At 34.4% G+C, this 57671-nt stretch carries 63 protein-coding genes and 2 tRNA genes (1 of these 65 running past the window's edge); 25 read left to right on the plus strand and 40 right to left on the minus strand.

Annotation, left to right across the window (positions count from 1 at the left end; genetic code table 11):
• From A9G34_RS02795 to A9G34_RS02815, 5 genes are all read right to left on the minus strand, one after another.
• Window positions 1–183: hypothetical protein (locus tag A9G34_RS02795; protein WP_442902679.1), on the minus strand; the 183-nt coding region annotated here is incomplete at its 3' end.
• Complete coding sequence (locus A9G34_RS02800; RefSeq protein WP_034909955.1) at window positions 183–440, minus strand: transposase; 258 nt, start codon at window positions 438–440, stop codon at window positions 183–185. The genes A9G34_RS02795 and A9G34_RS02800, both read right to left, overlap by 1 nt.
• Before the next feature lie 143 nt (window positions 441–583).
• Complete coding sequence (locus tag A9G34_RS02805; protein WP_034947312.1) at window positions 584–1159, minus strand: manganese efflux pump MntP; 576 nt, start codon at window positions 1157–1159, stop codon at window positions 584–586.
• 49 nt (window positions 1160–1208) lie between these two features.
• Window positions 1209–1826 carry a tetratricopeptide repeat protein gene (locus A9G34_RS02810; protein ID WP_065568810.1) on the minus strand — a complete coding sequence of 206 codons (618 nt, stop codon included), beginning with the start codon at window positions 1824–1826 and terminating at the stop codon, window positions 1209–1211.
• 35 nt (window positions 1827–1861) lie between these two features.
• A complete protein-coding gene (locus A9G34_RS02815) occupies window positions 1862–3010 on the minus strand; it encodes a bifunctional tRNA (adenosine(37)-C2)-methyltransferase TrmG/ribosomal RNA large subunit methyltransferase RlmN (RefSeq protein ID WP_141670322.1) in 1149 nt (382 codons plus the stop codon).
• A 178-nt stretch (window positions 3011–3188) separates the two neighbouring features.
• Between A9G34_RS02815 and A9G34_RS02820 the strand changes: the two genes are divergently transcribed.
• On the plus strand, window positions 3189–3920 hold the full coding sequence (locus A9G34_RS02820; protein ID WP_162174527.1) for a M15 family metallopeptidase: 732 nt from the start codon (window positions 3189–3191) through the stop codon (window positions 3918–3920).
• Window positions 3921–3946: 26 nt separating this feature from the next.
• Here the strand turns inward: A9G34_RS02820 and A9G34_RS02825 are convergent, their stop codons facing one another.
• Window positions 3947–5248: an ATP-binding protein gene (locus A9G34_RS02825; RefSeq protein WP_034947306.1), complete on the minus strand. Its 1302-nt coding sequence runs from the start codon at window positions 5246–5248 to the stop codon at window positions 3947–3949.
• A gap of 18 nt (window positions 5249–5266) precedes the next feature.
• Window positions 5267–5947, minus strand: a complete 681-nt coding sequence (locus A9G34_RS02830; protein WP_034947655.1) for a response regulator transcription factor — start codon at window positions 5945–5947, stop codon at window positions 5267–5269.
• An 802-nt stretch (window positions 5948–6749) separates the two neighbouring features.
• Between A9G34_RS02830 and A9G34_RS02835 the strand changes: the two genes are divergently transcribed.
• The 3 genes from A9G34_RS02835 (at window position 6750) to asd (ending at window position 8400) form a co-directional block, all read left to right on the plus strand.
• Window positions 6750–6825, plus strand: a tRNA-His gene (locus A9G34_RS02835).
• A 32-nt stretch (window positions 6826–6857) separates the two neighbouring features.
• Window positions 6858–6934 (plus strand) — tRNA-Pro (locus tag A9G34_RS02840).
• Window positions 6935–7296: 362 nt separating this feature from the next.
• Complete coding sequence (gene asd / locus A9G34_RS02845) at window positions 7297–8400, plus strand: aspartate-semialdehyde dehydrogenase (RefSeq protein WP_065568811.1); 1104 nt, start codon at window positions 7297–7299, stop codon at window positions 8398–8400.
• A 50-nt stretch (window positions 8401–8450) separates the two neighbouring features.
• Here asd and A9G34_RS02850 read toward each other — a convergent pair whose 3' ends face one another.
• From A9G34_RS02850 to nagB, 3 genes are read right to left on the minus strand one after another with little or no spacing between them, the layout of a single operon-like run.
• Window positions 8451–9680, minus strand: a complete 1230-nt coding sequence (locus A9G34_RS02850; protein ID WP_065568812.1) for an ROK family protein — start codon at window positions 9678–9680, stop codon at window positions 8451–8453.
• A gap of 37 nt (window positions 9681–9717) precedes the next feature.
• Window positions 9718–10860, minus strand: coding sequence for an N-acetylglucosamine-6-phosphate deacetylase (gene nagA, locus A9G34_RS02855; protein ID WP_065568813.1), 1143 nt, complete (start codon window positions 10858–10860; stop codon window positions 9718–9720).
• Between the two features lie 11 nt (window positions 10861–10871).
• Entirely contained in the window at window positions 10872–11678 is an 807-nt protein-coding gene (nagB, locus tag A9G34_RS02860) for a glucosamine-6-phosphate deaminase (protein WP_065568814.1), read from the minus strand.
• A 248-nt stretch (window positions 11679–11926) separates the two neighbouring features.
• Here nagB and nagE point away from each other — a divergent pair, with 248 nt between their 5' ends.
• Window positions 11927–13420 carry an N-acetylglucosamine-specific PTS transporter subunit IIBC gene (nagE, locus tag A9G34_RS02865; protein WP_065568815.1) on the plus strand — a complete coding sequence of 498 codons (1494 nt, stop codon included), beginning with the start codon at window positions 11927–11929 and terminating at the stop codon, window positions 13418–13420.
• Window positions 13421–13652: 232 nt separating this feature from the next.
• Here the strand turns inward: nagE and tusC are convergent, their stop codons facing one another.
• From tusC to fkpA, 3 genes are read right to left on the minus strand one after another with little or no spacing between them, the layout of a single operon-like run.
• A complete protein-coding gene (gene tusC / locus A9G34_RS02870; RefSeq protein WP_034947288.1) occupies window positions 13653–14006 on the minus strand; it encodes a sulfurtransferase complex subunit TusC in 354 nt (117 codons plus the stop codon).
• A gap of 15 nt (window positions 14007–14021) precedes the next feature.
• Window positions 14022–14393 carry a sulfurtransferase complex subunit TusD gene (gene tusD / locus A9G34_RS02875; protein ID WP_141670321.1) on the minus strand — a complete coding sequence of 124 codons (372 nt, stop codon included), beginning with the start codon at window positions 14391–14393 and terminating at the stop codon, window positions 14022–14024.
• Window positions 14393–15205, minus strand: a complete 813-nt coding sequence (gene fkpA, locus A9G34_RS02880; protein WP_065568816.1) for an FKBP-type peptidyl-prolyl cis-trans isomerase — start codon at window positions 15203–15205, stop codon at window positions 14393–14395. Before fkpA ends, tusD begins: the two co-directional genes overlap by 1 nt.
• A 222-nt stretch (window positions 15206–15427) precedes the next feature.
• Here fkpA and fabZ point away from each other — a divergent pair, with 222 nt between their 5' ends.
• The 4 genes from fabZ to rnhB are packed head-to-tail and all read left to right on the plus strand — an operon-like array spanning window position 15428 to window position 18463.
• Window positions 15428–15874 carry a 3-hydroxyacyl-ACP dehydratase FabZ gene (fabZ, locus tag A9G34_RS02885; RefSeq protein WP_034947282.1) on the plus strand — a complete coding sequence of 149 codons (447 nt, stop codon included), beginning with the start codon at window positions 15428–15430 and terminating at the stop codon, window positions 15872–15874.
• A 43-nt stretch (window positions 15875–15917) separates the two neighbouring features.
• Entirely contained in the window at window positions 15918–16697 is a 780-nt protein-coding gene (gene lpxA, locus A9G34_RS02890) for an acyl-ACP--UDP-N-acetylglucosamine O-acyltransferase (protein ID WP_034947280.1), read from the plus strand.
• Window positions 16697–17839: a lipid-A-disaccharide synthase gene (gene lpxB / locus A9G34_RS02895; RefSeq protein WP_065568817.1), complete on the plus strand. Its 1143-nt coding sequence runs from the start codon at window positions 16697–16699 to the stop codon at window positions 17837–17839. The genes lpxA and lpxB overlap by 1 nt, the downstream gene beginning before the upstream one ends.
• Window positions 17840–17869: 30 nt before the next feature.
• On the plus strand, window positions 17870–18463 hold the full coding sequence (gene rnhB, locus A9G34_RS02900) for a ribonuclease HII (protein ID WP_034947274.1): 594 nt from the start codon (window positions 17870–17872) through the stop codon (window positions 18461–18463).
• A gap of 691 nt (window positions 18464–19154) precedes the next feature.
• On the opposite strand, the gene A9G34_RS02905 is transcribed toward rnhB, so the two are convergent.
• Window positions 19155–20432: an NAD(P)/FAD-dependent oxidoreductase gene (locus A9G34_RS02905; RefSeq protein ID WP_065568818.1), complete on the minus strand. Its 1278-nt coding sequence runs from the start codon at window positions 20430–20432 to the stop codon at window positions 19155–19157.
• Between the two features lie 341 nt (window positions 20433–20773).
• Here A9G34_RS02905 and A9G34_RS02910 point away from each other — a divergent pair, with 341 nt between their 5' ends.
• From A9G34_RS02910 to rraA, 5 genes are all read left to right on the plus strand, one after another.
• The gene (locus A9G34_RS02910) at window positions 20774–21745 is read left to right on the plus strand and encodes an HlyD family secretion protein (RefSeq protein ID WP_034947271.1); all 972 of its coding nucleotides are present in this window, start codon (window positions 20774–20776) and stop codon (window positions 21743–21745) included.
• Window positions 21727–22860 (plus strand): ABC transporter permease, encoded by a 1134-nt coding sequence (locus tag A9G34_RS02915; RefSeq protein ID WP_065568819.1) that lies wholly within the window; start codon window positions 21727–21729, stop codon window positions 22858–22860. The genes A9G34_RS02910 and A9G34_RS02915 overlap by 19 nt, the downstream gene beginning before the upstream one ends.
• A gap of 19 nt (window positions 22861–22879) precedes the next feature.
• Window positions 22880–24043 carry an ABC transporter permease gene (locus A9G34_RS02920; RefSeq protein WP_034947265.1) on the plus strand — a complete coding sequence of 388 codons (1164 nt, stop codon included), beginning with the start codon at window positions 22880–22882 and terminating at the stop codon, window positions 24041–24043.
• Window positions 24044–24286: 243 nt separating this feature from the next.
• A complete protein-coding gene (locus A9G34_RS02925) occupies window positions 24287–25183 on the plus strand; it encodes a 1,4-dihydroxy-2-naphthoate polyprenyltransferase (RefSeq protein WP_218055664.1) in 897 nt (298 codons plus the stop codon).
• Window positions 25184–25272: 89 nt separating this feature from the next.
• Complete coding sequence (rraA, locus tag A9G34_RS02930) at window positions 25273–25764, plus strand: ribonuclease E activity regulator RraA (protein WP_034947261.1); 492 nt, start codon at window positions 25273–25275, stop codon at window positions 25762–25764.
• Between the two features lie 79 nt (window positions 25765–25843).
• On the opposite strand, the gene dprA is transcribed toward rraA, so the two are convergent.
• Window positions 25844–26944 carry a DNA-processing protein DprA gene (gene dprA, locus A9G34_RS02935; protein WP_051825348.1) on the minus strand — a complete coding sequence of 367 codons (1101 nt, stop codon included), beginning with the start codon at window positions 26942–26944 and terminating at the stop codon, window positions 25844–25846.
• Between the two features lie 154 nt (window positions 26945–27098).
• On the opposite strand from dprA, the gene def reads away from it, so the two are divergent.
• Window positions 27099–27611, plus strand: coding sequence for a peptide deformylase (def, locus tag A9G34_RS02940; protein ID WP_034947259.1), 513 nt, complete (start codon window positions 27099–27101; stop codon window positions 27609–27611).
• A gap of 738 nt (window positions 27612–28349) precedes the next feature.
• Here def and fliR read toward each other — a convergent pair.
• The 13 genes from fliR to fliF form a co-directional block, all read right to left on the minus strand.
• Window positions 28350–29144, minus strand: a complete 795-nt coding sequence (fliR, locus tag A9G34_RS02945; protein WP_051825346.1) for a flagellar biosynthetic protein FliR — start codon at window positions 29142–29144, stop codon at window positions 28350–28352.
• Window positions 29145–29149: 5 nt separating this feature from the next.
• The gene (fliQ, locus tag A9G34_RS02950) at window positions 29150–29419 is read right to left on the minus strand and encodes a flagellar biosynthesis protein FliQ (RefSeq protein ID WP_034947256.1); all 270 of its coding nucleotides are present in this window, start codon (window positions 29417–29419) and stop codon (window positions 29150–29152) included.
• 113 nt (window positions 29420–29532) lie between these two features.
• Entirely contained in the window at window positions 29533–30273 is a 741-nt protein-coding gene (gene fliP / locus A9G34_RS02955) for a flagellar type III secretion system pore protein FliP (protein WP_065568821.1), read from the minus strand.
• Between the two features lie 6 nt (window positions 30274–30279).
• Window positions 30280–30717, minus strand: a complete 438-nt coding sequence (gene fliO, locus A9G34_RS02960) for a flagellar biosynthetic protein FliO (RefSeq protein WP_065568822.1) — start codon at window positions 30715–30717, stop codon at window positions 30280–30282.
• On the minus strand, window positions 30717–31097 hold the full coding sequence (gene fliN / locus A9G34_RS02965) for a flagellar motor switch protein FliN (protein ID WP_034947247.1): 381 nt from the start codon (window positions 31095–31097) through the stop codon (window positions 30717–30719). Before fliN ends, fliO begins: the two co-directional genes overlap by 1 nt.
• Window positions 31090–32136 (minus strand): flagellar motor switch protein FliM, encoded by a 1047-nt coding sequence (gene fliM, locus A9G34_RS02970; protein ID WP_051825344.1) that lies wholly within the window; start codon window positions 32134–32136, stop codon window positions 31090–31092. The genes fliN and fliM overlap by 8 nt, the downstream gene beginning before the upstream one ends.
• Window positions 32137–32141: 5 nt before the next feature.
• The gene (locus tag A9G34_RS02975; protein WP_034947244.1) at window positions 32142–32609 is read right to left on the minus strand and encodes a flagellar basal body-associated FliL family protein; all 468 of its coding nucleotides are present in this window, start codon (window positions 32607–32609) and stop codon (window positions 32142–32144) included.
• Window positions 32610–32790: 181 nt separating this feature from the next.
• Window positions 32791–33984, minus strand: coding sequence for a flagellar hook-length control protein FliK (locus A9G34_RS02980; protein ID WP_065568823.1), 1194 nt, complete (start codon window positions 33982–33984; stop codon window positions 32791–32793).
• The gene (gene fliJ, locus A9G34_RS02985) at window positions 33974–34435 is read right to left on the minus strand and encodes a flagellar export protein FliJ (RefSeq protein ID WP_065568824.1); all 462 of its coding nucleotides are present in this window, start codon (window positions 34433–34435) and stop codon (window positions 33974–33976) included. The genes A9G34_RS02980 and fliJ overlap by 11 nt, the downstream gene beginning before the upstream one ends.
• Window positions 34436–34456: 21 nt before the next feature.
• Window positions 34457–35791: a flagellar protein export ATPase FliI gene (gene fliI, locus A9G34_RS02990; RefSeq protein ID WP_065568847.1), complete on the minus strand. Its 1335-nt coding sequence runs from the start codon at window positions 35789–35791 to the stop codon at window positions 34457–34459.
• Between the two features lie 31 nt (window positions 35792–35822).
• Window positions 35823–36575, minus strand: a complete 753-nt coding sequence (locus A9G34_RS02995) for a flagellar assembly protein FliH (protein ID WP_176701006.1) — start codon at window positions 36573–36575, stop codon at window positions 35823–35825.
• Window positions 36568–37566 (minus strand): flagellar motor switch protein FliG, encoded by a 999-nt coding sequence (gene fliG / locus A9G34_RS03000; protein WP_065568826.1) that lies wholly within the window; start codon window positions 37564–37566, stop codon window positions 36568–36570. The genes A9G34_RS02995 and fliG overlap by 8 nt, the downstream gene beginning before the upstream one ends.
• Window positions 37566–39275 (minus strand): flagellar basal-body MS-ring/collar protein FliF, encoded by a 1710-nt coding sequence (fliF, locus tag A9G34_RS03005; protein ID WP_065568827.1) that lies wholly within the window; start codon window positions 39273–39275, stop codon window positions 37566–37568. Before fliF ends, fliG begins: the two co-directional genes overlap by 1 nt.
• A 178-nt stretch (window positions 39276–39453) precedes the next feature.
• Between fliF and fliE the strand changes: the two genes are divergently transcribed.
• Window positions 39454–39765: a flagellar hook-basal body complex protein FliE gene (gene fliE / locus A9G34_RS03010; protein ID WP_034947227.1), complete on the plus strand. Its 312-nt coding sequence runs from the start codon at window positions 39454–39456 to the stop codon at window positions 39763–39765.
• Window positions 39766–39845: 80 nt separating this feature from the next.
• Here the strand turns inward: fliE and fliT are convergent, their stop codons facing one another.
• Genes fliT through fliD form a run of 3 tightly spaced genes read right to left on the minus strand, consistent with a single transcriptional unit; the run spans window position 39846 to window position 42032 of the window.
• The gene (fliT, locus tag A9G34_RS03015) at window positions 39846–40193 is read right to left on the minus strand and encodes a flagellar protein FliT (RefSeq protein WP_034947224.1); all 348 of its coding nucleotides are present in this window, start codon (window positions 40191–40193) and stop codon (window positions 39846–39848) included.
• A 12-nt stretch (window positions 40194–40205) separates the two neighbouring features.
• Window positions 40206–40586 (minus strand): flagellar export chaperone FliS, encoded by a 381-nt coding sequence (gene fliS / locus A9G34_RS03020; protein WP_034947221.1) that lies wholly within the window; start codon window positions 40584–40586, stop codon window positions 40206–40208.
• A 9-nt stretch (window positions 40587–40595) separates the two neighbouring features.
• A complete protein-coding gene (gene fliD / locus A9G34_RS03025) occupies window positions 40596–42032 on the minus strand; it encodes a flagellar filament capping protein FliD (protein ID WP_081295253.1) in 1437 nt (478 codons plus the stop codon).
• 343 nt (window positions 42033–42375) lie between these two features.
• Between fliD and A9G34_RS03030 the strand changes: the two genes are divergently transcribed.
• The 8 genes from A9G34_RS03030 to flgL all read left to right on the plus strand — a co-directional run bounded on the left by A9G34_RS03030 (window position 42376) and on the right by flgL (window position 49853).
• Window positions 42376–43188, plus strand: coding sequence for a flagellin N-terminal helical domain-containing protein (locus A9G34_RS03030; RefSeq protein ID WP_034947215.1), 813 nt, complete (start codon window positions 42376–42378; stop codon window positions 43186–43188).
• A 195-nt stretch (window positions 43189–43383) separates the two neighbouring features.
• Complete coding sequence (locus A9G34_RS03035; protein ID WP_034947212.1) at window positions 43384–44100, plus strand: RNA polymerase sigma factor FliA; 717 nt, start codon at window positions 43384–43386, stop codon at window positions 44098–44100.
• Window positions 44101–44273: 173 nt separating this feature from the next.
• Window positions 44274–44612 (plus strand): flagellar transcriptional regulator FlhD, encoded by a 339-nt coding sequence (flhD, locus tag A9G34_RS03040; protein ID WP_237745936.1) that lies wholly within the window; start codon window positions 44274–44276, stop codon window positions 44610–44612.
• A gap of 13 nt (window positions 44613–44625) precedes the next feature.
• A complete protein-coding gene (flhC, locus tag A9G34_RS03045; RefSeq protein WP_051825338.1) occupies window positions 44626–45231 on the plus strand; it encodes a flagellar transcriptional regulator FlhC in 606 nt (201 codons plus the stop codon).
• Between the two features lie 58 nt (window positions 45232–45289).
• The gene (motA, locus tag A9G34_RS03050; protein ID WP_065568829.1) at window positions 45290–46174 is read left to right on the plus strand and encodes a flagellar motor stator protein MotA; all 885 of its coding nucleotides are present in this window, start codon (window positions 45290–45292) and stop codon (window positions 46172–46174) included.
• Between the two features lie 2 nt (window positions 46175–46176).
• Window positions 46177–47073, plus strand: a complete 897-nt coding sequence (gene motB / locus A9G34_RS03055) for a flagellar motor protein MotB (RefSeq protein WP_065568830.1) — start codon at window positions 46177–46179, stop codon at window positions 47071–47073.
• Between the two features lie 165 nt (window positions 47074–47238).
• Entirely contained in the window at window positions 47239–48882 is a 1644-nt protein-coding gene (gene flgK, locus A9G34_RS03060) for a flagellar hook-associated protein FlgK (protein WP_065568831.1), read from the plus strand.
• A 14-nt stretch (window positions 48883–48896) separates the two neighbouring features.
• Window positions 48897–49853: a flagellar hook-associated protein FlgL gene (gene flgL / locus A9G34_RS03065; RefSeq protein ID WP_034947203.1), complete on the plus strand. Its 957-nt coding sequence runs from the start codon at window positions 48897–48899 to the stop codon at window positions 49851–49853.
• A 160-nt stretch (window positions 49854–50013) separates the two neighbouring features.
• Here flgL and flgJ read toward each other — a convergent pair whose 3' ends face one another.
• From flgJ to flgB, 9 genes are read right to left on the minus strand one after another with little or no spacing between them, the layout of a single operon-like run.
• Window positions 50014–51051, minus strand: a complete 1038-nt coding sequence (gene flgJ, locus A9G34_RS03070; RefSeq protein ID WP_065568832.1) for a flagellar assembly peptidoglycan hydrolase FlgJ — start codon at window positions 51049–51051, stop codon at window positions 50014–50016.
• 42 nt (window positions 51052–51093) lie between these two features.
• Window positions 51094–52203 (minus strand): flagellar basal body P-ring protein FlgI, encoded by a 1110-nt coding sequence (locus tag A9G34_RS03075; RefSeq protein ID WP_034947620.1) that lies wholly within the window; start codon window positions 52201–52203, stop codon window positions 51094–51096.
• Window positions 52204–52214: 11 nt separating this feature from the next.
• Window positions 52215–52904, minus strand: a complete 690-nt coding sequence (locus tag A9G34_RS03080) for a flagellar basal body L-ring protein FlgH (protein WP_034947200.1) — start codon at window positions 52902–52904, stop codon at window positions 52215–52217.
• Window positions 52905–52914: 10 nt separating this feature from the next.
• Complete coding sequence (gene flgG / locus A9G34_RS03085) at window positions 52915–53697, minus strand: flagellar basal-body rod protein FlgG (protein ID WP_065568833.1); 783 nt, start codon at window positions 53695–53697, stop codon at window positions 52915–52917.
• 13 nt (window positions 53698–53710) lie between these two features.
• Window positions 53711–54466, minus strand: a complete 756-nt coding sequence (locus tag A9G34_RS03090) for a flagellar basal body rod protein FlgF (RefSeq protein WP_065568834.1) — start codon at window positions 54464–54466, stop codon at window positions 53711–53713.
• A 14-nt stretch (window positions 54467–54480) separates the two neighbouring features.
• The gene (gene flgE, locus A9G34_RS03095; protein ID WP_065568835.1) at window positions 54481–55692 is read right to left on the minus strand and encodes a flagellar hook protein FlgE; all 1212 of its coding nucleotides are present in this window, start codon (window positions 55690–55692) and stop codon (window positions 54481–54483) included.
• 15 nt (window positions 55693–55707) lie between these two features.
• Window positions 55708–56424, minus strand: coding sequence for a flagellar hook assembly protein FlgD (flgD, locus tag A9G34_RS03100; RefSeq protein ID WP_065568836.1), 717 nt, complete (start codon window positions 56422–56424; stop codon window positions 55708–55710).
• Between the two features lie 13 nt (window positions 56425–56437).
• Entirely contained in the window at window positions 56438–56842 is a 405-nt protein-coding gene (flgC, locus tag A9G34_RS03105) for a flagellar basal body rod protein FlgC (protein ID WP_034947185.1), read from the minus strand.
• Window positions 56843–56847: 5 nt separating this feature from the next.
• Window positions 56848–57258 (minus strand): flagellar basal body rod protein FlgB, encoded by a 411-nt coding sequence (flgB, locus tag A9G34_RS03110; RefSeq protein ID WP_034947182.1) that lies wholly within the window; start codon window positions 57256–57258, stop codon window positions 56848–56850.
• A 177-nt stretch (window positions 57259–57435) separates the two neighbouring features.
• Here flgB and flgA point away from each other — a divergent pair, with 177 nt between their 5' ends.
• On the plus strand, window positions 57436–57671 hold the 5' portion of the coding sequence (gene flgA / locus A9G34_RS03115; protein ID WP_034947179.1) for a flagellar basal body P-ring formation chaperone FlgA. 400 nt of this gene lie beyond the right edge of the window; the window shows 236 of its 636 coding nt (coding positions 1–236); it begins with the start codon at window positions 57436–57438; its stop codon lies off the right edge, out of view.

Raw genomic sequence — 57671 nt, forward strand, 5'->3', positions numbered from 1 at the left:
CCAGCGTAAATGCCTTTCCGTGATAGCATTCAACACCGAAATAATCACTGAATCATCCGGTAACTTAGGTTTATAATAGTAAGCACAACGGCTTAAGCCAACAATGGCACAACTCATAGTAATAGTAACTGAATGATTTTGTTGTAGTTGCTGTGCCCACGTTTTACGTGCCTTTGTGGGCACTAAAGCTTTTTTATGATTTCTTCCTGAAGCTGGGATTTTAAGCTCAGTTCGGCAAACATCTGCTTAAGCTTGCGATTTTCAGCCTCCAGCTCCTTTAAGCGTTTGATATCCGAAGTTTCCATTCCGCCATATTTTTCTCGCCATTTATAGAAAGTTGAATTACCCATGCCATATTTACGGCACAGTTCTTTAACCGGAATACCTGCTTCAGCTTCTTTTAAAATAGCGACGATTTGATGTTCAGTCATTTTTTTCATAATTAAATCCCCTTTTCTTTTATCATAGAGAATTTTCTACTTTTTTGCTGTACTATTTTTGGGGATAGTTACATAGATAGAATATACCGATTTATAAAACATTCGAAACTTAGCTATATAAAAATATTTTTTTATTTAAAATACTAAATTGTCATATGTTGATAAAGTGTGATTAACCCAATAGAGATAAGCACTAATCCACCAAAAAGCTCAGCCCGTTTACCAATTAAACAGCCAATTTTATTACCCAATAATAACCCAATAGTAACCATTGTACAGGTAGCTAGTCCAATCATTGATGCAGAAAAAAAGATATTAACACTTGCTAATGCTAAGCCAACACCAACGGCAAATGCATCTATACTGGTTGAAATTGCTGTAAAAATTAGCGTTAGAAAAGATTTTTTTGATGATGTTAATTCATCTTCTTGGCAATTTCCATCCGACTGTTTCTGGCTGTTATATATCATATTAATTCCTAAAAATAGCATGACAGCAAATACAACCCAATGATCCCATTGTTCAATATATTGAAGGGCAATGTAGCCAACTAACCAGCCAAGTAAAGGAGTAATAGCTTCAACAAAACCAAATAAAAGTCCGATTTTTAGCGCACTTATAAATGGCATTGATTTAAGTGAAACCCCTCGGCACAAAGCCACAGCAAAGGCATCGGTGGACATTGCCAGTGCTAATAACAAAATAGCCAAAAAACTCATGACATATACTCTTGCTTATAATTATAAAAAATTTATTACTCTTTAATAATTATTTACTTTTTGTTATTGAAAATAAATAATTAGCTATCTTCTTATCACCTTTACTTTGATAAAGCTTAGCTGTTTTTATGACGTTGTCTCGACGACTAGCATCATATTGAAAAAGTTGCCTGAACATTAAATTAGCTGTTTCTTGATCATCATTTTGTATTGCACAATAGCCATATTGTTCATAAGTGTCGGCTTTCCAGTGATGGTGATCAAGCGCAATGCTTTGTTCAAATTGCTGTTTTGCTTTTTGATAACGATCCCTACCACATAAGAAAGAACCATAATGAACGTGATATAAAGCATTGCCTGGTTCCATTAAGGTAATGCGTTTATAAATCTGTTCAGCTTCTTGGAATTCGCCAACGTGCTGATCAAACATTGCCATGGCTAACATTACCTGAGGATTATTAGGGGAATATTGTGCTGCTAATTTAAAATTATAATGTGCGGCTTTAATATTTTCTTCTGATTCATCCGCTTTAGCCAAATAACCTAGTCCTAATCTCATTCTTGCTAATGCTGCTACTTCTGGGTCAAATTCTTCATTATTTTTCATTTGACATCCAAATAAAGTTAATATAGCAAAATAAGCTAATAATATTACAAACTTTTTCATTAATTTTCCCTTTCTAAGTTTTTATGTGTATTTGTTTATTCTGTTTGCTGAGCAAGGCTTTGCCTTTTGTATAGTGTTCTTTTAGTGCGATCAACTACTTCTCCCGCCAATTGACCACATGCAGCATCGATATCATCACCACGTGTTTTACGGACTATCACAGTAAATCCACACCCCATTAATGTTTTCATAAAGCGATCAATTCGTGTATTTGAACATCTTGAATAAGGTGCACCAGGGAATGGGTTCCAAGGAATTAAATTAATTTTACTTGGTACATTTTTTAAGAATACTGCAAGCTCATGAGCATGCTCAACACTGTCATTTATTTGATTAAGAAGTACATATTCGATAGTGACTTTACCATGGTTAGCATTGGATGTTGAAAGGTATCGCAGAATCGAATCGCGTAGCATGGACATATTATATTTTTGATTAATCGGCATGATTTCGCTACGAATAACATCATTAGGAGCATGAAGCGAAATGGCTAGTGCCACGTCAATCATACCGGCGAGTTTATCTAATGCTGGCACTACGCCTGAGGTCGAGAGCGTAACGCGCCTTTTGGAAAGACCATAACCAAAATCATCTAACATGATTTCCATTGCTGGGACGACATTTGATAAATTAAGTAATGGCTCGCCCATGCCCATCATTACTACGTTAGTGATAGGTCTATCAACCAATTTACCTGTAACTCCGATCGCGTTTGAGGCACGCCATACTTGCCCAATAATTTCAGAAACGGTTAAGTTACGATTAAAACCTTGCTGAGCAGTTGAACAAAATTTGCATTCAAGTGCACACCCTACTTGCGAGGAAACACATAGTGTAGCGCGATCGCGCTCGGGGATATAAACAGACTCAATCATCTGGTTATTACCTACATCAAGCGCCCATTTGATAGTGCCATCAGATGAGCGCTGCTCTATAGCAATTTTAGGGGCTTTGATCTCAGCTAGTGTTTTTAATTGTTCACGTAACTTTTTATTAATATCTGTCATTTGATCGAAGTTATCAATACCAAAATGGTAGATCCATTTCATTACTTGATCTGCTCTAAATGGTTTTTCGCCTAATGAAATAAAAAATTCACGTAATTGCTGGCGAGTATAATTCAATAAATTTATTTTTTCGTTTGTTAGTTTATTTATATTGAGATTGGTTGTATTAGGATTCATTGTGTTTGTTAAGTTTGAGCAATTAGTAGATATATTTGATGTAGATGATATTAACATGTGGCCTCGTTTTTACACATTATGGCTATTTCAATTTTTAGGGAAAGGATTATACTGTTTTTCACAAAATCTGGCTAATAGAATATAACTAATATTTAGAATGAAAAAACGATCAGCAAAATTGAAAAAAAAATTCAAATTAACCCAAATGCTAACCTTACTTTTATGCTCAACTACAGCTATGGCACAAACAATTCCATTAACTAAATTGCTTGGGCAATTTGACGAAAAAAAGGATGATAATTTTATCTCACTGGATTCAACAGTGTTAGAGGTAAATAAAAAGGGGATGTATCTCCAAAAAGAAGCTACACAGCAGTTAATTAAAGCCTATCATGACTTTCGAAAATCCTACCCAAACATTCCTTTTATTGTAGTTAGTGCAACACGTAATTACATGTATCAAAATTCGATTTGGCAGCGTAAATGGAATGCATTATTACCAAAGTTAAGTGACCCACAAAAAATTGCTAAAGAAATTTTACAATACTCATCAATGCCGGGAACTTCTCGTCATCATTGGGGAACTGATATTGATATTACCAGTGTTTCATCGGAATATTTTCAATATGATCCAAAAGGCATTATTCTATATAAATGGCTTCAAGAAAACATGCCCAAGTATGGTTTTTGCCAAGCCTTCAATGAAGGACGAAAAGGTGGGTATCAGCCAGAAGAATGGCATTGGTCATATAAACCTATTGCTAGCCAGTATATTGCAGAATATAAGGCAATATTAGAACACTATCCAAACACAATTACACAAGTTTTAGATTTTATAGGTCATGATAAAATTGAGCTAGAAAAACTAGTTAAAGAGTACGTATTAACTGTCAATAATGACTGCTACTAATATTTTATTAACTGTTTTTTATAAAGCTAAAGCTTACGCCAATAAGGTAAGCATATTGTTACGATTAGCCCGCCGTCATCACGATTAGTGGCTTGAATGGTACCGTTATGCATGATAACCGTCTTTCTAGCAATCGCAAGCCCCAAACCATAACCTTTTCCTAATTGTGGTGATTGAATTCTCACAAAAGGTTCGAAAATGCTTGATAGCTTACTCTGTTCAACACCTGGACCGCGATCTTTAACTTCAATTTGTAAATACTTGCCTACTTCTTTTAACGATACTTCTACAGTTTGCCCAGGTCTAGAAAAGCGGATAGCATTCCGGATAATGTTTTCAATTGCTCGACGAATTTGCTCTGAATTCCCCTTAACAATAGAATGGGCGACTGGTGACAATACAGAGTGAACATGAATTGATTGATGATTAGCTTCATAATTGGCATCATTAATTACAACACGGATTAGGTCTTTTAAATCAAAATACTCGTCAGTTCGATTATTCATTTCAGCGCGAGAATAATTTAAAATTTCGCCAATTAATTGATCTAATCGTTGTGACTCTAACTCTATTCTTTCTAAAGCTGTATCAATATTTTGCTTATTTTGCTGCGCAAGACCAATCGCTAATTGTAACCGAGCTAGTGGTGTTCTAAGTTCATGAGATACATCATGAAGGAGTGCCTGGCGATCTGATATTAAGATGTTAAGTTGTTCAACCATCATGTCAAAATCCTTGCCTAGCTCACTAAGCTCATCGCGACGAGGTTTCAATTTATTAAATAATCTGACAGTAAGATCGCCTTGAGATACTCGGAAAAAACCTTGCCTTAATAGTCGCATAGGTCTGGTCAAGTTCCATGCTAAAAAGAGACTGAAAACAAGCCCTACACAGACCCCCATTAACACAATTGGCATCGGCATATTAAATAGCGCTTTTTTAACATGATCGTCTTTATCTTTATCTTCTTTAAACGAAACAGCGTAAATTGTACCATCGGGGGCAATTGCCGTACGTTGGTAAATATACGTTGGTGGTTCTAATTCATCTGTGATGATATTAACTTGGTCATTCTGAGGAGAGATCAACTTTATTGAAAGTAACATTCGTTCGCGTTCAGGCAAATGTGCTACAAAATTAAGTGTTTCATCTTCCCCAGCTACATGTAATAACTGAGCAATCATATCAACTTTTGTTGGCATATGATTGAGAAATCGTTGATTTTTATTTTCGATATAATAAGAAAACGCAATCCAAGTCAATTGGAAAGTAAGATAGAAAATAGTCCAAAAGATAACGAGTATTTTCCAAAATAATCGACGATTCATATCAACTCTACTATTGCATTAACGGATACGATAACCAACTGCCCTAATAGTTTCTATGGTCACGATATTTTGTGCAACTTGGTGTAATTTTTGGCGAATATTACTGATATGCACATCAACACTACGATCATAGAGTTCCCTAGCTCTACCTAATCCGATTTCAGACAGTTCTTCTTTAGTAACTACTCGCTCGCTGTGTTTTACAAGTAATACTAGCAAATTAAACTCGGTAGAAGTTAAATCAATAACTTGCCCATTCCAAGTACATAACCGTTGAGGAAGATCTAGTGTTAAACCATTAAAATGATATTTTTTATCATCAACTGTTTCCACTGAGCGCTCATCAAAGCGACGTAGAACCGCACGTAATCTGGCTAATAATTCACGAGGATAACATGGCTTCGGAATATAATCATCAGCTCCTAATTCTAATCCTAAAACGCGATCAATATTATCACCTTTAGCCGTTAACATAATAACTGGCATATTACAGTTCTGACGGATACTCTTAAGAACATCAATACCATTAATATCAGGTAACATTACATCTAAAATTGCTGCACGATATTTACCCGATAACGCTGCATCAATACCGTCTTTACCCAAATAAACACTTTTGATATTAAAACCTTCGTTGGTCAAATATTCACTAAGCATCTGTGATAGTTCAATATCATCATCAATTAATAAAATATTTATCATAATCGCCATTATTATTTAATTTTAAGTATTTATATTATTACAATAATAAAAAAAAAGTCAGGTAACTTTACTAAAATATTACATATTTTGAGCTGTTACTGGTTATTTTATTTACTATTTAATAATGTAAAGGAGTTTGCTGCAAACCGCAGGTTTAATCTAAATTTAATATAAAATTCAATTAAATAACGTTTTTATAAATAAGCCTATTAGCTATAAACGATAAAATCATTATATAGCCATTGTAAAATCACATCATTTAAAACTTACTTAATTTATAATAAAATATAATTAAATAAATTGTTAATTTTTTCATCTTTTAACATTACTACTAAAAAATAGAATAACAAATAGTATGATAGTAGCTAATTAAATTAGTGAAAGGTGAAGCTCTCCCATTTTTGATTGTACAAAACTAATCTCTTTATCATTAGCTACCGCTATAGTACTATCTTGATAAATGATATCAAAAAATTGATGCTTACAAGGCGTATAATGTTATAAAAAATAGAATGGGTGCAACATTGCCGAGTATTATAAGTAAAAATCGAATAATCAAAGCATTATTCATAATAAAGTGGAAGCTTCAATTAATCATTTAAAGAGGGATTGTGAATAACAGGACGAAAGTAATCGATAAATAACCTATTAATATAATGTCACATAAACCTTGATTTATAAAAAACATGATGGCTAGCTAAATGTTTAACCGGTTTTTATATAATCAATTAGTAAGTTTTTTAAAAAATCTTCTGGACAATATTATTTTTTATGCGTAATATTTCGTCCTACTTCTACGGTGGCTATAGCTCAGTTGGTAGAGCCCTGGATTGTGATTCCAGTTGTCGTGGGTTCGAGTCCCATTAGCCACCCCATTTTATTTATGCATAGCGTAAATGGTATCTAACGGCGAGTAGCGCAGCTTGGTAGCGCAACTGGTTTGGGACCAGTGGGTCGGAGGTTCGAATCCTCTCTCGCCGACCAATTTTAAATAAAAACCTATTTTAGAGCAGGAATCTTTATTGCCTGGTTTGTAAACTATTAGAGCTGATAATAAATCGAGTCGATCTTTCTGGTTCATTTACCCTCCCCCCCCAAAAAATTTGATTGTCATGATAGGATCATATTTCCTTAATTTTGCTTATTCCATAATTCATGGATTGCTAACTATAATCGCAATTTTAATGCATTAAATAATGCATTAAAGATGAAAATCTAAAATTATATAACGCCACGTTATCATTTTCTTATCAACAAAAATAATTCTTATCTAACTTGTTTTATGGTGATATTTTGCTTTAATAGAAAATATCTCTTCATATAACCTCTACTTTTGGAAATACATTATGAAAAATGTTGGTTTTGTTGGTTGGCGTGGAATGGTAGGCTCGGTTCTTATGCAACGTATGATTGAAGAACATGATTTTGATCATATTAACCCTATCTTTTTTTCTACTTCTCAAGCGGGTCAGGCCGCTCCTACATTTAGTGGTAAAGTAGGAATATTACAAAATGCTAATAATATTGATGCCTTAAAAGCATTAGATATTATAGTTACTTGCCAAGGTGGGGATTATACCTCCGTAGTCTATAAAAAATTACGTGCGACGGGATGGCAAGGGTATTGGATAGATGCAGCATCAACACTACGAATGGAAAATGATGCCATTATCGTTCTTGACCCAGTCAATAAAGCTAATATTCATGAAGCGATAAATAAAGGCATCAAAACTTTCGTGGGTGGCAACTGTACGGTGAGTTTAATGTTAATGTCACTCGGTGGTTTATTTTCTGAAAACTTAATTGAGTGGATCTCTGTTTCAACTTATCAAGCCGCCTCGGGCGGTGGTGCTCGTCATATGCGAGAGTTACTTACCCAAATGGGAGTATTAAACGCAGAGGTTGCCAAAGAACTACAAGATCCTCATTCTTCTATTTTAGATATTGAGAGAAAAGTGACCCAAAAAATGCGTGATGGTAGTTTACCAACTGATAATTTCGGTGTGCCATTAGCAGGAAGTTTAATTCCTTGGATTGATAAGGCGCTTGATAATGGTCAAAGCAAAGAAGAATGGAAAGGGCAGGCAGAAACCAATAAAATTTTAGGTACCAGTCAAATTATTCCGGTTGATGGACTTTGTGTTCGTATTGGAGCACTACGTTGTCATAGCCAAGCTTTTACTATTAAATTGAAAAAAGATATTAGCGTCTCTGAAATTGAAAAGCTGCTTGCTGCTCATAATGATTGGGTAAAAGTTGTGCCGAATGATCGTAATCTTTCGATGCGTGAACTTACCCCTGCAGCAGTAACAGGTACTTTAACAACACCTGTTGGGCGCTTACGTAAATTGAATATGGGCAAAGATTACCTTTCTGCTTTTACTGTTGGTGATCAATTATTATGGGGGGCGGCAGAACCATTACGTAGAATGTTGCATATTTTAGCGTAAATTAGAATAAAAAAGCTCGATTTATCGGGCTGTATTTTTATTCTAATAAACTACTGTTCTTTATCGTCCAATAATGCCATTAATAATGATCCATTAAATAAAGCTTGCTGCACTAGTGCAAATGCACCAATCGCTGATCTATCGTTAAGTGATGAGCAAGTAATGGTAAGGTTTTTGCGTAGTTCTTCCAAGCTTTGAGTGTTTAATGAACTAGTTACCGCATTTAATAGTATTTCTGGCGATTTAGTGAGTTCTCCTGCTAGCACGATTCGTTGAGGATTGAAGATGTTAACCATAATTGCAATCGCTCTACCAAGGTTTTCACCCGCATCTTTGATCAGTTTTATAGCTAATGCATCTCCTTGATTTGCATGTCGGCAGATATGATTAATGTCACAGTGCTCAACTGTTAATTTGGATACATAGCCTTGCTTAATCATTAGCCTACCTCGGTGTTCAATGGCTTTATTGACTACGCGGTTTTCTAAACAACCAAAGTTACCACAATGGCAACGTTCACCTAATGGATCGACTTGAATGTGTCCGACTTCACAAGCGCTTTGATTATGATTAGTTAGCAGTTGTTGATTAACAATAACGCCTGAGCCTACACCACGATGAACTCTTATTAAAATCGAGTCATCAACACCTTGTGTCGAGCCGAAATAACTTTCAGCTAATGCTAAACTTTGAATATCATTACCAAGAAATATAGAAACATTAAACTGCTTTTGTAATATTTCAGCTAAATACCATGCGTTAACTTGAATATGGGGCATATAACGAATGATACCACGCACTGAATCAATCAAACCAGGAAGCACAACCGAGATAGCAACAAGATGCTTAATTTGTTTCCCCTTTTTTTGAATAAATTGTTCAATTAATCCAATTAAATATTCCTGTGCAAGCTTCTGTTCAAAGGTAGTAAGCGGATGGATTTCTAATGCTAAGCTGTTAGCTCCAAGATCATAAAGTTCAATGGTTACATGAGAACGACTTAATTGAATGCCAATCGCTTGATAATGACTGAATTTAGCTTGTATTGATACCGCAGGTCGACCACCGGTCGATTGTTGAGTATTGACTTCTTTAATTAGTTCATTTTTAATCAGCTGTCGGGTGATTTTTGTGATACTGGCTGGTGCTAATTGGCTTATTTCAGCAAGCTGGATACGAGAAATCGGAGCTTGCTGAACAATCAAACGATAAATCATAGCATAATTTAGCTGTTTGATAAGTTCAGCATTTCCGACTAAGTGTAGATAATTAAATGACATACTTTATCTCAAAATTTTCATTAATTATCCTTACATTCTAATGACTCATTTTTCCATTAACAACCGTTTCAACGATTGTAAAATCGTGACGAAATACAACAAGGTTGGCAATTTTCCCTTCACTTATGGTTCCAAGTTTTTTATCAACACCAATTGCTTTGGCTGGGTAAAGAGTTGCCATTCTTAATGCTTCATCTAAGGCGATCCCAACATATTCAACTACATTTTTTACAGCTTCAATCATGGTTAAGGACGAACCACCTAATGTGCCATTTTTATCAACGCATCGCCCATCTTTATAATAAATAGTTTTACCTGCAAACACTCCTGACTCTAAATTGGATCCAGCAAGTAGCATTGCATCGGTAATTAAAATCAAACGATCTTGTTTAATTTTGTGGCTATTACGAATATTTGCCCAACTAACATGCTGACCATCAGCAATAACGCCCACATAAACTTCTGGTTCGTCATAAATTGCTCCAACTACACCTGGTTCACGCCCAGAAATATAAGGCATTGCATTAAATAGGTGAGTCCCCAAACGGATACCATCATTAAATCCACGACGACAATCATCATAATGTGCATTAGAATGACCAACCGATACATGAATACCTGCATTTACTAGTTGTTTGATAATATGACTTTCAACTCGTTCTGGTGCTAACGTGATAATTTTTATTACATCTGCGTTTTCGCAAAGAAAATCAATCATTTTTTGAGAAGGTTGACGAATGATGTTTTCGTCATGAATGCCTTTCTTTTCAGGGCTAATATAAGGTCCTTCCAGATGCAAACCTAAGGCCTGATTTGGATGTGTGGCTAAATATTCACGCATAACCTTAACAGCTTTTATCATAAATTCATCAGTTGAGGTAATTAATGTAGGCAAATAGCTAGTACAGCCATAAATAAGGTTTGTTGCCTGCATTGCTTCTAATGTTTCAACACTTAATGCATCGAGCGTCTCATTGAATTGTACACCTCCACAACCATTGACTTGAATATCAATAAAACCTGGAGAAAGCATTGCGCCTTGTAAATTTTCAATAGTGATATCTGAAGGTAATTCGTTTTGTTTACAGATTTTTGCAATCTTATCGCCGTCAATAATAACCGCGTGATTTTCAAGAATCTCATAACCAGTATAAATACGACAATTTATTAATGCGTACATTGATTTATCCTTTATAAAATGGTTACTTTAAGATTATCAGCTTCCATTTGTTTAAAATATTTTAACGTTTTTACTTTAAGATCATCCGTACTTGGTTCATCACAAACAATAATTGATGTTGGATGCATTTGAAGCGCAGTTACTGTCCAAAGGTGATTAATAGAGCCTTCAACACCAGCTTGAAGAGCTAAGCTCTTGTTATGACCACAAACTAATAAAATGACTTCCTGTGCATCCATTAAAGTTGCAACACCAATAGTCAGTGCATGTTTTGGAACTTGATTTACATCATTATCAAAGAAACGAGAATTTGCAATACGAGTATCTTCTGTTAACGTTTTAATACGAGTACGAGAACAAAGAGATGAGCCTGGTTCATTAAAAGCAATATGCCCATCTTGCCCAACACCCCCAACGAAAATATTGATTTTGCCATAAGCTCTGATCTTAGCTTCATATTGACGGCATTCTTCATCAATATTTGGAGCATTGCCATTTAATATATGGATGTTGTTTTTATCAATATCAATATGATTAAAGAAATTTTCGTACATAAATGTGTGATAACTTTGAGGGTGATCTTCTGGAATCCCAACATATTCATCCATATTAAAAGTCACTACATGTTTAAAACTAACATTACCAGCTCTATAATGTTTAATTAATTGCTGATACATAACTAGAGGTGAACTTCCTGTCGGTAAACCTAATAAAAATGGACGATCTGCTGTTGGATTAAATTGATTAATTTTATTAACAATACGCTCAGCAACCCAAGCCCCCACTTCTTTGGCATTTTGTAAAGGAATTAACCTCATGAAATACTCCTTCATCTGATATAATTAAATAACTTCTTTTTTTCTAAAGTAAAAAATGTTTGCTTAATATTACTATATTAAAATAAATAATCAAAAAAAATCGTGATTAAAATCACATAAAATGAATAATTAATTTGCGAAGTAAAATAATATAAGATGAAATATAATCGTCCATTTACTTATATCTAAAATGTTTAATAAAAAAACGATATTAGATATAATTCAAATAAATATATGAGGTTAAATTTATGGGAATTTTAGCTTATTTGCAACGTATTGGGCGCTCTCTCATGGTGCCTGTCGCAGTTTTACCTGCTGCTGCAATACTGCTTGGTATTGGGTATTGGATAGATCCTAATGGTTGGGGGCAAAATAGTATTGTTGCTGCTTTTTTAATTAAGTCTGGTGGTGCAATTATTGAAAAAATGCCAATACTTTTTGCTGTTGGGGTTGCTTATGGGATGTCTAAAGATAAAGATGGTTCTGCTGCGTTAGCAGGATTAGTCGGTTTTCTAGTCGTAACCACGCTGCTTTCACCTAATTCTATTGCATTATTTAATGGTATTGATACCAGTATTGGTGATTGGCAATTACATATTTCTCCTGCATTTCAAAAGATTGATAATCAGTTTGTAGGAATACTGGTTGGTATTATTTCAGCTGAGTTATATAACCGATTTAGCTCTGTTGAATTACATAAAGCATTAGCATTTTTTAGTGGTAAAAGGCTAGTACCTATTATCGTATCGATAGTTATGCTATTGGTTTCTGCTGTTTTATATTTTATCTGGCCATCTATTTATGATGCATTAGTTTCTTTTGGTAAATATATTAAAGAGCTGGGTTCAGTAGGTTCTGGTATTTATGGATTCTTTAATCGTTTACTTATTCCTGTCGGTTTACACCATGCTTTAAACTCAGTATTTTGGTTTGATGTTGCAGGTATTAATGATATTCCTAATTTCCTAGGTGGGCAAAAATCAATTGAAGATGGATTAGCAACAGTGGGAATTACTGGTCGTTACCAAGCTGGATTTTTTCCTGTTATGATGTTTGGTTTACCTGGAGCTGCATTAGCAATGTACCATACCGCTAAAAAAGGTAATAAAGATAAAACTGCTTCAATCATGTTAGCCTCTTCATTTGCTGCATTTTTCACTGGTGTAACAGAACCATTAGAGTTTGCTTTTATGTTTGTTGCACCTGCACTTTATTTTTTACATGCTATTTTAGCAGGTATTTCACTTTACATCGCAGCTGCCATGCAATGGATTGCTGGATTTGGTTTTAGTGCCGGATTAGTTGATATGTTGCTTTCAAGCCGCAATCCACTTGCTGTGCATTGGTATATGCTAATTCTTCAAGGTCTAGTATTTTTTGTGGTTTACTATATAGTGTTTCGCTTTGTGATTGTAAAATTCAATCTTAAAACACCAGGTCGCGAAGATGAAGATACTACGGTTTCATCAACTGAACAAACCCAGAAAAAACAAATTGTTGGTGATACAACTAAGCTTGCTGAACAATATTTAAATATTGTGGGTGGCAAAGAAAATCTAACCAATATTGATTCTTGTATTACGCGCTTACGTTTAAGTGTGAAGGACTCAGATCTTATTGATGAACAAGCTGCTAAAGCTTTAGGTGCAATGGCTGTAATTAAATTAGGTAAAACAGGTATACAAATTGTGGTTGGTCAACAAGCAGAAAAAATTGCAGATGAAATGAAAAAGTTAGTCTAATTAATCGAAATAAATTAGCCATTACTTAGCACGATAATAATCCGCTCTGTTAAAGCAATATTGTTGAAAATAGGGTGGATTATTTATTGCATCCATATATTTATCCATATAATTCAATTAAATGGATTATATGAACCTTACTTAAAATTATTAGCACTCTTTTATATTTCTGTCTGGAGTTTTTACTAAGAGAGAAATATTATATATCATAAAGATAAGCTTTAGTTTTAAATTAAAGCCGTAAAATTACATCTTGAATGGTTAATAATTGAGCTATTGCTTGGGGGGTAATCATTTTGCTAGGAATATTTCGAGTCATTTTGTTAATATTTCTAATTTTAAGTGAGTCTTCACATACATACACATCATCAATATCATAAAGTTCAAGCATGTTAAATGTGGCAATATAGTCACGCATTAAAATTTGCTGCGGTTTTTGATCCGGTAGCAGATGAAACACTCCATCGCCAATAAAAAATACTGATACCTGATTAATATCTGACATAGCTAAAGCAAGATCGAGTGCCTCTCGACCTTTGGCATTTCCATGAGGGGGAGCGCTAATAATAATCGCCACTTTTTTCATTTGAGTGCCTTAATTTTAAAATTGAATCGTTCTATCCGTCGTTGCAATGGATTCGCTTAATTCACCAAGACCTGTTAACTCAAAGTGATCGGCAAGATTACTTTCGATGACGCCACGCCGTTGCGCTGCAGCGACACAAATTGTTAACGTAATAGAATATTTGCTTGCTAGTTCCTGCCATGCCTTAACTAAATCAAACTCATCATTAGCGGGCTCAGTAAACCGATTCCCATTATATATACCATCTGCATAAAAGAAGATATTTTTAATTTTATGCATTGTGTTTGTTAGTAATGCTTGTGCAAATTGATATGCACAATAAGCGGATTGGGTCCCATAGGCAGGACCCGTAACAACAAACGTATAGGTAAGTGAGCTAATCAAAATTATTTAGCTGATTTTGTTGATTGAGATGATTTTGTATTTTGATTCTCAATGCCAATGAGTTCAACTTCAAAAACTAATGTAGAAGCAGGTTGAATACCAGTTTTATCGCCTAGACCAGGGATATTTTGATCACCATAAGCTAATTCTGGTGGGACAACTAATTTAATTTTTCCACCGACACCAACGAGTTGAATTCCTTCTACCCAACCTTTGATTACAGTATTAAGTGGAAATTTTGCTGTTTCACCACGGTCATAAGAGCTATCGAATTTACGTCCATCAATTAGTGTACCTGTGTAGTGAACAATAACGGTGTCGTCAGCAGTTGGGTGAGGGCCAGAACCATCTTTAACAATCTGATAAAGTAGGCCAGACTTGGTTTTTTTTACCCCCTGTTGTTTGGCAAAGTTTGTACGAAATTTTTCACCATTAGCTGTATTTTCTGCTTTTTGTTTTTCAAAACGTGCAGTTGCTTCTTGTTGAAGACGTTGACCAAATTGCGCCAGAATTGATTGGATTTCATCTTTCGTTAATCGAGATTCACCGCGAAATGTCTCGTTAAACCCATTAACTACATAATCAGTATCAATGTTAATTTGTTCGTTTTCTAGATTTCCTTTCAAATAGGTAGCAAATGAAGAACCTAATGCATAAGCTTCTTTTTGAGCATCAGTTGAAAATGCAGTATTACTTGTAGTGCTTTGACTAGTTACTGGTAAATGTTTATTTTCAAATTTATTTTTTTCATTACATCCAGCTAAAGCTAACATGATTGCACTACTTAGTAATGTTATTTTTATCAATGATTTCATTTTTAATTCTCCTAGTTGAAAATCTGGCTAATAATTTTTTATTATATAATATTTTATATACTATTATATAGCGTTTACCAATCATTTATGCAATAAATTTATTTTAACATATTATTAACGTTTTCAATAAAATAGATTGCAGTGCTTAAATCATTCTTGAGTGAAATAGCTATCCTCAGTTATAATGTATAAAGTTTACAGTAATATATAAGGATAGCTATTTTGACTACCGAACTTAATACCCTTGATATTGAAGAAATCATTAGTTTATTACCGCATCGTTATCCTTTTTTGATGGTCGATCGCGTGATTAGTTATGAAAAAGGTAAAACATTAAAGGCAATAAAAAATGTCACCGTTAATGAACCTTTCTTTCAGGGACATTTCCCGAATAAACCAGTTTTTCCTGGTGTATTAATTTTAGAAGCCATGGCACAAGCGACAGGTATATTGGCATTTAAAAGCATCGAAGAACTATCACCAGGGCAACTTTATTATTTTGCTTCAATTGATAAAGCACGTTTTAAACGGCCTGTTGTGCCAGGTGATCAGATTATACTTGATGTTGAATATATTAAAGAGCGCCGAGGTATTGCATTATTCCATGGTGTTGCCACCGTTGATGGTAATTTGGTTTGCGAAGCTGAAATGATGTGTGCTCGCAAATAATATTGTTTTAAAAATATCCTAAAAGCAGTTTCAAGGAAACACTATGGCAACGGAAATACATCCAAGTTCAGTGATTGAGAAAGGTGCGAAAATTGGCGATAACGTCAAAATTGGTCCTTTCTGCTTTATTGGTGAAAATGTTGAAATTGGTGACGGGACGTTTTTAAAGTCACACGTTGTTATCAACGGACACACCAAAATTGGCAAGGATAATCAAATTTATCAATTCACTTCCATCGGAGAAGTTAACCAAGATCTGAAATATCGAGGTGAACCAACACGTACTGAAATCGGTGATCGCAATATGATTCGCGAAAGCGTGACTATCCATCGTGGAACAGTACAAGGAGGGGAGTTAACCCGTATTGGTAGCGATAATCTCTTGATGATTAATTCGCATATTGCACATGATTGCCATGTTGGTAATCGCTGCATTTTAGCTAATAACGCTACTCTTGGAGGGCATGTTCAACTAGATGATTATGTCATTATTGGTGGTATGACTGCGGTACATCAGTTTTGTGTAATTGGAGCCCATGTTATGGTTGGTGGCTGTTCTGGTGTTGCACAAGATGTTCCCCCTTATGTTATTGCACAAGGCAATCATGCAACGCCACATGGCGTAAATTACGAAGGTTTAAAACGCAGAGGGTTTGGCAAGGAAGCATTACAAGCCATACGCAGTGCTTATAAAATTCTTTATAGGAATGGTTTAATGTTAGACGATGCAAAAATTGAAATTGAAACTATTGCTAAGCAATACCCAGAAATTAAACTATTTATTGACTTTTTTGCACGTTCAACACGCGGCATTATCCGTTAATGACAAATAAACCGTTAACAATTGCGATCATTGCAGGAGAAGCCTCTGGCGATATTCTTGGTGCAGGATTGATTCTTGCACTAAAAAAACATTATCCAAATATTCACTTTGTGGGTATTGCTGGTCCTAAAATGCAAGCCGAAGGCTGTCAAGCTTGGTATGAAATGGATGAATTATCCGTTATGGGGATTATTGAGGTACTAGGCCGATTACGCCGGATCTTAGCAATTCGCAAAGATATTACCGAGCGTTTAATAGCACTTAAACCTGATATATTTATTGGTATTGATGCCCCAGATTTTAACCTTCCGTTAGAAGGAAAATTAAAGCGAGCAGGCATAAAAACGATTCATTATGTTAGCCCATCGGTTTGGGCTTGGAAGCAAAAGCGCGTTTTTAAAATAAAACGTAATACCAACCTTATTTTAGCTTTTCTTCCATTTGAAAAGGTATTTTATGACAAGTTTAATGTGCCATGTCGTTTCATTGGTCATAAAATGGCAGATGATATTCCATTAAAACCAGATCAAACCGCTATGCGTCAACAATTAGGCGTTCCAATCAATTGTCGTTGTTTAGTTTTATTGCCAGGTAGCCGTTATGCTGAAGTCACTTTATTATCAGAACCATTTTTAAAAGCAGCTCAATTATTGCATAAGCGTTATTCGGATTTGCATATTGTGGTACCTCTAGTTAATGCTAAAAGGCGAAAAGAGTTTGAACAAATTAAAGCACAAGTTGCACCAGAACTTAAAATGCAACTATTAGACGGACAAGCTCGTGAAGCAATGATTGCTAGTAATGCCGCAATCTTAGCATCAGGGACTGTAGCATTAGAATGCATGTTAGCTAAGTGCCCAATGGTGGTTGGCTACAAAATGAAAGTATTTACTTTTTGGCTAGCTAAAAAATTAATTAAAACGCCTTACGTGTCTTTACCTAATATTTTAGCAGGTAAACAGATTGTGCCCGAATTGCTACAACAAGACTGCACACCAGAAAATATCGTTACCCATATTATCCCTTTTTTAGAGAAAGATAATTTAGCATTGAAAGATACCTTTCTCACATTGCATAAACAAATCCGTTGTAACGCTGATGAACAAGCAGCACAAGCTGTATTGGATATTTTAAAAGAATAATACCTGTAGAGTAATGTTAGAGGATTTACTTTGTTATTAGAATTTACTTACCCTGATGCTACACTAATTGCTGGGGTTGACGAAGTTGGGCGTGGTCCACTTTGTGGTGATGTAGTCACCGCAGCAGTGATTTTAGATCCCAATAAACCAATAATTGGTTTAACGGACTCTAAAAAATTGACTGAAAAAAAACGTGAACAACTATTTGATATCATCAAAGAAAATGCCTTAGCTTGGTGTGTTGCAAGGGCTTCCGTTGAAGAAATAGATAAATTAAATATTTTACATGCCACCATGCTAGCTATGCAACGAGCAGTGATTGGATTGAAAGTAAAGCCCAACTTTGTATTAGTTGACGGCAACCGTTGTCCTGATTTTGGTATACAAACCCAAGCCGTTGTTAAAGGTGATTTATTAGTAGCAGAAATTAGTGCAGCGTCTATTTTAGCTAAAGTTACACGTGATCGTGAAATGGTTGAGTTAGGTAAACTTTACCCACAATATGGCCTTGCACAGCATAAAGGCTATCCTACAAAAGCGCATTTAGCGGCAATTGAAACACATGGCATAAACCATTTATATCGAAAAAGTTTTGCACCAATAAAAAAATTATCATTACGTTAAACTAATGGTTATCAATCATGGCGAATTAAACATTGAAACAAGGGAAATAGCTGATTCTTGGTAAAAGAGGATTTTACTGCCATGGTGTCCTTTTATTTTCTGCTTTACTACAGGAAGTGAAAGGTAAAATTCTTTAATGTCTGCAACTTACCAATTTTTAGATTAAGTATCCGTATCATCAACCTTCCATACTAATTCACAATAGTAAATGTAATTATTCTTCCAGTTAAACCAGATATCATAAGGCTTGCACTTCAAAAGTGCTTGCTACTTTCTTGAATTTAGTGATCTTATTATTAAATAAATTGTGAGTTTTTAAATATTTTATAATGTAATTTTTATTTTTCCATGAGAAATCGGCTTTTTAGCGGCTTGTAAATCCCTTTACTTCCCATTTAGAGAAACTAACATTTTAATTTATATTAAAAATAATTCCTATACAACTATAAGGAGAGTCTTTTTCTTGTTCAACATTTTTACTCTTTCCTGACTGTGAAGATTAAAGAATCAAATCCCCCATTATTTTGTGGTTGATCACCAACACTTGTTATCAAATTTATTAACAACAACATAAACATTAAAATCGGATGCATTGAACTTACCGATAAAAACAGTCAATATTACAGAAAATATAAAAAGCTACTTCAAAAAATATATATTCAAAGTAGCTATTAATAATAGAAAGTGAGGGCTAATTTCTTTTGGTAAAAATAGAAGAAGATTTGGTTTTGTACATTACTTTACTAGCACAAGAAAAACGAATTGTTCTAAAAATACCAATTAAGTTTGCTTGATGCATGCGATATAATAAACGATGAATTATCATTGCAAACCAACCTTTAACACCCATTTCACTTTTACCAGCTAATTTAATGACACCTTGTGCTGTATTATGCAATGAAATAATGGTCCCATTATCGGTATATTTAAAGGATTTCATTGGTTGATTGTTTATCATACGGATAATATTGCTACAACAAATTTTAGCCATTTGATGAGCTGCTTGTGCTGTTGGTGGTGATGCACGACCTGAATCTTGCATAGCATAAGCACAATCACCAATAACAAAAATGTTATCATCACGTGTTGTTTGTAATGTTGGTTTTACTACTAATTGATTAGAACGGCTTGATTCTAAACTTGCAATTTGTTTTAAATAATCAGGCGCTTTTACACCTGCTGTCCAGATCATAATATCCGCTTTTATGGTATCGCCTTCTTTGGGATAAAATCCATCTCTTTCTGCTTTAGTAATCATCGTTTTAGTTAACACATGAATACCTTGATTTTCTAAAGTTTTGGTAATACTTAATGCAGTTTTTTCAGGAAGAGCAGGTAAAATACGATCTGTTGCTTCAATAACTGATATATCTAATTGATCTGAGCACATACCATTTTGTCGACATGTGCCAAATTCATCAACCATATGTGGTAACTCAGATGCTAATTCAACACCGGTTGCACCACCGCCTACAATGGCAACACGAATTTTGTCTTCAAACTTATTGGTATTAGAGCAAAAATCAGCAAATTTTGATAACAATAACTCACGTAGCTGGAGTGCTGCATTTTGATCGTCCAAAAAGATACAATGTTCTTTAACGCCTGGAGTACCAAAATCATTAGAAGTACTACCTATTGCTATGACTAAAATATCATAGGCAATAGAAATAGTTTCATTATTAGAATCAACGATAACAACTTGCTTATTATCGTGGTCAATATTAGTAAAGGCACCTTGTGTGAATTGAAAATGATGTTGTAGGGCTTGTGCTGCATAATAGATATTATCCACTTGTTCATCTAGTACGCCTGTTGCAACTTCATGTAAAAGGGGTTTCCAAATGTGATAACTATTTTTATCGATTAACGTAATTTGGACTTCTTGATTTTTACCCAATTTATTGCCAAGATCAGTGGCTAACTCAAAACCACCAGCACCACCGCCAACAATAATTATTTTTTTCATACTTTTTTTTCTACCTTATAATCACAATTATAAATATCATACTAAATAAGTAGGTTTTTATCTATAGCCTTTTGACTAATATCATTTATAAATAAAAACTATTAAAATCCATATTTACAATTATTAAAATAGTTTATTTTAATAACAAAGTTTGCTTCCAATCGATTAAATATAGGATAAATATTGTGCCAATTTTAAATTCAGTATGGGTTAACTTGTGCAATTAAGGCACTTTTCGTATAATGCACGGAAGGATTTTCTCGTATGTTATTTTAATTCTACATAGAATTGCCTTAATTCTCTATGTCTTATCTTTTTAATATCACTCTATAAAGAATTTTATGAATAAAAAAACTTTTATTAGTATTGTATTAATCGTTATTTTAATCTCCATGACGATATTAATACGTTCACACAATAGCCAACTTATTTTACAAGGTGAAGTTGACGCACCTAATGTTAGTATTGCGTCAAAAGCCAAAGGTCGTGTACAACTTATCCATGTTAACCGTGGAGATGATGTTAAACCTAATGATATTCTTATCACACTTGATAGCCCAGAGTTATTAGCCCAAGTCAAGGCAGCGGAAGCGGCATGTGAACAAGCCCAAGCTCAAGTTGCGTTATCTAATCATGGCACACGAGAAGAAAGCATTCGCTATTATGAAGCGCTACTTGAACAAGCGAAAGTTAATTATGAAAATGCATTGAAAGAATATAATCGAAACAAAGCTATCTCAGCTAAAGGTTATGTATCACAATCCATATTAGATAGCGCGTTAAAAACTCGTGATGCCGCCTTTCAACAAGTTCAATCAGCACAAGCTAATTTAGATCAAGCTAAAAATGGTGATCGTACTGAGCAGCGTGAAATTTACGCAGCAAAATTAAAAGAAGCCGAAGAACAACTTAAACAGCTACAAATTCAATATGATGATTTACAAGTTAAAGCTCCCGTTGGTGGTGAAATTGGTTCAATACCTGCGGAAGTTGGTGAATTATTTAATGCTAATAGCCCATTATTAACAGTTATTCGCCTACCAGATGCTTACTTTGTATTTAATCTTCGGGAAAATATTATGCCTAACGTACATAAAGGTGATCACATTAAGCTTGAAGTGCCAGCATTAGGTAATAAAGAAATAGAAGCTGAAATTCGATATATTGCGCCAATGGGAGATTATGCGACCAAACGAGCAACGCGTGCAACAGGTGATTTTGATTTAAAAACCTTTGAAGTTAGACTATATCCGCTTACCCATATTGAAGGTTTACGTGCAGGTATGAGCACCTTATGGAAATTAGACAATTAATGTTAGATTTCTGGAATCGTTTCAAAACAGCATATAATCAAGAAGTATTGCAAATATTTAAGCGATTTACTTCTCATTGGTTAATGTGGATTTTACCACTGCTTATTTTCGTCATAATTAGCAGTATCTTCTACCGAGGTGTATTGTTTGATCTGCCTGTTGCTTATATTGACCAAGACAAAAGCACATTATCACGCGAAATCGTACGTAATCTTAATGCTGGAGCACATGCAAACCTTATCAATTATGATAACCAACTTTCAGTAGCGGAACGAGATTTACAAAAAGCAAAAATTTACGCCATATTATATATTCCACCAAATTTCGAGGCGGATGTCTTATCAGGTCGTCAACCAACACCTATGCTTTATTATAATGCATTATATTACAGCGCAGGGTTATATTCTATTATGGATTACTCGGGATTAATTGCAGTATTAAATACACAGTATCGAACCACATTGGCAACCAGTATTGGATTGCCAGTTCCACCACTTGCGAAAGTCAATTTTAATTATGATGGTTTATTTAATGCAAGTGGTAACTCTCTATATTTCCAGCAGTTTTCAGCGGTGGTCCATTTATTACAATTATTTGTTATCACAACAACAATTTATATTTTATCGCAATTACCAAAACGGACACGAGCAAACTACCCTTTTGTATTAGGAAAATTAGCACCTTATACTATTTGGTATACAATGTTGCTCATTTTCGAAATTGCCTTGTTAGTTGTGCTTTCTCACGCCAAAGTATCTGGTTCGCCTTTTGCCATGATGACCGTCGTATTTTTCTATGTGATTGCAGCACAAAGTATCGGTATTTTACTATTTACTTTTACCAAAAACGCAATTGATGCCTATACTTATATTGGTATACTGGTTGGACTTGCCTTAACTTATTCAGGTATTGTAGTGCCTGAACTTTCAATGCCTTGGATAGCCAGATTTATTTCATCGCTCGAACCATTAACCTATGCGCTTAACAAATTATTCGATCTCTTTTTACGGCATTCGAATTACCTATCTGTGTTTAAAACCTGTGGTATATTAATGATCTACCCAATCATTATTACCGTGTTAGTTAGAAAACGGCTAGTAAAGCGTTTGCATTAACAGCAAAAGGATAAATCAAATGCTTAAAATGTTTTGGTCTTCATTTTTAAAAATATTCTTTTTAATGTTAATGCGACCGATATGGTTACTACTACTATTATCTGTTTCATTGATGAGCTTAGTCTATATTAATGGCACAATAACTAACTTACCTGTTGCGATTGTTGATCAAGATCACACTCCGACTAGCCGCGGTTTAATAAGATCATTAGAAACCAGTTCTAAAATTGGCACAATTATCTACGAAAGTTCGCTACAAGCATATGATGACATCAATAATCGTAAGCTTTTTGCGGTTATCACAATACCTAGAGATTTTGAAAAACGACTATTAAGTGGTGAAGAAGTGACTATTCCAGCTTATGGTGATGCATCAAGCCGTTTAGCAAATGGATTGATTCAAGTGGATATTAAAGGTATCTATCAACAAATATTAACCCAATACAACACACGAATAATGCGTAATTCTGGATTTTCAGATGAGCAAATTAAAATTATTTTATCGCCAATAAAAGCACAAACTGAGCCTCTTTACAATGCAGGAATAAGCTTTGCAGCTATTACCTTTCCTGGCTTATTAGTCATGCTATTACAACACTCTTTTTTAATTGCTTCAACACGCATAAATATAACCTTAAACTCTTTACCTCAAGGTAGACCGCCTAAAATTGTAATTTTAGGTAGCTTATGTGGTTTATTACCAATCTGGTTATTTTTATCTATTGTGCTATTTGGTTTATGGCCTTGGGTACTTGGTTATCGACAATTGGCTGGTATCATTGAAATATTAACCATGACTTTCCCCTTACTATTAGGCGCATTAGGATTAAGCAAATTATTAACCGAATGTTTACGTCGAACTGAAATGATCTACCTAACATTAGCATTTTTGACCACACCGGTATTCTACCTTTCAGGAACGATTTGGCCAATTGATGCTATGCCACATTGGGTACAATTTGTCACCTATTTACTCCCTTCTACTTGGGCAACCAACATGATTGCAGGTGTAAACCAAATGGGGCTAGGCTTATCAGATAATTTATATAATATTTTTATGATACTTTTACTTGGTATAATATACAGTGCATTAGGTTTGTTTATTTCAGCGTTAAGAGAAGGTCGAGCACGCCGATTATTTAAAAAAGAAAACTACATGAAAAAAACAATCGATAAATTGTAACGTTTAATTATCTCCAACCGATATATGATAAGCACTAATTTAAAAATTGTTTTAATAACAGTGCTTCGAAGTGTTAACGGTAATTATTAGCATAGCAATCTTATAGAAATAGAGTAATAACATCGTCTAATATCACCGCTTTTTATAAAATAGCATTTTCATTATTGATAGCGTGAACCCTGTTTTTATTCCTGTTATGATTGCTAAAAAATTTTTATTCAATTAAATAAATTATTAATGTACATGAAATATTACCCATGGATGATCAGTTTACGCTTAAAAACACTACCGCTTTCGCTTTGTTCAATAGTAGTAGGTAATGCACTGGCTTACTGGCAGTATCAATTTAATTTTTGGATAATGTTACTGGCAATCATTACAGCTTCGTTATTGCAAATTCTTTCTAACTTAGCTAATGATTATGGCGATGCCATTAAAGGGACCGACAAACTAAATCTTACTGCACACGCTAGAGGAATTCAGCTAGGTTTAATTACCCTCAAGCAATTAAAAATTGCTTTACAAATTAACATAATATTATGTGTTTTTGCTGGAATAAGTTTACTCACTCTTGCTTGTAACACCCTGTATGAATTATACGGTTTTATCGTGCTAGGATTACTATCAATTATTGCTGCTATTACTTACACTGTTGGCAAAAAGCCTTATGGATATATAGGTCTTGGTGATTTATCGGTATTAATATTTTTTGGTTTAATCGGCGTAATAGGAAGTTATTACTTACAAACCAAAACATTGTCATTTTTTATTATATTTCCAGCATTAGGTTGTGGTTTATTATCAGTTGCAGTACTCAATATTAACAATTTACGTGATCTTGAAAGTGACAAAAAAAATCATAAACGAACTTTAATTGTATTAATAGGAAAAAAGCTAGGGCAGATTTATCATCTCATCTTATTAATAGCTGCATTATTCTGCTTTAGTTTATTTGCTTACCATACATTACAATCGATTTGGGCATGGCTATTTATGCTGATATCACCACTGTTTATCAAACATATTTTTGCTGTTTTTCGGTTTAAAACAGCAAAAGATGCCACACCTTTATTGTTGCAGATGGTCAAGCTTGCTTTATTAACTAATTTACTTTATTGTTCTGGTATTATGTTGAGCTAGTTCACGTTTATTTAAATTTAATATCGTGTTACTCAATGTTGGGGTTATACTAGATAAACTTAAATATGAAGGCTAAAGGAGACTTGACTATGGAGTTTGATACTTCAATTCTTTGTGATTATTACCCAGAAGATGTTAACGTGGTGGAACCAATATTCAGTAATTTTGGTGGCGTAGCATCATTTTCAGGTCAGGCCGTAACAGTGAAATGTTTTGAAGATAACGGGTTACTATATGAAATTTTACAATCAAATGGATCAGGTAAAATCCTTGTTATTGATGGAGGGGGGTCTGTTCGTCGTGCATTAATTGACGCAGAACTAATCGATATTGCCGTTCAAAATCAATGGGAAGGAATTATTGTGTATGGTGCCGTTCGACAGGTGGATTACCTTGCTGAAGCTGAAATTGGAATACAAGCATTAGCTGCAATTCCAGTGGGAGCTGAAGATCAAGGGGTTGGTGAACTAGACATTAGAGTTAATTTTGGCGGTGTAACCTTCTTTTCGGGGGATTTTGTCTATGCTGATAATACAGGCATTATTCTTTCAGAAATTGCGCTAGAAATTGAAGATAAATAAAAATAGTTTATACCGCCGATGTCTATCGGCGGAGTTTATATTTAACAGCCTATCTTTCTAAAGCTTTTAAAAAAATTTTTTAAATGACTCGATTGCGAATATAACCGCCTGTAACAGTTTTAATTAATCCTGCTAGTTCCATATCTAACAATTTAACGGTTATCTCGGCTATTGATAAATTTACCTGCTCAGCAATCAAATCAACAGGGATTGGCTCATGATGAATCACAGCAAAAATGTCAGGGTACAAAACAGTCTGTGTTGATTCTGTATATTGATTGGTTGAACTATTATTAATCGACAAATAACCGCAATAGTGTTCTAAAATATCGGTTGGTTGCGTTACTAAATAAGCCCCTTGCTTGATTAAATAATGGGTGCCGTGGCAATTTTCATTATCAATTTCCCCTGGTAAGGCAAACACATCACGATTTTGCTCAAGCGCATAACGTGCGGTGATTAGCGATCCACTTTTTTCCGAAGCTTCAATCACAAAAGTGCCCAAACTCAATCCGCTAATAATACGGTTACGCCTAGGAAAATATTCTGATCTTGCCTCCTTGAAAGGTAAAAACTCAGACACTAATGCGCCGTTTTGTGCCAAAATATCATTTGCAAGTTTAAGATTTGTTCTAGGCACAATATTGGCAACACCGCTGCCTAAAACCGCAATTGTATTGCCAGATACTTCAAGCGCTCCTCGATGACAAATCGCATCTAGCCCTAATGCTAAACCGCTTGTGATAGTTAACCCATTAATGGCCAATTCGCTAGCAAAAAATCGTCCCCATTGTGCTCCATATTCACTAAATTGGCGACTGCCTACCATAGCAATTTGCGGTGTTTGCAATAATTGTTTATTGCCTATAACAAAAAGCAAAAGTGGTGGGGCTTTGATCTGCTTAAGTAATAAAGGGTAATCAACATCACAGTAAGCAATAAGGTGTTTTTGAAAGCCAGAACTGTATAACCAGTCCAGAATAGGTTCAAAATGCAGATAAGAAACATCCCAAAAGCAAAATTTTTGCGTTTCGCTTAACCCTATTTTATCCAAAATAAAATCAACATTTTTTATCTTCTTTGGAAGACCAGCTGTAAAAAATTGGCTAATTTTTTTAAAAATTACAAGTTTACCTTGCCCTAGCATTGAAATTCGTAATAAAAATTCATAGTTACTCATTATTGTTATTCATCATTCAAATATAATTATGGGGGTTGAATTGATAAGATAAATATTATCAATAGCCAACAAAGGCTATTCACAGACACTATAAACATTTACAATGTCCACAATATTGAAAACCCAAACATTTGAGGAGTAGATCGAAGAATTTATGGCTATTTTACCAGTATTACGTTTTCCTGATGAGCGACTACGCAAAATTGCAAAACCTGTTACAGCGTTTACGCCAGAATTACAAACCACTATTGATAATATGGTTGAAACCATGTACGCCGAAAATGGAATAGGGCTTGCAGCTACACAAGTAAATATACATGAACAAATTATTGTGATTGATGTAACAGAAGATAAAAGCCATGTTTATGTGATTATTAATCCAGAAGTGATTAGCCAAGAAGGTGAAACAGGTATTGAAGAAGGATGCTTATCGGTACCCGATTGTCGAGGTTTTGTGCCAAGGGCTGAAAAAATCAAAATTAAAGCACTCGATCGTAATGGCAAACCTTACGAAATTGAAGCCGATGAATTGCTTGCGATTTGTATTCAACATGAAATGGATCACTTAAAAGGTAAGCTCTTTGTTGATTATCTATCACCATTAAAACGCCAGCGCATTGAACAAAAAATGAAAAAATTAACTCGTGAAGAGCAAAAAAGCAAATAAAATCATCAAAATTTACGCGGTATCTAAACTGGTTTTAAAAAATGGGTTTTATCTTATCGCGTAAATATCTTTTATAGACTATTCCAAAATAAGTGCTGTGATAATTAACAAATTCCCAGCTATTGCCTATCGTAAATAGTAGAATTGAACTAAATTAAAGACGAAGATTAACTCCTTTGATTATTTAAAAAGGGCATATTACTTTTCGATAATCAATTTTATTATTTCACAAATGAATTACATATTATAAAGGCAATATTACCGAATGTTACACTCTTAAACCGGCAAAAGGTAATGGCGATGGCACGGTACCTAAGTGTTCGGTGAAAATCCCCATTGATCGTATTAAAGCCCGTATGCATTTACCGATAGAGCTTCCGCATAAAAAGAGTCAACTACGCAAAAATTTGCCTTGAGTGCCGTTGTCGATATATTACTTGAAGTTAATAAACAAGATGGAACTGCGACTAATAAGTAAGCATTACCTTTTCATTATTGCCCTATTGATCATTTTATTTTTTACTTACCGCTATTTTAGTAAGGATATACGTATGGAGACCTTATCAACAGAACAACTCCATCTGTCGTCAATAGTGAATTCGCTTTTTTAATTAGATTTCTATTTGTTGGGGGGATAGTTTAGGTAATTTAAGTTTAATAAAAAGATCTTTCTATTCCTTATACCTATAGTATTCACTTTAGTTTGTTGGGGAAAATTTGATTTAAGTGTTAATTCCTTTATCTTAAAAACGCCCCTAGCATCATTGAAATACGTTCGAATATTTGTTCAAAAATAAACTCGGCAAAGGCGGGTAGCATCGACATTAAATAAGCTAGCATGATTAGCCCTAATAATAAAGTTAAAGGATAGCCAACAACAAATATCGATAATTGAGGAGTTATTCTGTTTAATAATCCTAATGCCATATTAATGATTAATAGTAGAGTCATTAATGGTAGAGCTAACATGATTCCATTGATAAAAAGTAGACGGCTGACATCAATTAGCATTAAATACCCATTACTGTTTAGTGGTATTTTGCTAACAGGTATGATATCAAAACTGTTAGCTAAACCATAAAGTAACCATAAATGGCCGTCTAAGCTAAGGAAGAGTAATAAAGCGGTTAGGTTAATTAAACGAGATAATACTGAGGTTGAAGGTCCACCAATTGGATCAAAAAATGTAGCCATGCCAAGCCCCATTTGCATACCAATTAATTCACCTGCCATCCTAACTGTCATAAAGGCAAATTGCATTGTTAAACCAATTACAGTACCAATGAGAATTTGTTGCGAAATAACCCATATTCCTTCAAATGAGTAGAGGCTTATATTTTCGTTAATTTGTGGTAAAGGTAGCAGAATTGCAATGAGTAAAGCTAATCCTATTTTTACTCGCTTGGGTATTTCTCTTTCTCCGGTAATGGGGGCAACCATTATCAATGCTAGAATCCGCACAAACGGGAAAAAGCAGTTGCGAATTAAAATAAAATAATCAATATTGAATAAATCATTAATATTAAGATTCATTAAATTTAGCTAGTTAAATTAGGGATATTGGTAAGAGCCATTTTGATGAAATCTGTCATTGTCGATAGCATTGTCGGTCCAAGCACAATTAATACAATAATCACCGCTAAAATTTTAGGAATGAAAGATAATGTCATTTCATTAATTTGTGTCGCCGCTTGTAATAAACTAATGATTAAGCCTGTCACTAAAGCGGCGAGAAGTATAGGGCTTGCCAATGATGCTGCTACTTTGATTGCCTGTATTGCAAGGGCGCTAATAGATTCAGTTGACATATAATTCCTTAATTTTACCTTGTTTAATGAATGGTTGATGAAATAACTTCTTAATTGAATTATGTTTAGCTAATTTGCCTTTATTCATCTACTGTTTTTAACTAATGTTAGTTTTAACTAAAAAAGCTTTGGGCTAATGAACCTAATAGCAAGTGCCAACCGTCAGCCAATACAAATAGCATTAATTTAAATGGCAGTGATACCGTTGCTGGTGGCACCATCATCATGCCTAATGCCATAAGTGTGCTGGCAATGACTAAATCAATCACTAAGAAAGGAATAAAAATTGTAAAACCTATCTGAAAAGCTGTTTTTAACTCACTTACTACAAAAGCAGGAATAAGTACTTTTAAAGGGATATCTTCACGTGTTTGAATATTCGTTTCATGCGACATGTTAACAAATAGCGATAAATCATTTTCACGGGTTTGAGTTAACATAAATTCCCTCAGTGGTTTAGCAGCTGTAGTTAACCCCTCTTGCATAGTGATTTGATTTTGCGAGTAAGGTATATAAGCATCTTGATAAATTTTATCAATAACGGGGGACATAATAAAAAAGGTCATAAATAGTGCAATTCCTAAAATAACCTGATTAGGTGGCGCAGAGGGGGTGCCTAGCGCATTACGTAACAAACCTAGCACAATAATGATGCGCGTAAAGCTAGTCATCAATAATAATATTGCTGGTATAAATGTCAGTAATGTTAAAACAACTAATGTTTCTACTGGTAATGCCCAATGTTGTTCACCACTTTGTGCTGTTTGAGTAATAACAGAAAGAGGATAAACCTCAGCATGACTAGGTAGGCTAAGTAACAATAAGCTTAGTAAAATGATTAATTTTAACCTCACTTGTTATTACTCCTTTTTTGATTTTAAAGTTGATTGTAATATTTGCTGAAATAGATTATTTTTCGAAAAGTTTGCCTTATTTGTTTTTGTCGAAAGTAATATTTCAGTACGTTGTTCATTAATGGTATGCAGTAATGTCATTTGTTGAGGCGTCACGCCAACTACTAATAACTGTTGATCCACATGAACTAAAATAATATGCTCTTTGGGCGATAGGCTATATGTGGCTTTTATGTCCATAAATTGATTCGTTGTTTTTTTTAAACCTAGGCGTCTAACTAACCATCCAAGCAGTAAAATAACACCGATAATACCAATAAATGACATCCCCATGGACGTTCCAACTTGTGTGTAAATATTAAACTCTGAAGGTGGCGTTGATAGAGCATTTGTGCTTGTTATTGTAGCCTGAGATTGAGCCAAATTTGTGATGTTAACAGGCATTAACGGCTCAACCTGCGTACACGTTCTGATGGGGTAATAATATCCATAATGCGTACCCCATAATTATCTCCCACAACCACAATTTCACCTTGTGCAATTAAATAACCATTAATTAATATATCTAAAGGCTCACCTGCTTGCCCATCTAATGCAATAATGGAGCCTTGGGTTAAATTTAATAGATCTTTAATCGCCATTTTGGTTCTGCCAAGCTCAACACTCAAATTTACAGGGATATCAAGGATAAGGTTGATATCTTGCTGTTTATCTTCTGTTTGTTGTGGCGATAGTGTTTCAAACACAGCTTCTTTTGTCATTAATTCATCGTTTGTTATGGTGGCGTTTTGATTCTCGTCACTATTTTGTTTGATATCAGTCATTAAACACTCCTTCATGCAATTGTTCTAATACAGGGTTAATGACCTGTTCAACTTGAACTGCATATTGTTTATTCATTTTGCCGTAATTACCCGTTAAGATAGGCACTCCTCCGACAGTTACATCAATATTAGTTGGTTTTTCTATCACTAAAATATCATTGACTTTTAGTGTTAGTAATTTATCTACAGTTGTATTAATTTTGGTAAAATTAGCGACCAATTCGACTGCTGAATGTTTGATGCCACTAGTTAATGAACTCATCCAGACATTATCATCTTGATACGTTTTTTGCTCAGCAGGGGGTTTTATTAGTAATTCTTTAATGGGTTCAACCATTGAATAAGGAATACAAACACAAAATGTTGCTTTACTGTGACCAACTTCAACTTTAAATTTGGTTGTTAATACAATATCATCAGGTGAATTAGTAATATTAGTAAATTTACTTTGCATTTCAGAACGAACATATTGGGCTTCAATCGGGTAGACATCTGCCCATGAATTTTGATAAATAACTAATGCTAATTCCAATACTCTGTTAATGATTTGTTGTTCAGTGTGCGTAAATTCTCGACCTTCTGTTTCTATTTGCGGCGAATGTCCATCACCTCCAAATAATGAATCAACAATTATAAAGACTAATTCAGGCGAAAATGAAAATAAACTCGTACCTCTTAATGGGTTAAGATGTACTAAATTTAAATGATTTGCCGATGAAGTGTCAGAAAACTCTTCAAAAGTATGAGGTTCAACAGGTAAAGCTATGACATCAGTATTACGACGTAATCGGTTAAATAACCCAATTCTAAACTGACGTGCAAAACGCTCATTAATAATTTCTAGAGCAGTTAAACGTTCTGGTATAAACCGATGCTTGACCGATAAATCATAAGGTTTAACATTCGCTTTTTTGCCTGGTGGATACGAAATAACAGATGACTCAATTTTGTTTTCTTCGATAATCACTGAACTATCGGATACCGGTTGTGTATCATCAGGTTCATTTAATGTTGTTTTTTCTTCGTTCTGATCAGGCATAATAATCACCTTAAGATAAAATCAGTAAATAAAACTTCATCCACTTTTACCCAATGTTTTGCATCATATTGCCGAGTTAAAGTCATTTTAATTTTTTCTTGTAAATCGATCTTTCCTGACTCTTGTTTTAAGTTACTAACATATTGTTTTGATATTAAAAGCAATATGTCACTTCTTACTTCAGGTAAATATTCTAATAATATTGATTTTTGTTTTTCATCAGCAACACGTAATACCATACCAACATAAACAATTTTATTAATGTCTGCATTATCTTCTGATTTTGGTAGTGAAAGCGTAAATGGTTTTAAAGTTAGAAAAACCGGTGATAAAACGGGTTGTTCTTCTTGTATATGGTGCGTATCTTTTGGCTGATTTTGAAACCATAGATAACCACAAGCACCTACAGCTAACAGCGTAATTAGGATAAGTATTATATTTACAACACTTATTTTTTTCTTATTGGTTGACATAATTATTCTTGTCTCAGTAAAAATGTAAAAGTACTTTCCGCTAATTTAACGGCTAAAATTAAAAAAATAATAAATTATGCTCATGGAATTGATTTGAAGAATAGGCTATAAAAATATGACCTATTCAACGTTTTTACTATTCTTGTAAGCGAAAATATAATGATCTATTACGTCCGATTCGCTATGCAAATATGCTTAACCCTGATTTTGTTAACTGATTTTTTTCAATATCGTGTTGTTCAGATTTTTGTTCGATAGTATCCGATAATAATGTTACGGGTGATTGTTTATTTTGGGTTTGTTGATATCTTGCTGACTGATCATCGGCATTATTCATCATTGAAAATTCACTGATATCGGTTTGTTCAAGGATAATACCTTGTTCTTCTAATGAGGTTCTTAAAGTAGGTAATGCTGATTCTAATACATTTTTAACATAAGTGTGTGCTGCAATCATTTGAAGATTCATTTTATCGTCAATCATGGCAAGTTTAATATGTAATGAGCCGAACTCCTGCGGGTGTAATTTGATTTCAGCTGTTTGCATATCTTGATGATTAAGAATAATAATTTTCTCTGTTAATGCTGTTTTCCATGTTTCAATATTCCCCATTATTGGCAAAGGTGTAGATGTTGAAGAATGCATAGGTGTTGGCAAATCAACAGTTAATGAAGTCAGTGCCATGTTAGGTTGAGGAAATATCTGATTTTGCTTATTTTCAGCAGCAGCTGTAAAGAACGTTTCTTTGACACTATTTAGTGTAGTATCTCGACTTGCTTCAAACTCAATTTGCCAGTTATCGGCTTTTATCATCTTATTATTGGCTATACTTTGGGTGCCCATTAATTTTTGATTGATATTGGTTTTTATCTCAGCCGTTTGATCAAATTTATGCCCGATTTTCATGTTAGATTCTGACAGAAGAGCAGTTTTTTGCATGGATTTATTGGTTAACTCTTCACTTTGGTGAATTGTAAGTAATAATTGTTTTGTCGGTTCATTTTCAAATGTGGCTGGTTGTACATCAAATAAGTTATCATCAGATACTTCTTCAAGGTTTAGATTATTTGTTATCAATAACATTTGATTGTTATTTGGTGTCGTACTTTCAACCGTTAATATTTGTTGATTGGTTGTCTGAATATCAATGGGGTAACAGCTTATCGTTAAAAGATCAGTATCTTTTTCGTCTTTACAATCATCAGCGCCTTCTAACTTAGTTTGATTAAAATCTTTACTTTGATTTGTTTGTGTTTCACTAAGTTGTTTTACTTGTTGAAAGAAATCATTATTATTGGTTATTGCATTGTTTTCAACAATTCCAGAACGACAAGAAGAGGTTAAATTTAAATCATTAATAGGGTTAATATTCATTTGATATTCTCCTTGCTAATTGTTGCTGAGCAAATTCATCGGTTAGCTTTTGTTGTAAACGATTTTGTTGTTGTAAGTATCGATAATGTTGTTTATTTAATAATGTTTTATAGGTATTTAAATTCTTTTGGGATTGATTGAATTGATTGGTTATCTGTTTTTGCTTCATATCCAGAGTTAATAGGTGCTTTTTTTGTTTTGCAATACCTTGTTCAATTGATGCAATAAATGCATTGAAATTATTCAATTCGTATCCTTTAATCCCTTCTGATAAAGCTTCACTTAATTTTTGTTGATATTCACAATAGTAATTATTCAAAATATTGAGTTGTGATTTTGCATGTTGATGATTGTCAGTGGCCTTTTTTAATTTGATCAAACTATCATCTACCGATTTTTGTGCTAATTTTTTTAATGTTAAAAACGCAAGTTGTGAAGAGTTTTTATTCATCGTCGTGCTTTCCTAATAGATTTATTTTGGATCAACAATTGCACTTAATTGTTGATAAGCATCTTGATAACAGCAATGTTCACCAATACCCTGTTGTAAAAATTTTTGCATGGTAGGGTATAATGTTATCGCTTTATCTAATAAGGGATCGGTACCGGTGACATAAGCGCCTACATTAATTAGATCTCGGTTTCGTTGAAAACTTGAAAACAGTTGTTTAAATAATCTTGATTTTTTTTCATCTTCTGTGGCGGTAAGATCGGTCATTACCCGACTGATTGATGCTTCAATATCAATGGCAGGGTAGTGACCTGACTCAGCAAGAGTTCGTGATAAAACAATATGTCCATCTAAAATAGCTCTGGCCGAGTCGGCAATGGGATCTTGTTGATCATCTCCTTCGGTTAATACCGTATAAAATGCTGTAATTGAACCTTTGCCATTTTCTGCATTGCCGGCTTTTTCAACCAGTGCAGGTAATTTTGCAAAAACAGAAGGTGGATACCCTTTCGTTGCTGGTGGTTCGCCTATGGCTAAGGCAATTTCCCGTTGTGCCATTGCATAACGAGTTAATGAGTCCATAATAAGTAAAACGTTAAACCCTTGATCGCGAAAAGTTTCGGCAATTCTGGTGGCGTATGCTGCACCTTGTAAGCGTAATAATGGTGATACATCAGCTGGCGCTGCGATAACAACGGCACGAGCTAACCCTTCTTTACCCAGAATGTTTTCAATAAAATCTTTAACTTCTCTGCCGCGTTCCCCAATTAAGCCCACCACAATAATATCAGCTTGAGTATAGCGTGCCATCATACCCAGTAAGACACTTTTGCCAACCCCTGAACCTGCAAACAAGCCCATACGTTGACCTTGCCCTACGGTTAATAATGCATTGATTGCTCGTACACCGACATCAAGTACTTGATGAATGGGGGTGCGTTTTAATGGATTAAGCGATTTGCTTGATAAACCAGCATATTCGATATGAGCGGGTAAGGGTTTTCCATCTAATGGTTTACCCATAGCATCAATAACTCGACCTAATAACGCCATACCAACGGGTAATAATTTATGACTAAAATGTGTTAAATCATATTGAGAGGTATAAACTCTTGCACCTAATAAAATGCCATCAGTCGATTCAAAAGGCATTAAATAAAGTGTTTGTGTATTAAATCCAACAACTTCACATTCTACTGCGTCGATTTGATCATGAGATTGCCGCTCAACAAAACAATTAGAACCTAAAGGTAGTTGTAATCCGACTGCTTCAAGGACTAATCCTGATGCTTTTACTAAACGTCCATATTGTCGTATTAAAGATAAGGATTGAAGTTGCTGTGTTGCTTGACTAATTTTATTAGCCCATAAAGATGCGTAATTCACGTTAATGTGTATCCTTGTGTAAACAGTCAGCCATCATTTGCCAATGATGAGTAGTACTGGCATCAATTTCATTGTTATCGCTAAAAATTTTACATCCACCAATTTCAATATTAGGATCAGCAACTAATTCCCAGTGATATTGTTTTTTTTCATCATTAAATATTGGTTCTAACCATTGCAAATCTGTTGGATTGAGATGCAGTGAAATAGGTTGAGAAAAAATCGGTCTTTGCTCAATAAACGTGTTTAAGGTGTGCATTAATTGCTTTTGTTTTACTTTGGAAATCGTACCAACGGTTTTTTGTGCAGCAGCTAATGCTAAATCAAACAATTTTGGGACAATTAATTCATCAATATCATTAATTGATTGCTGAAAGTTATTAATTAATTCGCACATTGCCTGCACAGTCTTTATTTTTTCATCATTAAGTTGTTGCTCAATGTGTTCACGACCTTCTTGTTGCCCAAGAAGGTATCCTTGTTTATAACCAGCTTGTTTTCCCTCATCAAAACCTTCGGTTTTACCAGCCTTAAACCCTTCCTGATATGCTTGTGTTATTGTCTCTTGTTTTAGCTGCTCTAAGACTTCTTGTGTTATTTTTTCAGTGCTCTTTGTTTCCATTGAATTTGATTCAGGTTCACTGTCATCAATGGTTTCAATGCTAATTTGTTCATCTGTTTGTGATGGCGTTGATATAGATAAATTCTTGAAAATCAAAGGTTTCCAGTCTGATTTATCTGATCGATTAAACATACTCATCATCACCGCTACTTAAGATAACTTCACCACTTTCGGCTAAACGACGCGCAATAACCAAGATTTTCTTCTGTTCGGTTTCAACTTGAGATAATCGCACAGGCGGTCTGTTTTCTAGATCTTCACGTAAAATAGATGCTGCACGTTGTGACATATTGCTTAATAGCTTGTCGCGTAATGCCGTTGATGCACCTTTTAATGCAATAATAAGCGTTTCGTTATCAATGTCTTTAAGTAGGCGTTGGATACTTCTATCATCAACTTCCACCAGATTTTCAAATAAGAACATTTCATCAATAATTTTTTGTGCAAGCTCACTGTTATAATCGCGCAATGCATTGATAACTAACTCTTCTTGCTGTGATTTCATTAAGTTAATAATTTCTGCTGCGGTACGTATTCCACCCATATTGCTTAGTTTGATATTTTGACCATGTAATAACGTTGATAAAGAAGTCGATAATACTTTGAGTGCTGACGGTTCCACGCCACCAAAAGTTGCAATACGTAACATAACATCATTACGTAATTCATCATCAAATAAGTTCAGAATTTCGGCTGCTAAATCGCGATTTAAGTGAACTAAAATAGTGGCAATAATTTGTGGATGCTCTTTTTTAATTAGATCAACTGCTCGAGCAGCATCGACAAAATTAAGCATTTCAAGCCCGTCAGTTGCTTCTTCTCGATCCGTTTCTAACAATTCATCGATTAAACGATCTGCTTTTTCGGCTCCAAGTGATCTTTCAAGTACAGAACGTAAATAACCGTTGGTATCGGTATTTAATACGGCACATTCTTCGAGGGTTTTTTGACACTCATTAAGGATACTTTTTAATTGTTCCTGTGAAAGTTGCGGTAGTGACATCATGGCACTACTAATCTGTTGTACTTCTTTAGTGTTTAAGTATTGCATGACTTGTGCAGCAAGCTCTTCACCTAATACCATTAAAACAGTGGCAGCTTTTTGCAATTCGCTTAAATTCATTATTCTATATCCTCCTTGTTTATCCAATCACGAATAATTAAAGCCATTACACGAGGATCTTTTTCAACAATTTTTCGAATATATTGTTGCTGATGCATATTATCTTCAAATATTTTTTGTTGCTGTTTGCTGTGCGCTTTATAATCTAATTTTTCATCACTTACGCTTGATTGTGAATCGGATGTTTTTTCGCTAGTGATAAATAGTTGGCGTTGTAACTTCAGCCAAATACCACGTAAAACTTTGCGCCATAGTATCCAAGCAATGAAAATAAAGATCAGATATTTAATGCCTGATTTGGTCATATCATAAAATTCTTGAGTTTGCCAAAAGGCTAAGCTTTCGTTTTCTTCTGATATTTGGTCAGTAAATTTTAAATTAGCGACGGTTAATGTATCACCGCGTACTTCAGAAAAGCCCATGGCTTGACGTGCTAATGCTTCAATATTTTTTAGTTCATCACTATCAAGTTTGACCCATTTTTCTGTTGTTTTATCTTCATCTGATTGTTCTTCATTATCATCTTTACCCTCAGCTTCCGTTGTTATAAATTTATAATTTACTAACACCGCAACGGATAAGCGTTTAATTCGCCCTTCAGGGATTTTGCTATGAACAACTTGCCTGTTTACTTCAAAATTAAATGTATTATTTGATTGTAAATTATAGGATTTTTTATTGTCTTCCGATTCTGCTGATTCTGTTTTTCCATCAATTGGTGCGCTTGGTATGGGTACAGGTTGATTAGATAATGCACCAGGTACGCCACCAATATTAGTATGATTAGCTAATTGGCGATTTTCAACTTGTTGTTTACTACGAATTGTTTGATTTGCGATATCACTATTAGGGTCATATATTTCTGATGTTGATTCTTGTCGGCTAAAGTCAATATCAGCATTGACTTGTACCATGACATTTTTTTTCCCTAAAATCGGAATAATAATTTTTTCAACACGTTCTCGGACATTATTTTCAATTCTTTCATTAAATTCTAATTGAGCAACATTCGCATTTCTGCCTTGGTAGCTATCGCCTGTTAATAAATGACCATGCTGGTCGATAATGGTTACTTTATCTGCCTGTAATTCAGGTACACTACTTGAAATCAAATGGATAATGGCATCGATTTGACCTTGTGATAAGCTGCGACCTGGTAATAATGTTATAGCGACTGACGCAGAAGGGGGTTTTCGTTCCCTAACAAATAACGAAGGTTTGGGTATTGCTATATGTACACGAGCGTCATTAATGCTGCTAATGATTGAAATTGTTCTTGATAACTCACCTTCTAATGCTCGTTGGTAATTAATTTGTTCATTGAATTGGCTCATACCAAAGGTTTCTTTATCAAGCAATTCAAAACCTACCGCACCACCTTTAGGTAATCCTTGTTGTGCAATACGCAAGCGGGTATCATAAATTTTGTCGTCAGGAATTAAGATAGTTGTGCCCGATGATGAAAATTTATAAGGTATATTCATTTTATCAAGTTGGCTAATAATTTCTCCACCATCTTTATCATTTAAATTACTGAATAAAACGCCATAAGACTCATCTTTTATCCATAAATAAGCTAAACAGATAATCGATAGAATAACTACACTTACAATAAGAAGTAGCATCTTTCGATTTTGCTTTAGTTTGTTGATAAAAGGTAGTTTATTTACTATTGATTCGTCTTTAGTACCGACAGTCTGGCCAGCCATAAAAATCCTAACGCTAAACTAATTAGATTAATTCTAGGGTCTATTATCTGTGTATTTAAAAAAATCAATAGTTAAAAAAGCAAAGTCTTTTCCCCTTACTTAAAGGTTTTAGATTTTTAGTTGTATGTTAAATTGCTTGCTATGTTGACCAAAACAAATACAAGTAGTTTTTATATTAATGAATATTTTGAACGATTTTAATGGTATTACACCAATAAAACTAAACCAAATCACGAATTTTCCACAAAAACAACCAATATCAGCAGATAACCATTTTTTGGGTGAACTAAAAAATGCATTAAATAAAATAAGCCAAGCTCAAATGCAGGCAAATCAAAAAGCGCAAGCGTTTGAAATGGGGGATCCTAATGTTGCATTAAATGAAGTCATGGTCGATATGCAAAAATCATCGGTTTCATTGCAGTTTGGTATTCAAGTCCGTAATAAATTGGTTGCAGCTTATCAAGAAATTATGAATATGAATATTTAATTGATTTCATCGCTAGTAAACCATAACTTATTAATAAATAAGTTATGGTTTTAGTATATTTTTAATATGGTTTATTTATTTTAAATTAATTGTGCTATTTGTTGATAATTGGCAATTTTCGTTTGGTGGCTGATATTTGTTCCTATCAATGTACCTAACTGCCTATGACGTGCGCTGAGTAATTGTATTAGTTGTTGTTGATAACTTAAGATATTTTTTATATACATGGCTATCATGTCTCGATGCTGAGCGGGGAACATCTCTGTTTTCTCTAGCATTCCTGTTTTCATTAGGTTTTCTGATAACTGTTGGTATTTTTCTTGCCAAGTGGTTAATAAATCCCAATCTTCACTTTGGGCATTAATTAACATTTGTTCAACAATATAATTAAATTGTTCATATTGTTCTAATAAGTTATTTCCTTGCATAATTATCCTATTTTATTTAGCAATCTCACGCCAAGACTCAGCAATATTGTTGAGCAAATCAAAACAAGTTTGCAATTTTTCTTGATCATTATGCAAATTAGCCAGTAATAATTGTTGGCTAATATAGTGATATAAGCGATCTAAATTTTCAGCAATTTCACCACCTTTTTCGAAATCTAGGCAGCTTTTAAGCCCATTATCAATAATATTAATCGCTTTCGAAATTGCAGTACCTTTGCCAGCAATATGACCTTTTTGAATATACAAACTAGCTAGTTTAATTGCGTTAAGAGCCTCATCAAATAGTAATACAATTAACTGATGAGGTGATGCTTGGCTAACACGCGTTTCTAAATTCACTTGTTTATAAGCTTGTGATCCACCTGTATACATTTTATTTCCTTATTTCTTCGAGTTTGCCATCATGTCAAATTGGGTTGTTAAATAATTACTCATGCTATCTAACTCATTAATTAAAATATCCAATTTGGTAAATTGAACGCGATAACGCTCAATAGTTTGTTCGATGGAATTGCTTACCTGTTCGTGACGTTTATCTAATGATTTTAAAGTGGAATTTAACCCATTAGTTGCTGAATCAATCATGCCATCATTATCAATAAATCCGCTTACTTTTTCAAAAAGTTCATTGGCAAGTCCAGTTGCGTTATCATCACCTGTAAATAGTATTGCCACCGCATCACTATTTTCATTAAGTGCTTTTTTTAGTTCATTTTCGTTAATCTTTAAGGTGCCATCTTTATCCATGTTAATGCCGATTTGTGCTAGAACAGAAAGTTCACCAGGCTGCCCTTTAGCAAATATTGTGCGGATACTTTGATCAATATTACGTAAGGTTGAATCTCCAATAAGTGGTCCATTATCGTTATTTAATTCGTCTGAATTTGTATCATTCATGGTGAATTTTGTTAACGTTGATATCGTTGTTTGTAATTGATTAAATGCCTCTACCCATTCTTTAATAGCTTCTTCAGGTTTTTCATTATCAGCGGTTATAGCAAGGTTTTGGCTAGTTGTTGTGGTTTCTTTTAACGTAATATCAACGCCACTAATGACATCTTTGACAGTATTAGAGCCACTAGTTATAGCAATGCCATTAAACGAAAATTTAGCATCTTGCGCTTTTGTCACTTCTGTCATGTGGGTATTGTTAGGCTGATTAATATCAAATCCAATAATATTATTTAAGGTTTCATCGTCTGATGAAATAGACGTAATACTTTGTTGTTCACCTGTTTCTTTCGATGTAATGACTAATTGATAGCCATCTGCTCCTGAACGAACAATGGTTGAATTCATTGTTGACGGACTTGTTGTGCCATCTTCATTAGTCATTTGGGCATTGTTAATCGCATTGGCTATTGCTTCTAATGATGTCTCATCTTGAGATAAAGTGACATTAAGTGTTTGACCATTTGCTTGTTCAATAGTGATAGTTCGAGTTTGATTATCATTACCTAATTTAGCGTTTTTATCATTGAGTGGCGAAGTTGCTATGCCATGAGACGTTGCTAACTGATCAATGTTAATAGCATAATTACCTAACACTGCTTTGCTGTTTACTTTCACTGAAAAATAATTGTCATTACCACCTGTCGCGGTTCTACTTTGAAAAAGCTCTTTTTTCTGAAGTTTTTGTGTTGCACTATTAAATGTTGTTAGCGCACTTTTTAATTTACCAAAACCACTAATTTTTGCATTAATGGATTTTTGTTGCGTTGTAATTGGCGTTAGACGTGTTTTTTCAGCTGCTTCTAATTGGTCTAAAATACCATTAAGATCAATTCCAGAGCCAATTCCTAATGCGCTCATTGCCATGATTTATTCTTCCTATAACAATTATTTAATTAATGCACCTTATATCGACCAGTTTTTCCAAAAATTTAGCCATCATCTCAAGATTTATTTAATACATAGAAATATTTTTATTTTTTGAATGAAAAAGCATCATTAAGTAGATTGTTTAAAAACGACATTAACAAAATGATTTATTTATAAATATTGGTTGTTTTTATGACTAAAATAGCGCTTTTAAAAAAGATAATTATTAAAAATATTAAAGTTTCTTATTTTGTTACCGATAAATTATTTATCAGCAAAAATATTGAACATATTTTTCAATATGTCGTTGATTTAAAAAATTAAATTAAAGGAGATAAAAATGGCACAAGTAATTAATACTAATACTATGTCTTTAATGGCAAGAAATAACCTTAACAATTCACAAAGCGTTCTTAGTACTTCTATTGAACGTCTTTCATCTGGTATGCGTATTAATAGCGCAAAAGACGATGCAGCAGGTCAAGCAATCGCTAACCGATTTTCATCAAATATTAAAGGGTTAACTCAAGCTGCTCGTAATGCAAATGATGGTATTTCACTTGCGCAAACTACTGAGGGTGCGCTAAATGAAATCAATAATAACGTACAACGTATCCGTGAATTAACCGTACAAGCGGCAAATGGAACCAACTCTGAAAGTGATTTAGTATCAATTCAAAATGAAATCGATCAACGTTTAGATGAGATCGATCGCGTTTCTAAACAAACTGATTTTAATGGTTCAAAAGTATTGTCTGAAGATAAAACACTTAAAATCCAAGTAGGTGCAAACGATGGTGAAACCATTGAAATCAATTTGAAAAAAATTGATAGTACTGAACTTGGTTTAAATGCATTTAACGTATCTGATACACCAACAGCCGATCCATTAAAAACTATTGATGCTGCGTTATCAAAAATCGATGCATTACGTGGGCAGCTTGGTGCGGTACAAAACCGTTTCGAGTCAACTGTAACTAATATAAATAATACTGTAAATAACTTAAGTTCTGCGCGTAGCCGTATTGAAGATGCTGATTACGCAACAGAAGTATCAAACATGACTCGAGGTCAAATTTTACAGCAAGCAGGTACTTCTGTATTAGCACAAGCGAATCAAGTGCCACAATCTGTTCTTTCTTTGTTACAGTAATTTTTATTGTTGTAAGAATTTATCTATCTGATTCTTTGATCACTTCAATTATGTAATTTAGCCATAACGGCATTTTTAATGCTGTTATGGCTAATAATTGTAATTACCCAATTTTTATCCCTTTATTCCTGTCATTAAATTATCATCTTATCGTCATAATATTATTAAGCATTTTTTTAAAATGGGTTAAAAAAAATGGGTGATAGTTTATATAACTCGCAAGGTGTAGTGAATCAAACCGATTGGCAACAATATGTCCATTTAGTTCGTAATGAAGCATTAAAACTTGCCGTTCGTTTACCCACAACAGTAGAGTTGGATGATTTACTGCAAGTCGGTTATATCGGCTTATTAGATACCATCAAGCGTTATGATGCTTCGCAAGGCAATACTTTTGCAACTTTTGCTATACCAAGAATAAAAGGCGCCATGTTAGATGAACTTCGGAGTCGAGATTGGTTATCAAGGCAAACTCGAAAACAAATTAAAGATATTACCTGTGCTATTAATGAATTAGAGCAAAGGTTAGGTACCACACCAAGCGATTATCAAATCGCTGAATATTTACAATTGTCGATTTATGAATATCGCAAGGCTTTGTTGGATTCAAATTGTAGCCAGATTTGCTCTTATGATGAGATGCAGAAAAAATTGGGGGATAGTATTGATGCTATTATTGATCATGGCGAGGATCAAGATCCTTTTTTGTCTGTTATCAATGAAGAAATTTGCGATCAAATAACCCAACAAATTGAAAACTTGCCTGAAAAAGAAAAAATGATTTTAGCGCTTTATTATCAAGAGGAACTCAATTTAAAAGAGATTGGAAAAGTAATGGATATTAGTGAGTCTAGGGTAAGCCAATTACATAGCCAAGCGATAAAAAGAATACAAAGTAAAGTGAAGCCATAGAAAAATAAAATTAAACAGCGTAAAATAAAGTGTAATTAAACGAAAATAAATTGAAATGATTTTTTTATTGACCTTTTTCGTTTAAAAATGTAACTTTATATATAAAAAAACAGTTAATGTTGTATTTTTGCTGTTTTTGTTTTTTTAATGCGAACTAAAGATAACTAAGATTGGTGATTAAATTGGGTAACATACTAGAGAACGATATTCTTAAATGTATACATCATTTGAATCTTTCAACATTGCTGTTAAGCCAACGGATGCTTGAGAAAGATAAAGTTATGGGGATGTATCGATTAGGTATTGATGAAGAAACTGCTGACATACTTAGTAATTTAACTGCGTCGCAAATGTTAGTTTTATCTGAAACAAATCAATTAAATTTTCAATTACGATTTGAAAATTCAGAAATGATTAAAAAACTAACTGAAGACTCTCGTGTTAGCGATATTAAACAGATGCATACAGGGATTCTTTTATCTAGTTTACTATTAGACTCAATCAATAAGTAGGTAGGTAAATAGAATGAGATGTACAAGTATTGTTCAAAAATATAAAGAGGTACAATTAGCCATTCGTTTAATTTCACTGGGTGCAAGAATCCAAATGCTTGAAAGTGAAACAAATTTAAGCCGTGGAAAATTGATTAAATTGTATAAAGAAATTCAAGGTTGCCCACCACCTAAAGGTTTATTACCTTTTTCAACCACGTGGTTTATGACATGGGAACCAAATATTCATTCTAGTATTTTTTATAATGCTTATCATTTTTTAGTGAAGCATGGCACAAAACCAGGTATCCACACGATTTTAAAAGCTTACCAGCTTTATTTAGAACAATGCCCATTTGCTCACAATGAAGAGCCCGTGTTAGGGCTAACTCGGGCTTGGATTTTAGTCAAATTTGTTGAAAGTAAAGTAATGCAACAATCTTGCTGTAAAGAATGCAAGGGGCGTTTTATTACTCATGCTTATCATCCACACAATAGTTTTGTATGTAGCTTATGTCAACCACCATCTAGAGCAGAAAAAAATCATAAGACACATAAAGATAATCACGCTAAATGTTTGCAGGTACTATCCATTCCTAATAGTTTTAATACAGCGTTTGCAAAGCAGGTAGCAAGTTAAATAAATTTTAGGAATAAAAACCTATTTATTGTTATTTTATGGAGAAATAAGAAAGCCAATGCTAATTATTATAGGATATATTGTTGTTGTCGCCTCTGCTTTACTTGGCTATGTGCTAAGTGGTGGTTATTTAGCGGTCCTTTTTCAGCCGTTAGAATTTCTTATTATTGGGGGATCGGCTATCGGAGCCTTTATTGTCAGTAATGAAAAAAAAGTAATAAAAACTACACTTAACGCCTTAAAACAATTATTTAAACCTTCGAGTTTTAATAAAACGCTTTATTTAACATTAATTAATCTAATGTACACTATTTTGACTAAGATTCGCCAAAATGGTTCATTATCCATTGAAACTGATATAGATAACCCTCAGGAAAGTGAACTATTTAAACAGTATCCACTTATTTTAGCCAATTCTCGAATCTTAGATTTTATAACAGATTATTTTCGGTTGATAATTAGTGGCAATATGGATGTGTATGAAATTGAAGCACTAATGAGTGAAGAAATTGAAACTTTTGTGCATGAATTAGAAAAACCAGTTAGTGCCATTTCGAGTATTGGTGATGGGTTGCCTGCATTTGGTATTGTTGCCGCTGTTATGGGCGTAATTAATACCCTTGCTCAAGCGGATAGACCAGCAAGTGAGCTAGGTGAGTTAATAGCACACGCTATGGTTGGAACGTTTTTGGGTATTTTACTTGCTTATGGTTTTATTTCTCCTTTGGCGGCTTTATTAAAGCAACGAAATGCTGACTCAGTCAAAATACTTGAGTGCGCCAAAGTTATATTGATTGCAAGCATGCATGATTATGCTCCACAAATTTGTATTGAATTTGGACGGAAAATGATATTTTCTGATGAGCGTCCATCTTTCTTTGAATTAGAAAAATATATTCAAGAAGTTAAAGATAAGAATACCAACCAAAATCAAAATAATTAACAATGAAAAATAGCTCAATAAGAATTATAACTCGAAAAAAGTCGGGACATGGTGAAGGGCATCATGGTGGCTCTTGGAAAATCGCTTATGCTGACTTTATGACAGCCATGATGGCGTTGTTTTTAGTAATGTGGTTAATAGCCAACTCAACCCCACAACAGTTACAAGGTATAGCTGAATACTTTAGAACGCCATTAATTCTGGGGCAAAATGGTGGTAACAATATTAGTGACAGTGAAAGCCCTATTCCTGGTGGTGGTAAGGATGTTACTCAACAACTTGGTGAAGAAAGAAATGATATTGCTCACCTAGAGGAGCAATATGAATTGGAAAAAAAACATCTTGAACAGATAGAGTTAATTGAAACAGCCCGTAAAATCTTCGAGATATTTGAAATAGATCCACGCCTAAAAAAGCTAGCACCTAATTTAATTATTGAATTAACTGAAATGGGACTACGTATTCAAATTTTAGCCTCAGATGATAAACCAATGTTTGATATCGGTAGCGCAGCTATTGATCCCAATATGCGAGAAATTTTGCGTGCATTGGCACCTATTATCAATTCATTACCCAATAAAATCACTTTGTCTGGTCATACTGATGAGCGTCAATATATAACAGGGGACCGTGGTTATAGTAATTGGGAATTATCAGCTGATAGAGCCAATTCATCAAGAAGAGAGCTGATTGCTGGTGGATTAGATTCAGGTAAAATTATTCGCATTATCGCACTTGCTGATACTGTTGGCTTAAACAATCCAAATTATAGTAATGACGCCAATCGCCGTATTAGTATCTTAATTTTAAATAAAGCAGCGCAACAATATATTGAAGAAGAAAATAGTATGACAGGCATTGATTTTTTAAGGCAATCAAAGCCAATTGAAGCAAAATAATCACAATAGATGTCTATTATGAAAAATAATAAATGAGTTTATTTGTTGCAGGTATTAAAAATTTTTCAAAAATTACTAAAGTTTTGAGAAATTAAGCCGATATAGAAAATAATCTATTTAGCTTTATTGATATTATTAATAAAAATTATATTTAGGAGTTTTTTTATGTCAAATTCATTGATGAATACGGGTATTAGTGGATTAAATGCGGCGCAAAATATGCTTAATGTAATTAGTAATAATATCAGTAATGCCCATACAGCAGGTTACAATCGTCAACAACAAGTTTTAACCCAAGCTAATGGAACGCATCATAATTTTGGCTTTGTTGGCAATGGCGTATCAGTCTCGGCAGTTAACCGTGCTTTTAATCAATTTGTAGTAGGACAGTTGCGTCAATCGGAATCACAAAGTGGTTCAATAAAAGCTTATTATAATGAATTATCTAAAGTTGATAATCTATTAGCCGAAAACGAAACTAGCCTTTCATCTCAAATGAATAATCTTTTTACAAGTTTAAAGAAATTAACTTCAAATGCAGGTGATGCATCAACAAAGCAAAGTGTTATCAGTGATTTGACCTCTTTAGTTGCGCAGTTTAACAAAACTGAAAATAGTCTGAAAAATCAAATTGCTAATATAAATACAGAGCTAACCAATAATGTTGATCAAATAAATACTTATTTAGAGCAAATTGCTGAGTTAAATCAAAAAATATCAAAATTACAAGCTGTAAGTGGTGGCAATGAACCCAATGCATTGCTTGATCAACGTGATCAACTAGTTAATCAGTTAAGTGAAATAATAGGCATCACCGTTACCGAACAAAATGGACAATATAATCTGTCGTTATCTAACGGTTTAAGTTTAGTGCAAGGCTCGTCAGTGAATTTATTATCAGTTCAACCTTCGCAAGAGGATCCTTCACTCAATACTATTATTTATACGCATAATTCTGGTGCAACTCAAGAACTGACAAGTCAAAATATTGCATCAGGCCGATTAAATGGAATATTAACTTTTCGTGATGGACCACTTTCTCAAACGCGCAATCAATTAGGCTTAATTGCACTCAATTTAGCTGAGCGTTTTAATGAAGTACATATGTCTGGGGTCGATATTAATGGTAATGCTGGTGAAAAATTATTTGATTATCGCCAACCGAGTAGTATCACCAACTCTAAAAATCAAGGGAATGCTGTAGCTAAAATTCATTTTGATTCAGTTAACAATGTAAAAGCGTCTGATTATAGAATCGAATTTAATGGAAGCGATTGGGTTGTAACAAGGCTATCTGATAATCAAACTATTACTCCCCAAATTGAGAATGGTAAACTGGTTTTTGATGGTTTATCGATCGAAATAACCGGTAATCCGGTTAAAGGTGATTCTTTTCTAATTAAACCTGTTGCTGATATTGCTTCGTCATTAGAGTTGTTAGTCAAAGATGTAGATAAATTGGCAACCGGTATTGATGATGAAGAAAATGGTGCTGGTGATAACCGCAATGTGACTAAATTGTTAGATATACAGAATGAAAAATTAATTAATGGAACTGCCACACTAAGTAGTGCTTATAACAAGTTGGTTAATTATATTGGTAGTGAAACACAAACTTCTAAAGTTTCAGCACAATCAAGCCACAATATAACGCAACAGATTTATGAACAAAATCAATCAATATCTGGTGTAAATCTTGAGGAAGAATATATCTCTATGCAGGTTTATATGCAATATTATCAAGCTAATGCAAAAGTTATTGATGCCGCAACAACGCTATTTGATACCATTTTAAGTTTAGCTAAGTGATAAAAGGATAAAAAATGCGTGTAAGTACCAATTCAATGTATCAAAAAAATTTAAATAGCATTTTAAATACCAATAATAAGTGGCAAAAATCAGGTTTACATTTAGCAACGGGTAAAAAGATTTTATCCCCTTCTGATGATCCGATGGGGGCTGCACAGTCATTAATCTTAAAGCAGGCACAATCTAGAAATGGTCAATTTCAAGCTGCTCGTGAAAGTGCTGATAAGTCACTTAGCCGCCAAGATACCATATTGAAAGAAGTTAATACGGTAATACAAAACATTCAAGAAATGTTAGTTTATGCTGGTAATGAAACATTAAATGACGAGAACAGGCGTGATCTTGCTAATAAATTACAAGGCTTAAAAGATCAACTTGTTGCTTTAGCGAACTCTAAAGACACTAATGGTAACTATTTGTTTGCTGGTAATAAAAATGACACTCCTCCTTTTGTTGTTGATGAATCAGGTCAGGTCAATTATGTTGGAGGCACAACCACTATTAATGTTTTTATCGATGATTCACGTGAAGTATCACTTAGTTTCACCGGTGTTGAAGCCTTTATGTCAGGGTCTACTGTGAAGCTGCCAGACGGTTCGCCTGCAGAAAGCAATATATTTGCTAGTATCGATTATGCTATTGAGGCTTTAACGCTCGAACTGGGTGACAATAATGAAGATACCATTAAACAATTTAGAGAAGGCTTATCTAAAGCAAGCTGTGGCGTTGATAACTCTTTTGATAATATTTCAACCCTCAGAGCAAAAGGGGGATCGGTATTAGAAGAAGTGGACCGATTAACAACACTCGGTAAAACTTTAGATATCGAATTTGAAACACAAATTAGCCAAATTGAAGACGTTGATTGGTACGAAGCCATTTCAGATTATGTAATGCTACAAGCGAATTTACAAGCAGCCCAATATACATTTATGACAATGCAAAATATGTCATTGTTTCAAATGAAATAAGTTGGAACAAATCAATTTACCTACAATAATTAATAACAATAATATATATCTACAATGTTAAGGAGGCACAGCCTCCTTTTTTATCGTTCAAAATAGCGTTAATTATTCGGCTCATTATCAGTACTTAGTTTTGTAATATTTTAGTTCAATAATGTGCCGCTTATTTATTGAATGCTAATTGTTTAAATCCTGATATAGTTGTGATGGGTTTAGTTTTGGCAATTTGTTCGATGCGATTAATGATCTGGATAAGTTTATCGCTATAATTCGGATCCGTTGCGTATTGGGCTTCTTGTAATGCTTTGGCGGCGGTTCTAGCATCGGGTGCGGTTGCCACTGCACGGTAACGTGGGTTTTTTGTCAGTAGGTTGACATAGTCGATTAGTGCCTGTTTTTTATTTTCGTAAATTTTAAAATTATCTTTAATTTTTGTCATGGTATTATTGACAAATTCATGGGTAGTTAAACGGGTCGAATTGCCATTCCATGATGATGTCGCTTTGATACCAAAATAGTTATAGCTGGATTGATTATCCGCTGTTTTTATCTGCTTTTGTCCCCAACCTGTTTCTAAAGCCGCTTGTGCAATAATCACTTCATAAGGAATACCAGAGCTTTTGGAGGCTTGTTTGGCTGGTTCTAGCCATTCTTGAACAAATTGTATGACGTAATCTTCGGCAATATAGTTAAGCGATTCTTTCTCATGTATGTTATTTGTAGAGGATTGAGTTTTGGTATTTAGACTGTGGTATATCATTTGTCCCAGAGCTTGAGGCGATAAGTTAGTCGATGAGGTATCACTAAATAATGATTTTGCTAAATGTAGGTTTGTCTGATTGTTACTAGAATTAGCTTGTAAATTATTATGAGTATTTACATTAACAGACGGCGATGTTTTAGATATTAACTGTTTGGTAATGATCTCAGCTAATCCTAGACCTTTGCCCGCAGCTTGTTGTGAAATTTGCTGATCAAACATTGCTGTAAAAAGCTGTGTTGTTGATGGGCTAAATAAACCACCTTCCGGTACAGCTTTTCGCATGTTTTGCATCATCATATTAATAAATATGGATTCAAATTGTTTTGCTACTTGTTTAATACTTTCAGTAGAACCAGTTATAGCATTGCGTTTTAACTGGTTTAGTCCCGATAAGTCGTAAGCAAATCGATTGAATTGTTGGGTAATTTTATTATTCATTACATACTTTCTTTTTGATGTTTTTAGCCTCTTTAAACAGTTTTAAATCGTTTCAAGTGCTGCGTGTAGGCAGCCGGCTTTTTTTAATGCTTCAAGTATCGACATTAATTCAGTCGGATTTGCTCCTAATACATTCAGCGATTTAATGACTTGGCTTAAATTAGTGCCTGGAGCTACATTATGTAAAGCACCGCTGTCTTGCTCTATTGTAATTTGTGTTTCTGGTACGACTGCAGTTTCGCCGCCGGCTAATGGTGTATTTGGTTGATTTACTTTAAGATTATTGTTGATGACTACCGATAAGTTGCCGTGTGCAACCGCACAATTATCCAGTTGTACTTTCTGATTCATTACCACTACTCCTGTTCGGGTATTAATCACAACTTTAGCTGAAATAGGTGTAGTGCCAATTTCAAGATTTTGTATGCGTGAGAGTAATTTTACGCGTTCTTGGTTTTCTTTAGGCATTTTGACAGAAACGGTTATACCATCCATGGCCACAGCCGTATTTTTTTGTAATTTATTAATGGCTTCAGATATTTTTAAAGCACGTGTAAAATCAAACTGATTAAGGTGTAAATGGATAATGTCTTGCTCATCTAATCGGGTTGATAGTTCTCGTTCTATAATTGCCCCACCAGGGATTGTAGCTCCTGAGGTTTGATTCACCGTAATACTACTTCCACCACCGCTTGCGCCCATTCCACCAATAAATAGATTACCTTGTGCAATGGCGTATATTTGGTTATCCGCTCCTTTTAGGGGCGTCATAATTAATGTGCCGCCACGTAAACTTTTGGCATTACCAAGCGAAGAGACAATTACATCGATTTGTTGACCTACGCGTGCATAAGGCGGTAGTTTGGCTGTGACCATAACTGCGGCAACATTTTTTAATTGCATATTACTACCAGTTGGAACGGTAATCCCCAATTGAGATAACATATTGGTAATGCTTTGTATGGTAAAAGGTGTTTGTGAGGTTTGGTCACCGGTTCCGTCAAGTCCGACAACAATTCCATAACCCACTAAGGCGTTATCTCGAACCCCTTGTATGGTGACCAAATCACGGATACGCTCGGCATAACTGTAAGGTACAATTGTCAGTATCATGATGGTTATGCAAATAATTGGGTAGAATTTTTTAAGCATAATGATATTCATTAAAAAGGTGAAAGATTTAAAAATAGGCGTTGTAACCAACCCATAGTTTGCACTTCGTCAATGTAACCATTACCCACATATTCAATACGCGCATCGGCAACTTGTGTTGAAATAACGGTATTATTACCACTGATTGTTCTTGGGTTAACCACACCAGAAAAGCGAATAAATTCTGTTCCTTGATTAATCGCGATCTGTTTTTCACCTACGACCTGTAAATTACCGTTTACCATGACATTTTTAACGGTGACGGTTATAGTGCCGCTAAAGGTGTTTTTAGCATTGGCTGCGCCCGATCCTTTAAAGTCACTGTTGCCCGACATTTCGGTGTCGGCTTTGTTGCGTCCTACTAAACCATCTAAAAAGGTAGGAATGGTTTTGGCAGTTAAATTAACTGCACCATTTCTTCCTGCATTTATCGAAGAGCTTTTGCTGGCGCTGACATTTTCTTGTAGGATGATTGTTAATACGTCACCAATATTGCGCGGGCGGCGATCTTCAAACATAGGTTGATAACCAAAACTGCTTGGTTGTGCCGCCTGGTAGATAGAGCCTGTAGTATTCACAATTTCGGGTATTTGTGGCACGATACTGGTTTCGCCTTTAATTAAAGATTTTTTAGGCAATTGTGCACAACTAATTAAAAATAATATGCTAACAAGGCAAAAGTATCTCATGATTTTTATCATATTATTTGATTTATAATTGATTTAACCGCTGTAACATCTGGTCAGATGCTGAGATAGCTTTGCTATTTATTTCATATGCTCGTTGCACTTGGATCATATTAACTAGTTCTTCGGCAACATTCACATTTGAGGTTTCTGTATACCCCTGATATAACAGCCCAGCACCATTTAACCCTGGGGTATTTTCAGTTGGTGCACCTGAGCTTTCAGTTTCTAAATACAGATTTTCTCCAATACTTTCAAGGCCTGTGTCATTAATGAATGTATGTAAAGTAAGTTGACCAACTTGAATTTGTGTTGATTGGTTAGCCAATGTTACATTAACCACACCATCCCGTGCCACCGTCATTTTAGTTGCATTTGAAGGTATGCTAATGGTTGGTTGTATTTCATAACCAGCAGCTGTCACCAATTGACCATTTTGGTTAACTTGAAATGCACCACTACGGGTATAAGCTTGAGTGCCGTCTGGCAATAATACTTGGAAAAAACCTTGTCCGTTAATGGCAATATCACTACTATTATCAGTTAATTCTAAATTTCCTTGGCTATGAATTCGCTCTGTTGCAACAGGGCGAACACCTGTTCCAATTTGTAACCCCGAGGGTAATGTAGTTTGCTCTGAAGATTGAGCGCCTGGTTGCCGAACGGTTTGGTAGAGTAGATCTTCAAATACCGCTCGTTGTCGTTTAAAACCACTGGTGCTGACATTAGCTAAATTATTCGAGATAATATCCATATTTATTTGTTGTGCCGTTAATCCTGTTTTGGCAATCCATAGTGATTTAATCATTGATTACTCCTAATTAAGTTAGAGATAAAATTTGATTGGCTTTTTGTGCATTTTCATCAGCGGTGGTAATCTCTTTTATTTGCATTTCAAACTGACGAGAATGACTAATCAAATCAATCATCGAGGTGACTGGATTGACATTACTGCCCTCTAACACTCCTGACATCAGTTTGGCGTTAGGGTTGTCTTGTAAAACTGCACCACGTGCATTGCGCGTTTCCTCTGTGAGTTGAAAAAAGCCATTATCTCCACGAATAATTTCATTATGTTCTAAATGTACTTTTTTTATTTTACCCGCTTGGGCAATAGTGGTTGGTTTATCACCTGCACCTAACGCGGAAAGTGTACCATCAGAGCTAATGCTGACTTGAGAACGCTGTGGTACGGTTAATACACCGTTATCGCCAATGAGTGGATAGCCTTGAATATTAAGTGTACCATTTTCGTCGATTTGTATTGCACCATTTCGTGTATAAGCTTCGCTTCCATCAGCTAATTGTATAGCTAGCCAGTCATTTTCAGACAGTGCGACATCTAGGTTTCGTCCAGTATAATTAAAAGCCCCCATAGTTGAGTCAAAACTTGGTGTGGTTGCTGTTACCATGGTTCGTGTTTGCATACTATTTCCTACTATAGGCACCGCTTTCATTGCGGTTAGCTGTGCTCGAAACCCAGTAGTGGTTACATTCGCTAAATTATGTGTGGTGATTGACTGCTGGGACAGTGTTTGACTTGCCCCTGACATAGCAGTGTAAATAACCCTATCCATAAATAACCCTCACATTAACGCAAATTAACTAATGTATTGAGTATTTGATCCTGCGTTTTTATCGTTTGTGAATTAGATTGATAATTACGTTGTGCAACAATCATATTTACTAACTCTTGACTCATATCAACATTTGAAGATTCAAGTGCTCCACTTGTTAACGAGCCAAATGTCCCAGAATTTGCTACTCCTAACATTTCATCACCAGAATTAACTGTCGAACGCCAATTATTATTTCCTGCTGATTCTAAACCGTTAACATTAGAAAAATCAGCCATGGCGATTTGACCTAATAACATCGTTTGTTGGTTAGAATATAGCCCATAAATAGAACCATCATCATTAATGCTATAACCCACTAAATTACCTGGTGCATAACCATTAATGATTGGCGTTTTAATACTACCGACTTCTTTGCCCATATTTTGCTGAGTGCTATTGGCTAATGATAAGGTAAAGGTATTATCAGTAGATCCATTTAACCCATTAATATTAATTGTCATTTCAGGGTCACTAATTAATTTACCCGAAGAATCAAATTCCATTTGTCCTAATTTTTGTAAACTTCCATCAGGATCACTGCTATCAAGATAATGCACATCCCATTGATTATCAGCAGTTTTAACATAAAATATCTGAACATTACGTTGATTACCAAGCGAGTCATAAGTGGTAATTGTTGTAGAATAATTAAATGTATCGGCATCAAGGGGATTAACGGGTTGTTTTGCGGGAACTTCACTATTGGAATTTAAGTTTGTTTGCAAAGAAGCCTTTGTTGTCGCTGATGCATTTAACATTTGTTGAGAAATTTTTAATGGACCCGGTGCTGCGCCTTGTTGCACTTGAGGCGGGGTACCTGTTGCCAGATAACCTGTCAATTGAAGCCCATCCGCTGAAACAATATTTCGCTCAGCATCTAATTGAAATTGTCCATTGCGGGTATAGTAAATTTGACCATTACTATCAACTAAACGAAAAAATCCATTACCAGAGATAGCAACATCTAAACTGTTATTTGTTGTTGTTGCTGTGCCATCGTTAAAATTTTGGATCACACTAGCTACTTTTACGCCCATTCCGACTTTCGAACCTGCATAAATATCAGCAAATGAGACGCTTGCACTTTTAAAGCCAACTGTTGCAGAATTAGCAATATTATTGCCAATCACATCTAATTGTTTTGATGCAGCATTCATACCACTTACTGCTTGAGAAAATCCCATAAAACTTTATCTCCTTTAAAGAATTTGACGAACTTCGTCAATACTAATTGAACCCAGTATTCCTAAATCAAGTAATACTTTATTATTAACTTTACTATTGATAACACCATATACCATCGAATATGCTAATGATGTTGATGATACTTTTTTTCCGTCGTAACTAGCATTGACTGAAAAGGTATAGCTGCCATCAGGTGCTATAGTTCCATCAGTTAACATGCCATCCCAAGTAAATGAGCTTACTCCAGCAGGAATTGCCCCCAAATCAACTTCACGTACTATGTTGCCATTTTCGTCTTGAATAGTGATGATAACGCTGTCGGCATCGTGCGTTAATTCAAATCCAAATGGTGTGGTTACTGTTTCTTTTTCCTTTTCGGTTTCTTCTAGTTCGGATGTAGCAACTAAAATTTTATTGCCCGGCACCATGACACCACGACCAATCATATTACTAGCATTAACAGATAAGCTATCATCAATTTGCCCAGAAACCATTCCTAACGTTGTATTAAGCCTTTCTATTCCGGCTAATGTGTTGATTTGTGCTAGTTGTGATGTTAACTGGCTGTTATCCATTGGGTTAGTTGGATCTTGGTTTTTCATTTGGGCAATAAGGAGTGTTAGAAAATTATCTTGTAATTCCTTGCTTGAGTTACCGTCAGATGAGTTTTTTGTTGTTTGTGGACTTTTTATTCCTGATGATTCTGAAACAGCAAAATTAGTAACACCCATGAATTACTCCTTTTTATTGTCCTAGTGTTAGTGTTTTTAACATTAAATTTTTGGCAGTATTAATCACTTCGACATTTGCCTGATAACTGCGTGATGCTGAGATCGTATTGACCATTTCAGCAACTACATCAACATTGGGTTTTTGAATGTAGCCTTTTGCATCTGCTAATGGATGATTAGGTTCATACACTAAATTCATTGGCGTGGGATCTTCAATGACTTGTGAAACTTTGACCCCAGCAATTGGGTTGTTTTTACCATTATCATCCACTTGAAAGATAACTTGTTTAGCGCGATAGGCTTCGCCGGAGGTACTAGTAATGCTATCTGCATTAGCCATATTACTAGCGCTGATATTCATGCGTTGGGTTTGTGCCATTAATGCTGAACCTGAAATGGCAAAAATAGAAAAACTCATTACGATTACCCCTTCTGTAATACTGAGATTATATTTTTAAATTGCTCACTTAAAAAAGTTAAATTACTTTGATAGTGAATGCTATTATCAATAAATTCCGTACGTTCTTGGTCCATTTCTACTGTATTACCATCTGCGGCAGACTGATATGGTATACGGTATAGAATTTCTTGATTAGTAGCGTTTTGCATGGGTATTTGCAGATGATTATTAAATGTTGTGTTAAGCACGACATTATTTATCTTACTTTGATTTTTAATTGCTTTGGTTAGCTCTGCATTAAAATCAATATCACGAGCTTGATAATTAGGGGTGTCGCTATTAGCAATGTTTGCAGCCAATATGGTCTGTCGCTTTTCCCGTATATTTAATGCGTGTTGGTGAAAATTAACCCATTTATCTAATTTATCAAACATAAAATCATCTCACTTTTTTGATAGCAAGGATTTTAAGTGAAGCAAAAAAATATCATCGTATAAATAACGATAAAAATTGTCCTTATTTCAAAATTCAATAAATTTGTTCATCAAGTAATATATGTTTATAAAAAATTTTAAAAATTAGTAGATATGATAATAATCGTTAGATTAATTTTGTTAATTATACTGTTATTTAGCGCAAATATTGCTGTAGCTGATTCACTTGAAGACGAGGTTAATAAATTAATTTCAAAGCATATAAATTATCAATTTGATAATATTGTAATAACCTATACTTCTCCTAAACCCGAATTAACTTGTATTGAGCCTAAATTAGCATTAATAAATAAGAAAAAAAAGTGGGGTTTGATGACCATTAGTGCTAAATGTGGAAAGAAAACCCAATATTT

The organism is Gilliamella sp. Choc4-2, assembly GCF_001690355.1.
Lineage (GTDB): Bacteria > Pseudomonadota > Gammaproteobacteria > Enterobacterales > Orbaceae > Gilliamella > Gilliamella apicola_A.

Coding starts and splice junctions, on each gene's coding strand:
- fliJ (WP_065568824.1), bottom strand. CDS start 34,435: ATGAATAAAAACTCTTCACAACTTGCGTTTTTAACATTAAAAAAATTA.
- fliM (WP_051825344.1), bottom strand. CDS start 32,136: ATGCCTGATCAGAACGAAGAAAAAACAACATTAAATGAACCTGATGAT.
- A9G34_RS03090 (WP_065568834.1), bottom strand. CDS start 54,466: ATGGATAGGGTTATTTACACTGCTATGTCAGGGGCAAGTCAAACACTG.
- flgJ (WP_065568832.1), bottom strand. CDS start 51,051: ATGAATAATAAAATTACCCAACAATTCAATCGATTTGCTTACGACTTA.
- A9G34_RS02805 (WP_034947312.1), bottom strand. CDS start 1,159: ATGAGTTTTTTGGCTATTTTGTTATTAGCACTGGCAATGTCCACCGAT.
- fliN (WP_034947247.1), bottom strand. CDS start 31,097: ATGACTGATATCAAACAAAATAGTGACGAGAATCAAAACGCCACCATA.
- asd (WP_065568811.1), top strand. CDS start 7,297: ATGAAAAATGTTGGTTTTGTTGGTTGGCGTGGAATGGTAGGCTCGGTT.
- fliG (WP_065568826.1), bottom strand. CDS start 37,566: ATGAATTTAAGCGAATTGCAAAAAGCTGCCACTGTTTTAATGGTATTA.
- flgC (WP_034947185.1), bottom strand. CDS start 56,842: ATGAGTTTTTCTATTTTTGCCATTTCAGGTTCAGCATTAATGGCACAA.
- dprA (WP_051825348.1), bottom strand. CDS start 26,944: ATGAGTAACTATGAATTTTTATTACGAATTTCAATGCTAGGGCAAGGT.
- def (WP_034947259.1), top strand. CDS start 27,099: ATGGCTATTTTACCAGTATTACGTTTTCCTGATGAGCGACTACGCAAA.
- fliR (WP_051825346.1), bottom strand. CDS start 29,144: ATGAATCTTAATATTAATGATTTATTCAATATTGATTATTTTATTTTA.
- flgB (WP_034947182.1), bottom strand. CDS start 57,258: ATGTTTGATAAATTAGATAAATGGGTTAATTTTCACCAACACGCATTA.
- motA (WP_065568829.1), top strand. CDS start 45,290: ATGCTAATTATTATAGGATATATTGTTGTTGTCGCCTCTGCTTTACTT.
- A9G34_RS02975 (WP_034947244.1), bottom strand. CDS start 32,609: ATGTCAACCAATAAGAAAAAAATAAGTGTTGTAAATATAATACTTATC.
- A9G34_RS02815 (WP_141670322.1), bottom strand. CDS start 3,010: ATGAATCCTAATACAACCAATCTCAATATAAATAAACTAACAAACGAA.
- lpxA (WP_034947280.1), top strand. CDS start 15,918: ATGGCAACGGAAATACATCCAAGTTCAGTGATTGAGAAAGGTGCGAAA.
- A9G34_RS02850 (WP_065568812.1), bottom strand. CDS start 9,680: ATGTCATTTAATTATCTACACTTAGTCGGAAATGCTGAACTTATCAAA.
- A9G34_RS02920 (WP_034947265.1), top strand. CDS start 22,880: ATGCTTAAAATGTTTTGGTCTTCATTTTTAAAAATATTCTTTTTAATG.
- A9G34_RS03075 (WP_034947620.1), bottom strand. CDS start 52,203: ATGCTTAAAAAATTCTACCCAATTATTTGCATAACCATCATGATACTG.
- flgK (WP_065568831.1), top strand. CDS start 47,239: ATGTCAAATTCATTGATGAATACGGGTATTAGTGGATTAAATGCGGCG.
- fliD (WP_081295253.1), bottom strand. CDS start 42,032: ATGGCAATGAGCGCATTAGGAATTGGCTCTGGAATTGATCTTAATGGT.
- flgL (WP_034947203.1), top strand. CDS start 48,897: ATGCGTGTAAGTACCAATTCAATGTATCAAAAAAATTTAAATAGCATT.
- A9G34_RS02910 (WP_034947271.1), top strand. CDS start 20,774: ATGAATAAAAAAACTTTTATTAGTATTGTATTAATCGTTATTTTAATC.
- A9G34_RS02915 (WP_065568819.1), top strand. CDS start 21,727: ATGGAAATTAGACAATTAATGTTAGATTTCTGGAATCGTTTCAAAACA.
- flgE (WP_065568835.1), bottom strand. CDS start 55,692: ATGGGATTTTCTCAAGCAGTAAGTGGTATGAATGCTGCATCAAAACAA.
- flgD (WP_065568836.1), bottom strand. CDS start 56,424: ATGGGTGTTACTAATTTTGCTGTTTCAGAATCATCAGGAATAAAAAGT.
- fliT (WP_034947224.1), bottom strand. CDS start 40,193: ATGCAAGGAAATAACTTATTAGAACAATATGAACAATTTAATTATATT.
- rraA (WP_034947261.1), top strand. CDS start 25,273: ATGGAGTTTGATACTTCAATTCTTTGTGATTATTACCCAGAAGATGTT.
- A9G34_RS03035 (WP_034947212.1), top strand. CDS start 43,384: ATGGGTGATAGTTTATATAACTCGCAAGGTGTAGTGAATCAAACCGAT.
- flgG (WP_065568833.1), bottom strand. CDS start 53,697: ATGATTAAATCACTATGGATTGCCAAAACAGGATTAACGGCACAACAA.
- fliS (WP_034947221.1), bottom strand. CDS start 40,586: ATGTATACAGGTGGATCACAAGCTTATAAACAAGTGAATTTAGAAACG.
- lpxB (WP_065568817.1), top strand. CDS start 16,697: ATGACAAATAAACCGTTAACAATTGCGATCATTGCAGGAGAAGCCTCT.
- A9G34_RS02825 (WP_034947306.1), bottom strand. CDS start 5,248: ATGAATCGTCGATTATTTTGGAAAATACTCGTTATCTTTTGGACTATT.
- nagB (WP_065568814.1), bottom strand. CDS start 11,678: ATGAGGTTAATTCCTTTACAAAATGCCAAAGAAGTGGGGGCTTGGGTT.
- A9G34_RS02980 (WP_065568823.1), bottom strand. CDS start 33,984: ATGAATATTAACCCTATTAATGATTTAAATTTAACCTCTTCTTGTCGT.
- fliQ (WP_034947256.1), bottom strand. CDS start 29,419: ATGTCAACTGAATCTATTAGCGCCCTTGCAATACAGGCAATCAAAGTA.
- fliF (WP_065568827.1), bottom strand. CDS start 39,275: ATGGCTGGCCAGACTGTCGGTACTAAAGACGAATCAATAGTAAATAAA.
- A9G34_RS02925 (WP_218055664.1), top strand. CDS start 24,287: ATGAAATATTACCCATGGATGATCAGTTTACGCTTAAAAACACTACCG.
- tusC (WP_034947288.1), bottom strand. CDS start 14,006: ATGAAAAAAGTGGCGATTATTATTAGCGCTCCCCCTCATGGAAATGCC.
- A9G34_RS02800 (WP_034909955.1), bottom strand. CDS start 440: ATGAAAAAAATGACTGAACATCAAATCGTCGCTATTTTAAAAGAAGCT.
- A9G34_RS03080 (WP_034947200.1), bottom strand. CDS start 52,904: ATGATAAAAATCATGAGATACTTTTGCCTTGTTAGCATATTATTTTTA.
- flhC (WP_051825338.1), top strand. CDS start 44,626: ATGAGATGTACAAGTATTGTTCAAAAATATAAAGAGGTACAATTAGCC.
- fliE (WP_034947227.1), top strand. CDS start 39,454: ATGAATATTTTGAACGATTTTAATGGTATTACACCAATAAAACTAAAC.
- A9G34_RS02905 (WP_065568818.1), bottom strand. CDS start 20,432: ATGAAAAAAATAATTATTGTTGGCGGTGGTGCTGGTGGTTTTGAGTTA.
- A9G34_RS02995 (WP_176701006.1), bottom strand. CDS start 36,575: ATGTTTAATCGATCAGATAAATCAGACTGGAAACCTTTGATTTTCAAG.
- fliO (WP_065568822.1), bottom strand. CDS start 30,717: ATGCCTGTTAACATCACAAATTTGGCTCAATCTCAGGCTACAATAACA.
- A9G34_RS03030 (WP_034947215.1), top strand. CDS start 42,376: ATGGCACAAGTAATTAATACTAATACTATGTCTTTAATGGCAAGAAAT.
- fkpA (WP_065568816.1), bottom strand. CDS start 15,205: ATGAAATCATTGATAAAAATAACATTACTAAGTAGTGCAATCATGTTA.
- A9G34_RS02810 (WP_065568810.1), bottom strand. CDS start 1,826: ATGAAAAAGTTTGTAATATTATTAGCTTATTTTGCTATATTAACTTTA.
- nagE (WP_065568815.1), top strand. CDS start 11,927: ATGGGAATTTTAGCTTATTTGCAACGTATTGGGCGCTCTCTCATGGTG.
- motB (WP_065568830.1), top strand. CDS start 46,177: ATGAAAAATAGCTCAATAAGAATTATAACTCGAAAAAAGTCGGGACAT.
- nagA (WP_065568813.1), bottom strand. CDS start 10,860: ATGTACGCATTAATAAATTGTCGTATTTATACTGGTTATGAGATTCTT.